General features: G+C 71.0%; 50 protein-coding genes and 1 pseudogene (1 of these 51 running past the window's edge). 30 read left to right on the plus strand and 21 right to left on the minus strand.

Features of this window, described 5'->3' with window-relative positions; genetic code table 11:
- Positions 1–25 precede the first annotated feature (25 nt).
- A complete protein-coding gene (locus OG293_RS28860) occupies positions 26–358 on the minus strand; it encodes a DUF952 domain-containing protein (protein ID WP_406001703.1) in 333 nt (110 codons plus the stop codon).
- Positions 359–641: 283 nt separating this feature from the next.
- Between OG293_RS28860 and aroH the strand changes: the two genes are divergently transcribed.
- From aroH to der, 5 genes are all read left to right on the plus strand, one after another.
- Positions 642–1,004, plus strand: coding sequence for a chorismate mutase (aroH, locus tag OG293_RS28865; protein WP_406001704.1), 363 nt, complete (start codon positions 642–644; stop codon positions 1,002–1,004).
- A complete protein-coding gene (locus OG293_RS28870; protein ID WP_406001705.1) occupies positions 1,001–2,086 on the plus strand; it encodes a prephenate dehydrogenase in 1,086 nt (361 codons plus the stop codon). Before aroH ends, OG293_RS28870 begins: the two co-directional genes overlap by 4 nt.
- Positions 2,087–2,232: 146 nt before the next feature.
- On the plus strand, positions 2,233–2,916 hold the full coding sequence (gene cmk / locus OG293_RS28875; protein WP_406001706.1) for a (d)CMP kinase: 684 nt from the start codon (positions 2,233–2,235) through the stop codon (positions 2,914–2,916).
- Positions 2,874–3,575 carry a lysophospholipid acyltransferase family protein gene (locus tag OG293_RS28880; protein ID WP_406001707.1) on the plus strand — a complete coding sequence of 234 codons (702 nt, stop codon included), beginning with the start codon at positions 2,874–2,876 and terminating at the stop codon, positions 3,573–3,575. Before cmk ends, OG293_RS28880 begins: the two co-directional genes overlap by 43 nt.
- Before the next feature lie 93 nt (positions 3,576–3,668).
- Complete coding sequence (gene der, locus OG293_RS28885) at positions 3,669–5,129, plus strand: ribosome biogenesis GTPase Der (protein ID WP_406001708.1); 1,461 nt, start codon at positions 3,669–3,671, stop codon at positions 5,127–5,129.
- A gap of 75 nt (positions 5,130–5,204) precedes the next feature.
- On the opposite strand, the gene OG293_RS28890 is transcribed toward der, so the two are convergent.
- A complete protein-coding gene (locus OG293_RS28890; RefSeq protein ID WP_406001709.1) occupies positions 5,205–5,498 on the minus strand; it encodes a hypothetical protein in 294 nt (97 codons plus the stop codon).
- Positions 5,499–5,689: 191 nt separating this feature from the next.
- A complete protein-coding gene (locus OG293_RS28895) occupies positions 5,690–6,469 on the minus strand; it encodes a hypothetical protein (protein WP_406001710.1) in 780 nt (259 codons plus the stop codon).
- Between the two features lie 551 nt (positions 6,470–7,020).
- Here OG293_RS28895 and OG293_RS28900 point away from each other — a divergent pair.
- Positions 7,021–7,725 carry a transglycosylase family protein gene (locus OG293_RS28900; RefSeq protein WP_406001711.1) on the plus strand — a complete coding sequence of 235 codons (705 nt, stop codon included), beginning with the start codon at positions 7,021–7,023 and terminating at the stop codon, positions 7,723–7,725.
- 123 nt (positions 7,726–7,848) lie between these two features.
- Positions 7,849–8,415, plus strand: a complete 567-nt coding sequence (locus OG293_RS28905) for a transglycosylase family protein (RefSeq protein WP_406001712.1) — start codon at positions 7,849–7,851, stop codon at positions 8,413–8,415.
- Here OG293_RS28905 and OG293_RS28910 read toward each other — a convergent pair.
- From OG293_RS28910 to OG293_RS28920, 3 genes are read right to left on the minus strand one after another with little or no spacing between them, the layout of a single operon-like run.
- Positions 8,405–9,061 carry an ATP-binding cassette domain-containing protein gene (locus tag OG293_RS28910; protein WP_406001713.1) on the minus strand — a complete coding sequence of 219 codons (657 nt, stop codon included), beginning with the start codon at positions 9,059–9,061 and terminating at the stop codon, positions 8,405–8,407. The genes OG293_RS28905 and OG293_RS28910 overlap by 11 nt on opposite strands.
- Positions 9,058–11,613 (minus strand): ABC transporter permease subunit, encoded by a 2,556-nt coding sequence (locus OG293_RS28915; protein ID WP_406001714.1) that lies wholly within the window; start codon positions 11,611–11,613, stop codon positions 9,058–9,060. The genes OG293_RS28910 and OG293_RS28915 overlap by 4 nt, the downstream gene beginning before the upstream one ends.
- A 4-nt stretch (positions 11,614–11,617) precedes the next feature.
- Complete coding sequence (locus OG293_RS28920) at positions 11,618–12,040, minus strand: hypothetical protein (protein WP_406001715.1); 423 nt, start codon at positions 12,038–12,040, stop codon at positions 11,618–11,620.
- Positions 12,041–12,132: 92 nt separating this feature from the next.
- Between OG293_RS28920 and OG293_RS28925 the strand changes: the two genes are divergently transcribed.
- The 5 genes from OG293_RS28925 (at position 12,133) to OG293_RS28945 (ending at position 17,329) form a co-directional block, all read left to right on the plus strand.
- A complete protein-coding gene (locus tag OG293_RS28925) occupies positions 12,133–12,669 on the plus strand; it encodes a hypothetical protein (RefSeq protein WP_406001716.1) in 537 nt (178 codons plus the stop codon).
- The gene (locus OG293_RS28930) at positions 12,647–13,927 is read left to right on the plus strand and encodes an ABC transporter substrate-binding protein (protein WP_406001717.1); all 1,281 of its coding nucleotides are present in this window, start codon (positions 12,647–12,649) and stop codon (positions 13,925–13,927) included. Before OG293_RS28925 ends, OG293_RS28930 begins: the two co-directional genes overlap by 23 nt.
- Positions 13,928–14,122: 195 nt before the next feature.
- Complete coding sequence (locus tag OG293_RS28935; RefSeq protein WP_406001718.1) at positions 14,123–15,409, plus strand: glycosyltransferase family 4 protein; 1,287 nt, start codon at positions 14,123–14,125, stop codon at positions 15,407–15,409.
- A complete protein-coding gene (locus OG293_RS28940; RefSeq protein ID WP_406001719.1) occupies positions 15,406–16,191 on the plus strand; it encodes a hypothetical protein in 786 nt (261 codons plus the stop codon). The genes OG293_RS28935 and OG293_RS28940 overlap by 4 nt, the downstream gene beginning before the upstream one ends.
- 178 nt (positions 16,192–16,369) lie before the next feature.
- A complete protein-coding gene (locus tag OG293_RS28945) occupies positions 16,370–17,329 on the plus strand; it encodes a helix-turn-helix transcriptional regulator (RefSeq protein WP_406001720.1) in 960 nt (319 codons plus the stop codon).
- On the opposite strand, the gene ctaD is transcribed toward OG293_RS28945, so the two are convergent.
- A complete protein-coding gene (gene ctaD / locus OG293_RS28950) occupies positions 17,289–19,019 on the minus strand; it encodes a cytochrome c oxidase subunit I (protein ID WP_406001721.1) in 1,731 nt (576 codons plus the stop codon). The genes OG293_RS28945 and ctaD overlap by 41 nt on opposite strands.
- Positions 19,020–19,436: 417 nt before the next feature.
- Between ctaD and OG293_RS28955 the strand changes: the two genes are divergently transcribed.
- The gene (locus OG293_RS28955; protein WP_406001722.1) at positions 19,437–19,652 is read left to right on the plus strand and encodes an I78 family peptidase inhibitor; all 216 of its coding nucleotides are present in this window, start codon (positions 19,437–19,439) and stop codon (positions 19,650–19,652) included.
- Positions 19,653–19,728: 76 nt separating this feature from the next.
- Here the strand turns inward: OG293_RS28955 and OG293_RS28960 are convergent, their stop codons facing one another.
- Positions 19,729–20,709: a phosphatase PAP2 family protein gene (locus OG293_RS28960; RefSeq protein WP_406001723.1), complete on the minus strand. Its 981-nt coding sequence runs from the start codon at positions 20,707–20,709 to the stop codon at positions 19,729–19,731.
- A gap of 433 nt (positions 20,710–21,142) precedes the next feature.
- Here OG293_RS28960 and OG293_RS28965 point away from each other — a divergent pair, with 433 nt between their 5' ends.
- Both OG293_RS28965 and OG293_RS28970 read left to right on the plus strand, forming a co-directional pair.
- On the plus strand, positions 21,143–22,780 hold the full coding sequence (locus tag OG293_RS28965; RefSeq protein WP_406001724.1) for an MFS transporter: 1,638 nt from the start codon (positions 21,143–21,145) through the stop codon (positions 22,778–22,780).
- Between the two features lie 79 nt (positions 22,781–22,859).
- On the plus strand, positions 22,860–24,050 hold the full coding sequence (locus OG293_RS28970; RefSeq protein WP_406001725.1) for an acyl-CoA dehydrogenase family protein: 1,191 nt from the start codon (positions 22,860–22,862) through the stop codon (positions 24,048–24,050).
- Between the two features lie 73 nt (positions 24,051–24,123).
- Here the strand turns inward: OG293_RS28970 and OG293_RS28975 are convergent, their stop codons facing one another.
- Positions 24,124–24,555 carry a cell division protein SepF gene (locus tag OG293_RS28975; RefSeq protein WP_406001726.1) on the minus strand — a complete coding sequence of 144 codons (432 nt, stop codon included), beginning with the start codon at positions 24,553–24,555 and terminating at the stop codon, positions 24,124–24,126.
- Positions 24,556–24,845: 290 nt separating this feature from the next.
- On the opposite strand from OG293_RS28975, the gene OG293_RS28980 reads away from it, so the two are divergent.
- The 4 genes and pseudogenes from OG293_RS28980 to OG293_RS28995 all read left to right on the plus strand — a co-directional run bounded on the left by OG293_RS28980 (position 24,846) and on the right by OG293_RS28995 (position 28,688).
- Positions 24,846–26,003, plus strand: a complete 1,158-nt coding sequence (locus OG293_RS28980) for a DUF5685 family protein (protein WP_406001727.1) — start codon at positions 24,846–24,848, stop codon at positions 26,001–26,003.
- 125 nt (positions 26,004–26,128) lie between these two features.
- Positions 26,129–26,933 (plus strand): annotated as a pseudogene (locus tag OG293_RS28985) (DUF1684 domain-containing protein); the annotation flags it as partial.
- A gap of 252 nt (positions 26,934–27,185) precedes the next feature.
- The gene (locus tag OG293_RS28990; RefSeq protein ID WP_406001728.1) at positions 27,186–28,085 is read left to right on the plus strand and encodes a S1 family peptidase; all 900 of its coding nucleotides are present in this window, start codon (positions 27,186–27,188) and stop codon (positions 28,083–28,085) included.
- Between the two features lie 123 nt (positions 28,086–28,208).
- Positions 28,209–28,688 carry a hypothetical protein gene (locus tag OG293_RS28995; protein WP_406001729.1) on the plus strand — a complete coding sequence of 160 codons (480 nt, stop codon included), beginning with the start codon at positions 28,209–28,211 and terminating at the stop codon, positions 28,686–28,688.
- 168 nt (positions 28,689–28,856) lie between these two features.
- Here OG293_RS28995 and OG293_RS29000 read toward each other — a convergent pair whose 3' ends face one another.
- Entirely contained in the window at positions 28,857–29,762 is a 906-nt protein-coding gene (locus OG293_RS29000) for a DUF4231 domain-containing protein (RefSeq protein ID WP_406001730.1), read from the minus strand.
- 234 nt (positions 29,763–29,996) lie between these two features.
- Here OG293_RS29000 and fxsA point away from each other — a divergent pair, with 234 nt between their 5' ends.
- The 5 genes from fxsA (at position 29,997) to fxsT (ending at position 38,525) form a co-directional block, all read left to right on the plus strand.
- Entirely contained in the window at positions 29,997–30,161 is a 165-nt protein-coding gene (gene fxsA, locus OG293_RS29005; protein ID WP_406001731.1) for an FxSxx-COOH cyclophane-containing RiPP peptide, read from the plus strand.
- A 9-nt stretch (positions 30,162–30,170) separates the two neighbouring features.
- Entirely contained in the window at positions 30,171–32,378 is a 2,208-nt protein-coding gene (gene fxsBH, locus OG293_RS29010) for a radical SAM/SPASM protein FxsBH, inactivated beta-hydroxylase extension form (protein WP_406001732.1), read from the plus strand.
- 28 nt (positions 32,379–32,406) lie between these two features.
- Entirely contained in the window at positions 32,407–33,147 is a 741-nt protein-coding gene (locus OG293_RS29015; protein ID WP_406001733.1) for an aminoglycoside N(3)-acetyltransferase, read from the plus strand.
- Between the two features lie 112 nt (positions 33,148–33,259).
- Positions 33,260–34,600 (plus strand): TIR-like protein FxsC, encoded by a 1,341-nt coding sequence (locus OG293_RS29020; protein WP_406001734.1) that lies wholly within the window; start codon positions 33,260–33,262, stop codon positions 34,598–34,600.
- On the plus strand, positions 34,584–38,525 hold the full coding sequence (fxsT, locus tag OG293_RS29025; RefSeq protein WP_406001735.1) for an FxSxx-COOH system tetratricopeptide repeat protein: 3,942 nt from the start codon (positions 34,584–34,586) through the stop codon (positions 38,523–38,525). Before OG293_RS29020 ends, fxsT begins: the two co-directional genes overlap by 17 nt.
- 75 nt (positions 38,526–38,600) lie before the next feature.
- Here the strand turns inward: fxsT and OG293_RS29030 are convergent, their stop codons facing one another.
- Positions 38,601–39,464, minus strand: coding sequence for an alpha/beta fold hydrolase (locus OG293_RS29030; protein WP_406003743.1), 864 nt, complete (start codon positions 39,462–39,464; stop codon positions 38,601–38,603).
- A gap of 188 nt (positions 39,465–39,652) precedes the next feature.
- On the opposite strand from OG293_RS29030, the gene OG293_RS29035 reads away from it, so the two are divergent.
- Positions 39,653–40,465 carry a slipin family protein gene (locus OG293_RS29035; protein ID WP_406001736.1) on the plus strand — a complete coding sequence of 271 codons (813 nt, stop codon included), beginning with the start codon at positions 39,653–39,655 and terminating at the stop codon, positions 40,463–40,465.
- Between the two features lie 129 nt (positions 40,466–40,594).
- On the opposite strand, the gene OG293_RS29040 is transcribed toward OG293_RS29035, so the two are convergent.
- A complete protein-coding gene (locus OG293_RS29040; RefSeq protein ID WP_406001737.1) occupies positions 40,595–41,635 on the minus strand; it encodes an AI-2E family transporter in 1,041 nt (346 codons plus the stop codon).
- A gap of 167 nt (positions 41,636–41,802) precedes the next feature.
- The gene (locus tag OG293_RS29045) at positions 41,803–42,885 is read right to left on the minus strand and encodes a DUF3533 domain-containing protein (RefSeq protein WP_406001738.1); all 1,083 of its coding nucleotides are present in this window, start codon (positions 42,883–42,885) and stop codon (positions 41,803–41,805) included.
- A 163-nt stretch (positions 42,886–43,048) separates the two neighbouring features.
- On the opposite strand from OG293_RS29045, the gene OG293_RS29050 reads away from it, so the two are divergent.
- From OG293_RS29050 to OG293_RS29060, 3 genes are all read left to right on the plus strand, one after another.
- Positions 43,049–46,495 (plus strand): DNA polymerase III subunit alpha, encoded by a 3,447-nt coding sequence (locus OG293_RS29050; protein WP_406001739.1) that lies wholly within the window; start codon positions 43,049–43,051, stop codon positions 46,493–46,495.
- Positions 46,492–47,472: a hypothetical protein gene (locus OG293_RS29055; protein ID WP_406001740.1), complete on the plus strand. Its 981-nt coding sequence runs from the start codon at positions 46,492–46,494 to the stop codon at positions 47,470–47,472. Before OG293_RS29050 ends, OG293_RS29055 begins: the two co-directional genes overlap by 4 nt.
- Positions 47,473–47,641: 169 nt before the next feature.
- Positions 47,642–48,526, plus strand: coding sequence for a lipase family alpha/beta hydrolase (locus tag OG293_RS29060; RefSeq protein WP_406001741.1), 885 nt, complete (start codon positions 47,642–47,644; stop codon positions 48,524–48,526).
- 80 nt (positions 48,527–48,606) lie between these two features.
- Here OG293_RS29060 and OG293_RS29065 read toward each other — a convergent pair whose 3' ends face one another.
- Positions 48,607–49,608: a lytic polysaccharide monooxygenase gene (locus OG293_RS29065; protein ID WP_406001742.1), complete on the minus strand. Its 1,002-nt coding sequence runs from the start codon at positions 49,606–49,608 to the stop codon at positions 48,607–48,609.
- Between the two features lie 322 nt (positions 49,609–49,930).
- Positions 49,931–50,866 (minus strand): hydroxymethylbilane synthase, encoded by a 936-nt coding sequence (hemC, locus tag OG293_RS29070; RefSeq protein ID WP_406001743.1) that lies wholly within the window; start codon positions 50,864–50,866, stop codon positions 49,931–49,933.
- 180 nt (positions 50,867–51,046) lie between these two features.
- Between hemC and OG293_RS29075 the strand changes: the two genes are divergently transcribed.
- Positions 51,047–51,508, plus strand: coding sequence for a GNAT family N-acetyltransferase (locus OG293_RS29075; protein WP_406001744.1), 462 nt, complete (start codon positions 51,047–51,049; stop codon positions 51,506–51,508).
- A 31-nt stretch (positions 51,509–51,539) separates the two neighbouring features.
- On the opposite strand, the gene OG293_RS29080 is transcribed toward OG293_RS29075, so the two are convergent.
- Both OG293_RS29080 and OG293_RS29085 read right to left on the minus strand, forming a co-directional pair.
- A complete protein-coding gene (locus OG293_RS29080; protein ID WP_406001745.1) occupies positions 51,540–52,022 on the minus strand; it encodes a DUF402 domain-containing protein in 483 nt (160 codons plus the stop codon).
- Positions 52,003–52,923, minus strand: a complete 921-nt coding sequence (locus OG293_RS29085) for a GNAT family N-acetyltransferase (protein WP_406001746.1) — start codon at positions 52,921–52,923, stop codon at positions 52,003–52,005. Before OG293_RS29085 ends, OG293_RS29080 begins: the two co-directional genes overlap by 20 nt.
- Positions 52,924–52,993: 70 nt before the next feature.
- Between OG293_RS29085 and OG293_RS29090 the strand changes: the two genes are divergently transcribed.
- Positions 52,994–53,368, plus strand: coding sequence for a GntR family transcriptional regulator (locus tag OG293_RS29090; RefSeq protein ID WP_406001747.1), 375 nt, complete (start codon positions 52,994–52,996; stop codon positions 53,366–53,368).
- Positions 53,369–53,417: 49 nt separating this feature from the next.
- Here the strand turns inward: OG293_RS29090 and OG293_RS29095 are convergent, their stop codons facing one another.
- The 4 genes from OG293_RS29095 to OG293_RS29110 all read right to left on the minus strand — a co-directional run.
- On the minus strand, positions 53,418–54,512 hold the full coding sequence (locus OG293_RS29095) for a DUF5925 domain-containing protein (protein WP_406001748.1): 1,095 nt from the start codon (positions 54,510–54,512) through the stop codon (positions 53,418–53,420).
- Between the two features lie 86 nt (positions 54,513–54,598).
- Entirely contained in the window at positions 54,599–55,378 is a 780-nt protein-coding gene (locus OG293_RS29100) for a polysaccharide deacetylase family protein (RefSeq protein ID WP_406003744.1), read from the minus strand.
- A gap of 20 nt (positions 55,379–55,398) precedes the next feature.
- Positions 55,399–56,433: a glycosyltransferase family 2 protein gene (locus tag OG293_RS29105; RefSeq protein WP_406001749.1), complete on the minus strand. Its 1,035-nt coding sequence runs from the start codon at positions 56,431–56,433 to the stop codon at positions 55,399–55,401.
- Positions 56,430–56,871 carry the 3' portion of a glycosyltransferase family 2 protein gene (locus OG293_RS29110; protein ID WP_406001750.1) on the minus strand. It continues 464 nt past the right edge of the window, so only the last 442 of its 906 coding nucleotides appear in the window; its start codon lies beyond the right edge, outside the window; the stop codon is at positions 56,430–56,432. The genes OG293_RS29105 and OG293_RS29110 overlap by 4 nt, the downstream gene beginning before the upstream one ends.

Here is a 56,871-nt window from a genome sequence, read left to right on the forward strand (position 1 = left end):
GCGCCGCGTCCAGTCGTGCGCTCCCTCACGCCCAGGGCGTGAGCTCCCTGGCGTGCCCGTCCGAGTCCCGGCACACCGCGAACACCGCGGTGACCGCTGTCCGCTCGATCGGCCCGTACACATGGGGGAAGAGCATGTCCTCGGAGCCCTCCCAGCGGACCTCGGCGCCGAGCACGCTCTCGTCGATCTGGAGGACCAGCAGGTCCGGCACGTCCCGGTAGGGGCCGTCGGCGATGGCGAGCGCGGCCGGCCCGTCCGGCGAGCAGTGCACGAAGCCCTCGCCCAAGAGGGAGGCCGGGGCGTACGGACGTTCCATGTCCGCCGTCCATTCGTCCGCGGGAACGACATGAAAGAGCATGCCGTCAGTTGTAACGCAAGGCCGGTCGCCCGGCGGGTCCCCCCAGGTGGCGGCCTACCCCGCTCCGGGGTCACATCGACCGTGTCCGGGGCTCGGGCAGGCATCCGTACAGCCCGTTCGCCCTCATCGGACAGCGACGGTCCGAGGCACCCGCCCCCCGCGTCACGTCGCCCGCGGCCGTCGCCCCTCCCGACGCCCCGTCTCGGAGGGCGGTCGCCGCGCTCGTGTGCCCCGGCGGCTTGACTACGCTGAACGGAGCACTCGCACACTGAAGGAGCATGCCGTGGCGGTACGAGCGGTCCGTGGAGCCGTCCAGCTCGAACGGGACGAGGCCGGACACATGGACGAGCAGGTCAGCGACCTGCTCACCGCCATCCTGGAGCGGAACGGACTCGGCGCTGACGACCTGATCAGCGTCTGGTTCACGGCCACGCCCGATCTCCACAGCGACTTCCCGGCCGCAGCGGCGCGCAAGCTCGGCATCGTCGACGTGCCCCTCATCTGCGCCCAGGAGCTGGACATCGTCGGGGCCATGCCCCGCGTCGTGCGGATACTCGCGCACGTCGAGTGCGATCTGCCCAAGTCGGAGATCGCGCATGTCTACCTCGGTGCCGCGGCCACCCTGCGCAAGGACATCGCCCAGTGAGAACCGCCGTCGTCATCGGAACCGGACTGATCGGTACGTCCGCGGCCCTCGCCCTCGCGGGGCGCGGCGTCGCCGTCCACCTCGCGGACCACGATCCCGAGCGTGCCCGTACCGCCGCCGCGCTCGGGGCGGGGACGGACGAGCCGCCGGAGGGCCGGGTCGACCTCGCGATCGTCGCCGTACCGCCGGCGCACGTCGCCAACGCGCTCGCCGAGGCGATGGGGGCCTCGGTCGCGCGCGGCTACCTCGACGTGGCCAGTGTCAAGGGCGGCCCGCGCCGCGAGCTGGAAGCGCTCGGCGTGGACCTGTCGTCCTACATCGGCACGCACCCCATGTCGGGCAAGGAACGCTCGGGCCCGCTGGCCGCGACGGCGGATCTCTTCGAGGGCCGCCCGTGGGTGCTCACCCCCACCCGCGACACGGACACCGAGGTGCTCAACCTCGCCCTCGAACTGGTCGCCCTGTGCCGGGCCGTCCCCGTCGTCATGGACGCCGACGCCCACGACCGGGCGGTCGCCCTCGTCTCCCACACCCCGCAGCTCATCTCCTCGATGGTCGCGGCGCGTCTGGAGGAGGCGGACGACACGGCCGTACGGCTCTGTGGCCAGGGCATCCGCGACGTCACCCGGATCGCGGCCTCCGACCCCCGGATGTGGGTCGAGATCCTCACCGCGAACCCGGGCCCGGTCGCCGACGTGCTCGCCGGGGTCGCCGCCGACCTCGACGAGACCGTCCAGGCGCTGCGGGCCCTGCAGTCCTCGGACGAGTCCAAGCGCCAGGGGGGTGCGGAGGGCATCGAGGACGTCCTGCGCCGGGGCAATGCGGGCCGTGTCCGGGTCCCGGGCAAGCACGGCGCGGCACCCGCGTCGTACGAGATCGTGGCGGTCCTGATCAGCGACCAGCCCGGCGAGCTGGCCCGGATCTTCGCGGACGCGGGCCGTGCGGGCGTGAACATCGAGGACGTCCGGATCGAGCACGCGACGGGCCAGCAGGCGGGCCTGGTCCAGCTGATGGTCGAGCCGTCGGCGGTGACGGTCCTGACGGCGTCCCTGAGGGAACGGGGCTGGTCGATCCGCCAGTAGCGGGCTGCGGGCGGGGCCGCCGGCGCATGACCCACCGTCCTTCGGACGGGTGCCGCCGTCCGTGTGTAAAAGGCGGCCTCAGCACTCGGTAACCTTGTTGCGGGCCCCCCGGCAATTCCGCCTGCCCTCTCCGCGTACTCAGGAAGGTGTCCGACACCGTGGATTCCGTGATCGTCGCCATCGACGGCCCCTCCGGCACGGGCAAGTCGAGCACCTCCAAGGCTGTCGCCGCCGCCCTGGGGCTCAGCTATCTGGACACCGGCGCCCAGTACCGGGCGATCACCTGGTGGATGATCAGCAACGACGTCGACACCCAGGACCCCGGCGCGATCGCGACCGCCGCCGGCAAGCCCGCCATCGTCTCCGGCACCGACCCGGCCGCGCCCGCCATCACGGTCGACGGCGAGGACGCCTCCGGGCCGATCCGCACGCAGGAGGTCACCGCCAAGGTCAGCGCGGTCAGCGCGGTGCCCGAGGTGCGGACCCGGATCACCGAGCTGCAGCGTTCCATCGCGGCGGCTGCCGAGAAGGGCATCGTCGTCGAGGGGCGCGACATCGGTACCACCGTCCTGCCGGACGCGGATCTGAAGATCTTCCTGACCGCCTCGCCCGAGGCCCGCGCCGCCCGCCGCAGCGGCGAGCTCAAGGGCTCCGACATCGCCACCACCAGGGAAGCCCTGATCAAGCGGGACGCGGCCGACGCCGGCCGCAAGACCTCCCCGCTCGCCAAGGCGGACGACGCGGTCGAGGTGGACACCACCGACCTGACCCTCCAGCAGGTCATCGAATGTGTCGTCACCCTCGTCGAGGAGAAGCGGGCGGCACGGTGAGCGAACCGTCCCAGAAGGGCCTCCCGTCCGAGAAGGGCGCGGCGATCGGGCGGGGCATCGGCATCGGCCTGATGTACGGCCTGTGGAGACCGCGGGTGCTCGGCGCCTGGCGGCTTCCGGCGGCCGGGCCCGTCATCCTCGCCGTGAACCACTCGCACGCACTCGACGGTCCGATGCTGATGGGCACCGCGCCCCGGCCCGTGCACTTCCTGATCAAGAAGGAGGCGTTCGTCGGCCCGCTCGACCCGTTCCTGCTGGGAATCGGTCAGGTGAAGGTGGACCGTACGGGCGCCGACCGCACCGCCATCACCAACGCGCTCGGCGTGCTGGCGAACGGCGGGGTCCTCGGGATCTTTCCGGAGGGCACCCGGGGCGAGGGAGACTTCGCCTCACTGCGCGCGGGCCTCGCGTACTTCGCCGTGCGCTCCGGCGCCCCGATCGTCCCGGTGGCGGTGCTGGGAAGCACCGAGCGCCGCGGACGGTTGATACGGGCACTGCCTCCGCTGCGCAGCCGCGTCGACGTCGTCTTCGGCGACGCCTTCGAGGCGGGCGACGGCAGCGGACGCCGTACGCGCAAGGCGCTGGACGAGGCGACCGTACGCATCCAGGACCGGCTCACCGCCCACCTGGAAAACGCCAAGCGCCTCACCGGGCGCTAGGTAAGACTTGAGTGGTGGATCGTGCGATCGGCCACGCGGCGGAGCCCAGAGTGTCTCCGCACCGATGATGCAACGTAACGAGGTAAGCACTTCATGAACGACCAGATCCACTCCGGCGACGAGCACGGAGCACTTGGCGACGCCGAGTACGCGGAGTTCATGGAGCTCGCCGCGGAAGAGGGCTTCGACATCGAGGACGTCGAGCACGCGATCGGCGACGCCGGTCACGGTCCGCTGCCCGTTCTCGCCGTCGTCGGCCGCCCCAATGTCGGCAAGTCGACCCTGGTGAACCGCATCATCGGCCGCCGTGAGGCAGTCGTCGAGGACAAGCCGGGCGTCACCCGCGACCGTGTCACCTACGAGGCCGAGTGGGCGGGCCGCCGCTTCAAGCTCGTCGACACCGGCGGCTGGGAGCAGGACGTCCTCGGTATCGACGCCTCCGTCGCCGCCCAGGCCGAGTACGCGATCGAGGCCGCCGACGCGGTCGTCTTCGTCGTGGACTCCACGGTCGGCGCGACCGACACCGACGAGGCCGTCGTCAAGCTGCTGCGCCGGGCGGGCAAGCCCGTGGTGCTCTGCGCCAACAAGGTCGACGGACCGAGCGGCGAGGCCGACGCCACCGCCCTCTGGTCGCTCGGTCTCGGCCAGCCGCACCCGGTCTCCTCGCTGCACGGCCGCGGTACGGGCGACATGCTCGACGCCGTCCTGGAGGCCCTTCCCGAGGCCCCGGCCCAGACCTTCGGCAACGCCGTCGGCGGCCCCCGCCGCATCGCCCTGATCGGCCGTCCGAACGTCGGCAAGTCCTCGCTCCTGAACAAGGTGGCCAGGGAGGACCGTGTCGTCGTCAACGAACTGGCGGGCACCACCCGTGACCCGGTCGACGAGCTGATCGAACTCGGCGGCGTCACCTGGAAGTTCGTCGACACGGCCGGCATCCGCCGCCGCGTCCACCTCCAGGAGGGCGCGGACTACTACGCCTCGCTGCGCACCGCCGCCGCCGTCGAGAAGGCGGAGGTCGCGGTCGTCCTGATCGACGCAAGCGAGTCCATCAGCGTCCAGGACCAGCGGATCATCACCATGGCCGTCGAGGCGGGCCGCGCCATGGTCATCGCGTACAACAAGTGGGACACCCTCGACGAGGAGCGCCGCTACTACCTGGAGCGCGAGATCGAGACCGAGCTCGCGCAGGTCGCCTGGGCGCCGCGGGTCAACGTCTCGGCCGTCACCGGCCGTCACATGGAGAAGCTGGTCCCCGCGATCGAGACCGCGATCGCGGGCTGGGAGACGCGTGTCCCCACCGGCCGGCTGAACGCCTTCCTCGGTGAGATCGTCGCCTCGCACCCGCACCCGATCCGTGGCGGCAAGCAGCCCCGCATCCTCTTCGGCACGCAGGCGGGGACCAAGCCGCCACGTTTCGTGCTCTTCGCGTCGGGCTTCCTCGAGCACGGCTACCGCCGCTTCGTCGAGCGTCGGCTGCGTGAGGAGTTCGGCTTCGACGGCACCCCGATCCACATTTCGGTGCGCGTGCGCGAGAAGCGCGGCCGCAAGAAGTGACTGCATGACGTGAGGGAATGACGTGAACGGCGCTGCCCCCGGACCGGTGACCGGTCCGGGGGCAGCGCCGTTGGCTCAGATGCCCCGGCGGGGGGCCGGGGGCAGCGCGGCCGGCACGTGCGTGCCCTGCTGCGGCCTGCCCGGTGTGTACGGCTGCCACCCCGTCCCCGGATGGTGCGGGTGGCTCAGCTGCCCACCGGTTGCCCCGCGGCTGTTGTGCAGCCCCGTGCCGAAGCCCCGGAAGTCGAGATCCTCCTCCCCGCTCCGATCGCCCGGCAGCGCCTTGAACGCCCTGCGGTACTCGGAGTACAGCGCGTCGTAGATCGGCGTGGGCGACGGGTCTGCCATCGCGTCACGCGCGGGGCGCATGGCGGGGATCTGACTCTGATACCGCTGGCGGGAGGGGTCGTATGAGTGCACGTACCTGCAACGACACGGCGGTCGGTCGGATGCGGTCTGCACCCCGCCGCATTCCTCCGGGTACGTGCGGACATGAGGAAAGGCACGCCGGGGGTGCGGGCGTGCACCCCCGGCGTGCCTCATCTGCCCGACGGAGCGGCTCAGGTGCCGGCGAGGGGCATCGTCGCGGCCACCAGTCGGCCGCCCGCCGCTGCCCTCTCCAGCGCGTCGCGCAGCAGGTCCTCGCGCGGCTGCTGGCCGATCGAGCCGACCGGGGCCGCGAACACCAGGACGGTGTTGGACTTGTTGGCCGCCGCGCGCCAGCCCTCGGTGACCTGGAGCGGCTGATGAGCCTGCCACCAGGCGACCGGGCTCCCGCCGCCGGTGCCGGGCTGGAGCACGGCGTGCAGCTGGCCCATGGCGACCAGGACGGACCAGCCGGGCAGCTGGCCGGCCGGCCGGGCGCTGACCTCGGAGATGGGTACGAAGCCCTGCTCGATGAGGAGCGGCAGGAAGTCGTCCCCGCCGTTGCCGGTGGTGCCGGGGCGGGCGATGGGCGCGGTCGGTTCGACGACCAGGGCGGGGTGCAACTCGCCGTCGATCAGCACCAGACCGCTGGTGATGCCGAGGACGGCCTGCTTCGGAGCGCCGGGGGCGGCCGGCTCCTCACCGGTGATGGACCGTACGGCGCCCTGGAGCTGGTCCTCGGCGACCTGGACGACCTGCGAGGGGATGCAGGTGGCATGGGCGAAGGCGAGAACGGCGGTCTCCTCGCCGACGAACAGCACGGTGCTGGTGCGTTCCTGCTCGGAGTCGCCCGGGGTACGACATGAGGTGCAGTCATAGCTGCCCGGGGCGTTCTCGCCGGCCAGCAGCCGGTCGGCTTCTTCGTCACCGATCTCGGCGCGGACGTCCTCGCTGACGTCGAGCATGCGCGGCACGGGTGGCTCCTCGGACTTGTCGGACTTGATACATGTGCCGGGAGGGTCCCGGCTCGTAAAGAACTCAACGGGTGATCTGTGGCCGGAGTCACGCGCGAGGAGGAACGGAATCGAACCATCCGGCGCAATGCGTGAGCAGACCGGCGGAATTGATTACTCCATGTCAGCAACCGCTGGGTGTGCGGAAGTTGGTCCGGTGAACCGGGTCACAGGTCCCTCGGCCCACTGGTGGACAAATCATGAAATCAGGGAATCAAGTGGGTGGCTGGATTTCGCCGCTACTCCGAGTAACAGGCAACTGGCCTGGAATGACAAGGGATTGGTTGATACCAGTGCCCTGCGCTCCCTAGATTTCACCGCCGTGTGCAGAGAGCACCGCCCGGGACAGCCCGCCCGGCCGCACAGCCAGTGCGGCCGCAGCACCACCGGAGCACCACCGCCTCAGGCGGGCTGGGCGGGCGGACGACGACGCCGGATGCGTCCAAGTCCGCTCCGCTTCGAGGAACCCCGGGTCCTTTGAGAGGGATTTGATGTTCACGAGTTCCCGTTCCATGCGCAGGCGTGACACGGCGGCACTGGTCGGTGCCGCACTGATGGCGCCGCTGGCTCTGCTGAGCGCCACGGGCGAGGCCCAGGCTGCGGACAGTGGGGTATGGGACCGCATCGCTGCATGCGAGAGCGGCGGAAACTGGCACATCAACACAGGCAATGGCTACTACGGCGGGCTCCAGTTCTCCGCCGGCACCTGGCGCGCCTACGGCGGCGGGGCGTACGCGTCCACCGCGGACCGGGCGACCAAGGGGCAGCAGATCGCCGTCGCGACCAAGGTCCAGCGGGCGCAGGGATGGGGCGCATGGCCCACCTGCTCGGCGCGGGCCGGGGCGTCCGGCAAGGCGCCCGCCCACAAGGCCGGGACGCACTCGTCCTCGGCGTCGAAGTCCTCCGGCTCCAAGTCCTCCGGCTCCAAGTCCTCCGGCTCCAAGTCCTCCGGCTCCAAGTCCTCCTCCAACAGGACCAGAGCCAAGGCGAAGGCCGCGTTCAAGGCGGCGTCCCCGGCAAAGGCGCCTCAGCGGACACCGTCCCGCGCCAATCGCAGCGGCGCCCGCGGTGGTGACTACACCGTCGAGCGCGGCGACACCCTGAGCCGGATCGCAGCCGAGCACGGTCAGGACTGGCACGCCCTGTACACCGCCAACAAGGCTGTCATCGGCGGTGATCCGAACCTCATCGTGCCGGGGCAGAAGCTCGCACTCTGAGGCTCCGCACAGCTCCTTCGCGGCGCCGACGGGCAGCCCCACCCGGGTCCGACCGGGTGGGGCTGCCCGCCTCCCGCGCGCGGCGCCGGTGTCCGCGGGTGCGTTTCTGCCTAGCGTGACCCGATGTCGAAGATCAGCTTCTGGCCCGCCGCGGCCCTGACGGCGCTCCTGCTGGGGCTCGTGCCCCCCGGCGCCGCCCATGCCGCGCCCCCGCTCCCGGCTTCGTCCGCACCCGGCAGCCGTCTCGTCACCGTCGACGGCCCCGCGGCCACCGACTGCGCCTCCACCGGCTGGCCCTGGAGCTGCGTCGCCGAGTGCGAGAGCGGCGGCCGGTGGAACGCCAACACGGGCAACGGCTACTACGGAGGACTGCAGTTCTGGCAGCCGACCTGGGAGGCGTTCGGCGGCCTGGCCCATGCCCGCCGTGCCGACCTGGCGACGCGCGAGCAGCAGATCAAGGTCGCGGAGGAGGTACTGCGCACCCAGGGCTGGGAAGCCTGGCCCGTCTGCTCGAAGAGGTACGGGCTCAGCGGCCGGGTCCACACCGTGCAGCCCGGCGACACGCTCAGCTCCATCGCCGAGCGCTTCGGGATCGAGGGTGGCTGGAAGGCGTTGTACGAGGCCAACAAGGGCGTGATCGGAGCCTCGCCCGACCGGCTGGCCGTCGGTGTGATGCTCGCTATCGGCTGAGTTCGGCGGGCTCCCCGCTGAACACCACCGAGCCGCGGCGCAGTTCGTGGACGAGGACGGGCCCCGGGCCCTCGTCCAAGCCGGGCGGCAGGCGCTGCTCCGCGACGACGACCGCGGCGTCCAGGGCCCGCAGCAGCTCGTACGTCCGGGCCGCGGCCGGCGGCGACAAGCCCAGGACGGGCTCGTCGACCAGCACGACCCGGGCGGACGACAGCAGCGCGCGCGAGACGGCGAGCATGCGCTGCTCTCCCCCGGAGAGGGTGCCGGCGCGGCGGGCGAGCAGCGGCCCGAGCGCCGGATAGCCCTCCACGGCCCGGGTGAAGTCGCCGTCCGGTACGGCGAGTCCGAGATTCTCGGCGACCGTGAGGCTGTCGTACACGGCCCGCAGATCCGGGACGAAGCACAGGCCGCGGCGGGCGCGTTCGTGGGCCTGCAAGGCGCTCACGTCGCGCCCGCGCCACACGACCCGCCCGGAGGAGAGCGGCACGGTCCCGGCGAGGGCGCGCAGTGCGGTGGTGCGACCCGAACCGTTGCGCCCGGTCAGGACGGTGAGGGCGCCGGCGGGCACGCGGAGGTCGATACCGTGCAGGGCCTCCAGGGGCCCGTAGCGGACCCGGGCGGCACACAGTTCGATCTCGACGGTCATCGTACGATCCGCCCCGCTTCCATCACATGCACGGTGTGCGCGATGCGGGTGACGAGATCGAGGTCGTGCTCGACGACGAGCACGGCCATCCCGTCCGCGGCGAGCGCTTCGAGGATACGGGCGAGCGCCTCGGCCTCCACGGCGTCGAGTCCGGCGGCGGGCTCGTCGAGCAGCAGCGTGTGCGGCCCCCCGGCGAGCGCGCGCCCCAGCTCGACGCGGCGCAGTGCCCCGGTGGACAGCCCGGCCGCCGGCAGATCCCGTACGGGCCCGTCGAGCCCGAGCAGCCGCAGTACGGGCAGGACGGCGCCGGGGTCCCGCCGCCGCCCCTGCTCGGAGCCGATCCGTACGTTCTCCTCGACGGTCAGCGAGGGGAAGACGGCCAGCTGCTGGAACGTCCGCGCGATCCCCAGCCGGGTCCGCGCATGGGCGGACCGCCGGGTGATGTCGACCCCGTCGAGCTCGACCCGCCCGCCGTCGGGCTTCAGAGTCCCGCACAGGCAGTGGAAGAGGGTGCTCTTTCCGGCCCCGTTGGCTCCGACGAGGGCGGTGACCCGACCGGGCGGAAGGGTGAGGTCGACGCCGTCGAGCGCGGTGAAGTCCCGGTAGCGGAGCCGGACTCCGCGGGCCACGAGCGTGTGGGTGCGTGCGGCGCCCGACTGGGGGGCATCGGCGGCGGTGCGGCCACCGGAGAGCACTCCCCGGGTCGGAGAGATGCCGGCGCGCGGCGTCGTTCTGCCCGGTGCGGGCCGTTCGGACGGGCGGCGCGGGGAGATGCCCAGCGCTCTCAGGATCCGGCCCGGGATGTCGGGGAAGCGGCCGACCAGGACCGCCAGGACGCCGATGAGGGCCGCCGCCACGCCGCCGCGGGCGCCCGCGTCCAGGCCCACCAGGAGGGCGGCGGCGACCAGCGGGCCCACGAGGTTGTCCGCGCCCAGGACCACCACCGCGGCGAACCAGAGCAGACCGCGCACCGGGTCGAACGCCGCCGGGTCGAAGGCGCGCAGGCCCATGCCGAGCAGGCCGCCGCCCAGCGCGGCGAGGGCGGCGCCCGTGACGAAGGCGAGGACCTTGAGCGCGGGGACCGGGACGCCCGCCGCGGACGCTCCGGGCTCGTGGTCGCGCAGCGCGGCCAGGGCGCGTCCCATGCGTCCTCGGCGCAGCGCCGAGACGGCGAGCAAAGCGGCTGCCAGGACGGACAGTTCGACGAGATAGTAGGCCCGGTCGGACATGAGGCCCGCCGGGCGGGACAGGGACAGTCCCGCCGTCGCGTACGGCTGGGCGAAGACGAAACGGCTCACCCCCACCCCGACGGCCAGTGTCGCCAGCGCCAGCGCCAGACCGTGGCGGCCGATCGCCGGCCATCCCGTCAGCAGGCCGAGCGGGGCGACCAGCAGCACCGCGACCACCAGCGCGAGCAGTTCCGGGAGAGCCCCGAGCCAGGGGAAGCGCCCGGCCGCCAGCAGCGCGGTGAACAGCGCGCCCAGGCCCGCGTAGGCCGCCTGGCCCAGCGAGATCTGGCCGCCCCGGCCCGTCACCACCACCAGCGACAGCAGAATCACGGCGAGCGCGGGGACCTGGATCGCGGTGTGCAGGTCCGCGCCCGCGAAGCCGAGCGGCAGCAGGAAGAGGATCCCGGCCACCAGCCACACGACCCCGGGAACGCGGACCGCGGGCGCCGCCGCGCGGCCCTCCGCCCCCTGCGCCCCCACCCCCGGCAGCACCAGCGCCGCGATCAGCAGGGCCACCACGAAGAGGTTCGCCCCCACCGCCTGGAGGAGCGACTCGCCCCAGCCCGCCGGATGCAGCCGGGTCAGCTGCGCCTGGGCCACGCCGATCGCGAGCGCCGCGCCCACCGCCACGGTCAGACTCCGCATCCGGGCCAGCACCGCGACCGCGATCACCTCGACGACCAGCAGCGGCAGACCGTACGGATCGAGCCGTACGTAGGGAGCGAGCAGCACTCCGGTCAGGCCCGCCGTGAACGAGCCGAACGACCAGCCCACCGCCGACACCCGGTCCGCGTCGATCCCGCCCAGCGCCGCCAGCGCACGGTTGTCGACGACCGCGCGCACCTCACGCCCGAAGCGCGTCCACCGGCCGACCGACGTGACCAGCGCGGCGAGCAGCAGCACCGCGGCCAGCTGCGCCCAGGGATCGTCGGGCAGCAGCTTCGGCGCATCCGCGCGCGCCCCGCTGCCCCACACCAGCGCCGCGGCCCCCACGAGCAGGACGAACACACCGATCGAGGCCACGAGCGCACGTGTGGTGTCCACCACCGGCACGGAGATCGGCCGGAACACCAGGGTGTCGAGGACCAGCCCGATCCCCGGCGCGACAACCAGCAGCGTCAGGGCCGCGGCGAGCGGCAGCGGCCATCCCCACTCCACCGAGAGCTGCCGCAGCACATACGCGCAGACCATCGCGATCGCGCCCTGCGCCAGATTCAGCACGCCGGTCGCCCGGTAGGTGACGATCAGCCCGATGCCGGTGAGCGCCGCCGCACTGCCGACCGCGAGCCCCGCGAGGGTGAGTTCGTACGTCAGTGAGCTCACTCGTTCAGACCTGGGGCTCGCACACCGGGCACGGCCCCAGCGCCCGGTCGCCCACCGGCTCCGCCTCCGGCTTGCCCGCGACCAGCGGGCAGTCGGGCCGGTGCGCCAGCGTCCCGCCGGGCACGCACAGCAACGGCCCGTCCGAGGAAGGGGCGGCGGAGGGCGGCACCTCGTGCGGGGCCGTCGCCTCCTCGTCGGCGACCTCGGCGGGGGCCTCGCCGGGCGACGCGGCGCGCCCCGCGGCCGCGAGCAGCACCGCCCCCGCAACCAGCAGCGCGGCACCCGGCACGGAGCAGGAGGCCAGATAGGGGATCTGCCGTTCGGCGAAGCGCTCGCCGGAGATCTGGTACCAGCCGATGACGCACAGCACAGCCCCCGTGGCGGCAGCCGCGAGCCCGCCCCACCACAGCAGTCGGGACGTCGGCATGGGGAGCCTCCCGCTCTGGTGATGTACGCCGATTCCTTGCACTATGCCCTGAACCGACAGACGCTGGAAGCCGACAATCGGTGGTGAGCCAGATGGTCCGTGTCAGGCACCCCAGAACCGCGGCATGGGCTGCCGCCGCGATGCTGATACTCGTACCCGCCGCAGCGGGATGCTCGGACGACGGAGGGTCGACATCGGCCACGCCGACCCCGTCCGCCACCGCCTCGGCCGAGCCGTCCCCCTCCGCCAGCGCGCCGGCCGGGAACGGCCCCGCGGACCCCGCCGCGGCCAAGGCAGAGATCGAGAAGAACTGGACGACGTTCTTCGATCCCCAGGCGTCCACGGACGCGAAGGTCAGCACGCTGGAGAACGGTGACCAGCTGCGGCCACTGCTCGCCGCGTTCGCCAACGACAAGAACGCCGCGCAGACCTCGGTGAAGGTCACGGACGTGCAGTTCACCTCGCCCACCGAAGCCACCGTGACCTACGACCTGCTGGTCGGCGGCAACCCTGCCCTCCCCGGCTCCAAGGGCACGGCCGTCTACCAGGACCAGACCTGGAAGGTCTCCGTCAAGGCCCTCTGTGCCCTGGTCAAGCTCAGCGGCAATGCGGCCGCGCCGGGCTGCTGAAGCACTGCTGCTCGTGGCTCTCCTGACCGGGAGTGCCGCCTGCGGCAGCCGACTGCCGGAGAGCGCCTTCGAGAAGTCCTCGTCACCCGTTCGCAGCAGTGGAGGCGAACCGATCCGGGTCGGGATCATCAGCAGCGCCACCAGCCCGGTCGGCGGTGCGGCGTTCACCGGGCCGGGCGAGGGCGCCAGGGCCTACTTCGACAACCTGAACGCCAAGGGCGGGCTGGACGGGCGCCGCATCGAGGTGATCGGCTGCGACGACGGCGGCAGCAGCGTCGGCAACAACGAGTGCGTGCACAAACTGGTCGACGAGAAGAAGGTCTTCGCCCTCGTCGCCACGGCCTCGCTCGACTACGCGGGCGCACCCCTCGTCTCCCGGGCAGGTGTCCCCGACATCGGCGGCCAGCCGATCGGCCCCGCGTACGACACCTATCCGCATCTGTACGGGATCTACGGCAGCCTCGCCCCGCGCACCGGCGAGGCCCCCGGCTGGCACGGCACCCTCTACGGCGGCACCGAGGTCTACCGCTACTTCAAGAGGGCACAGGGGGCCCGCACCGCCGCCGTCGTCTCCTACAACCAGGCCTCGTCCGCCGCGTACGCCCGCCTCATCACTCAAGGACTGAAGGCCGAGGGCTATCGCGTCGTCCCCGAGACCGTCGACTTCGCGCTGCCGAACTTCCGAGCCGTCGCCGCCGACCTCCAGCAGCAGGACGTGGACCTTGTCTTCGACGCGATGGACACCCACGGCAACGCCCAGCTCTGTGAGGCGATGGACGCGCTCGGCGTCCACGTCACCGCCAAGGTCACCAATGTGCAGAACTGGACCTCATCGGTGCCGAAGGACTACAAGGACGCGCCGAGCTGCCGCAACGCCCTGTGGGTGACCGGATCGAGCCGCAACCACGACGACGCGGGCGATCCGGCCGTACGCGCCTTCCGCACGGCCATGAAGGGCCGCGAGCTCTCCCAGTGGCAGCTGGAGGGCTGGGCAGCCGCCATGTGGTTCACCGACGCCGCCCGTTCCTGCGGGACGGAGCTCACCCGAGCGTGCGTGGAGCGGTTCATGAACCGCCCCGAGCCGTACACCGCCGACGGCCTGCTGCTGCCCGTCGTCTACAAAGAACTGGCCGAGCCACCGAAGACCCGCCACACCTGCCTGTCCGTCGCACGCTGGCAGGACGGCAGCGGCTGGGTCGGCCAGGGCGACATGACCAAGAACTGCTTCACCGTGCCCCAACTCCCGTACCGGCCCTAGCTACCGTGCCCCAGCTCCCGTACCGGCCCTAGCCAGGGTCTTTCGTCCGGATCAGCCCGGCAAGATCCAAACGGGATGCCCTGAGGGCCTCCCGTAATCCCCACCGGGTGCCGCGGGCCGCGCCCGCACCGGACACGCGCGGACAAGTACAGTCCACTCCTGTACAACACACGGACCTGGGGGACGCGGCGGCGTATGCACATCTCTTTCCTGCTCCACAACGCGTACGGCATCGGCGGCACGATCCGTACGACGTTCAACCTCGCCCGCGGCCTCGCCGAGCGGCACGACGTCGAGATCGTCTCCGTCTTCCGCCACCGTGACGAACCCTCCATGGGCGCACCCTCCGGCGTCACCATGAAGCACCTCGTCGACCTGCGGACGAAGAGCCCCGGCTACGACGGCGACCACCCGGACCACAAACGGCCCGCCAGGGTCTTCCCGCTCGGCGACGGCCGCTACAAGCAGTACAGCCGCCTCACCGACGCCCGGATCGCCGCCCACCTGCGGTCCCTGCGGGCCGATGTGGTGGTCGGCACCCGCCCCGGACTCAATGTGCACATCGCCCGCCAGTCCCGCAGCGGAATCGTCCGCGTCGCCCAGGAACACCTCACGCTGGACAGCCACGGCATCCGGCTGCGCCGCGAGATCGCGTACCGCTATCCCCTCCTCGACGCGCTCACCACCGTCACCGAGGCGGACGCCCGCGCCTACCGCGAGCGGCTGAGGCTGCCCGGCGTACGGATCGAGTCCGTGCCCAACAGCGTGCCCGTGCCGGCAGTCCGGCCCGCCGACTCCACCAGCAGGTGGATCGTCGCGGCCGGCCGGCTGACCAGGATCAAGCGGTACGACCTGCTGGTCGAGGCGTTCTCCAAGGTGGTCGCCGCGCGCCCCGACTGGCGGCTGCGGATCTACGGCGGCGGAGACGCGACCGGCAACGAGAGGGAGGCGCTGCGCGCCCTCGTCAAAGAGCACGGACTGCACAACCACGTCTTTCTGATGGGTCCCGCCAACCCGCTCGAACCGGAGTGGGTCAAGGGCTCGATCGCCGCCGTGACCTCCAGCCAGGAGTCGTTCGGCATGACCATCGTCGAGGCGATGCGCTGCGGCCTCCCCGTCGTCTCCACGGACTGCCCGCATGGACCCCGGGAGATCATCGAGGACGGTGTCGACGGGCGGCTGGTCCCGGTCGGGGATGTCGACGCGATCGCCGACGCGCTGCTCGCCCTGATCAACGACGACGAGCTGCGGCGGCGCACCGGGCAGGCGGCGCTCGCCGCCTCCGCCCGCTTCGACCCGGGCCGTATCGCCGAGCGTCATGAGGCTCTCTTCACCGGCCTGGTCGGCAGGGCCGTGGCCGGCGGCTCGCGCGGGGTGCTGCGCGACGCCGTGCACCGTGGCCGGGGTGCGCTGCACGACGGGGCGTATGCCGTGCGCTACCGGACCGGCGAGATCGTCCGGAAGGCGAGGAAGTCACGATGACGTCCACCGAGCGGCGCGCGCCGCGGGCCGACTGCGTCGCCGACGCCGAGGGCGGTATCACCTTCGACGTGGCGGGCGCGGCGCCGGACGCCGAGTTCGTACTGAAACGGCGCGGTGGCGACGGCCCGCACGACGAGGTGTCGCTGCCGCTGACGGCTTCGGGCGACGGTAAGTCGCGCGCGTTCCTGACCGCCGCGGCCGGGCTGGCGGAGGGCCGCTGGGACGCGTACGCGGGCGAGGAAGCCGTCGAGTCCGGCATCCGGGATGTGCGGGCGCTCCTCGACCGGGTGCCCGACGCCGACCGGGTCGCCGTGCGCGTGCCGTATCCCGAGGCCGACGGCAGGCTCGCGCTCCGCTGCTGGGTGCGCGGGCCGCACGCCGAGGCAGGCGACGTGGGCGTGGCGCAGGAGCGGGGCGCGATGACTCTGGAGGGACGGCTGTACGGCGCCGAGTTGGCCGAAGGGGCGGTCGCCGAGGCACGGCTGCGCCGCGACGGCAGCCAGGTGCGGCGGGTGCCGGTCACGGGCGAGGGCCGGACCTTCGCCTTCACCCTGCCGTTCGCCGCGCTGGGCGGCGAGGACACCGGCAAGGAGCGGCTGTGGGACCTGTGGCTGCTGCCCGCCGAGGACGCCTCCGGGATCCGGATCGCCCGCATCCTCGACGACGTCTGGGACCGGCGGAACGTCTACATCTACCCGGGCCAGCAGGTCGGGGCATGGCTGGCCACCCCCTGCTACACCAGCGAGAACGAGCTCTGCGTCCGCCTCACGGCGGCGCCCTGACACGGGCATCGAGGCAGGCGCCCTGCGCCGAGGCGCCCTGAAGCCCGCGCCTTGAGGCCGGCGCCCTGCGCCCCCGCGCCGTGAACCCGCGCCCTTGAGGCAAGGCGCCTGAACCTGCGCCGTGAACCCGCGCCCTTGAGGACAGTGGCTGTCCTCAAGGGCTGGCAGACTCAGCTCCATGTTGGAGACCTCCGCACGCCTGCTGCGCCTGCTCTCACTGCTCCAGGCCCACCGCGCATGGTCCGGCGCCGATCTCGCCGACCGGCTCGGTGTCACCCCGCGCACGGTGAGGCGCGATGTCGACCGGCTGCGTGAGCTCGGCTATCCGGTGAACGCCAGCCCCGGCACGGGCGGCGGCTATCAGCTCGGCGCGGGGGCAGAACTCCCGCCGCTGCTGCTCGACGACGAGGAGGCGGTGGCCGTCGCGGTCGGTCTGCGCACCGCCGCGGGCCACGGCATCGAGGGTATCGGCGAGACCTCCGTCCGTGCACTGGCCAAGCTGGAGCAGGTGCTGCCGGACAGGCTGCGCCGCCGCGTCGGCGCGCTGAACGCCTTCACGGTCCCGATGCTGCGCGGCCCCGGCGCCTCCACCGTGGACGCGAGTGTGCTCACCGACCTGGCCAACGCCTGCCGGGACGGTGAGCGGCTGCGCTTCGAGTACCGCGACCACAGCGGCGCGGCCAGCCGTCGCACCGTCGAGCCGCACCGCCTGGTGTGCACCGAGCGCCGCTGGTACCTCGTCGCCTGGGACCTGGACCGCGCCGACTGGCGCACGTTCCGGGCGGACCGCATCACTCCGAAGCCGCCGCACGGTCCGCGCTTCGAGCCGCGTACCCCGCCGGCCGATGACCTGGCGTCGTATGTCTCCGAGGGCGTCTCCATGGGGGCGTATGCGGCCCAGGCGGTCATCCGGCTCCACACCTCGGCCGAACAGGCCGCACAGGTCGTCGGGCCGTCCGACGGCGTCCTGGAGGCCGTCGACGAGCGGACCTGTCTGCTGCGCACCGGGGCCGCGAGCCTCGATGTGATGGTGATTCATGTGATGCTCATGGGCGTCGACTTCGACGTGATCGAGCCGCCGGAGCTGGCCGATCACATCAGGACGATGCGGGACCGTCTGTCCCGCGCCCTGGGTTGATGGCGTCCCCTTCCCCCTCCGCGGCTCCTGCCGCCGCCACCGCCCGCTCCACCACCGCGAACTCCGGATGGTGCAGGTCGAAGGCGGGCGACTCGGAGCGGATGCGGGGGAGCGCGGTGAAGTTGTGCCGGGGCGGCGGACACGACGTCGCCCACTCCAGCGAACGGCCGAAGCCCCAGGGGTCGTCCACCTCGACCTTCGCGCCGTACTTGGTGGTCTTCCAGACGTTGTAGAGGAACGGCAGCGTCGACAGGCCGAGCAGGAACGCGCCGATGGTCGAGATGGTGTTGAGGACGGTGAAGCCGTCGGCGGCCAGATAGTCGGCGTACCGGCGGGGCATACCCTCCGCGCCCAGCCAGTGCTGGACCAGGAACGTCGTGTGGAAGCCGACGAACAGCGTCCAGAACTGCATCTTGCCGAGCCGCTCGTCGAGCATCCTGCCGGTGAACTTGGGCCACCAGAAGAAGAAGCCGCCGAAGGTCGCGAAGGCGACGGTGCCGAAGACCACGTAGTGGAAGTGCGCCACCACGAAGTACGAGTCGGTGACCTGGAAGTCCATGGGCGGCGACGCCAGGATGACTCCGGTCAGGCCTCCGAACAGGAACGACACCAGGAAGCCGACCGCCCACAGCATCGGTGTCTCGAACGAGAGCGAGCCCTTGAGCATCGTGCCCGTCCAGTTGAAGAACTTCACCCCGGTCGGGATCGCGATCAGGAACGACATCAGGGAGAAGTAGGGGAGCAGCACCGCACCGGTGACGAACATGTGGTGCGCCCACACGACCACCGAGAGCCCGGTGATCGCCATGGTCGCGCCGACGAGCGTCACATAGCCGAAGATCGGCTTCCGGGAGAAGACCGGGATGATCTCGGTGATGATGCCGAAGAACGGCAGCGCGATGATGTAGACCTCTGGATGGCCGAAGAACCAGAACAGGTGCTGCCACAGCAGTGCGCCGCCGTTCGAGGCGTCGAAGACCACCGAACCGAGCCGCCGGTCCGCCTCCAGGACGAGCAGGGCTGCCGCCAGCACCGGGAAGGCCATCAGCACCAGGATCGTGGTGAAGAGGATGTTCCAGGTGAAGATCGGCATCCGAAACATGGTCATGCCGGGCGCGCGCATCCCGACGATCGTGGCCAGGAAGTTCACCGAGGTCAGGATCGTGCCGAAGCCCGAGAGCGCGAGGCCCATGATCCACAGGTCCGCGCCGATGCCGGGCGAGCGCTCCAGCGAGTTGAGCGGCGCGTAGGCGGTCCAGCCGAAGGCGGCGGGGCCGCTCGGGGCCAGAAGTGAGCCGAGCACGATGAGGCCGCCGAAGAGGAACAGCCAGTACGAGAACATGTTCAGCCGCGGGAAGGCGACGTCGGGCGAGCCGATCTGCAGCGGCACCAGCTCATTGGCGAACCCCGCGAAGGTCGGGGTCGCGAAGAGCAGCAGCATGATCGTGCCGTGCAGGGTGAAGGCCTGGTTGAAGGTGTTGTTGCTCATCAGCTGGAGCCCGGGGCGGGCCAGCTCGGCCCGCATCAGCATGGCCAGCAGCCCGGCGAAGAGGAAGAAGGCGAACGAGGTGACCAGGTAGAGGTGCCCGATCTTCTTGTGATCGGTGGTGGTCAGCCAGTCGACCACCACCCGGCCCCGCTTCCGCACCGGCGGTGGTAGCGCCTTCGCCTCGGCGGTCTCGGTACCCATCGCTGCCCCCTCGCTGTTCGCGGCTCGGGCTTCGTCACTTCGGTATCGGGCTGGGGACATGGTGCTCGCCGCCCGGTCCGCTCCGACAGGGTGCGAGCCCTGGGGAGCGGATGTCCGGCGACGGGAGGGTGCGAGCGCAGCGGGGGATTGTGTAAGGACCGGTGAATTCTCAACGGTCCGTCAATTCACCCTCCGGCGCTCCTCCCGGACAATTCCACGGGGGAATTTAGCATGATCGCGAAGGCGTGTGGAATTACCGCGCGGGTGGCGTTGAACTGCTCGTTCGAGTGACATGGTTTGGGCTAAACGCGTGTCGTGATCCTGTGACAGAACGGTGACCGGTGGAGCATGTGGTGCTGCTGAAGCCTGCCTCGGTCCCGCTTCCGTCACCGTCCGCCGCCGCTTACGGTGGGTTGCATGGCACCCATACCGACCCCTCCCGCACAGCCCGACGAGGCACCCGAGACCTATGTCGGCCTCGACGCCGACGGGGCGGAGCGGCTGGCCCGCAAGCGCGGCTGGACGACCGTGAGAGCGCTGCCGCCGGGCGCGATCATCACCATGGAGTACCTCGTGGGCAGGCTCAACTTCGAAGTGGAGAGCGGCACGGTCATCCGCTGCTGGAAAGGCTGACCCGCTCCGTCCGCCCATGACGAAGGCCCCGTCCGTCCTGGCCGGGGCCTTCGTCATGAGCACAATGTCGCCGGGCTCAGCCTCCCGTGGCCGGCCGCGACGTGGGCGGACGGCGGCTGCCGGAGGGCGTGACCGGGGACCGCTCGGAGCGGACCGCCGTGTGCGCTCTCGGCTGGGCGAGCTGTGCGGTCGTCCGGCCGGTGGAGTGCCCACCGACCGCGCCCACCGGCTCGCGCGCCGGACCCTGCTCCTCCGAAGGACCACGCTGCGGGAACATCCCGGGCCTCGGGCCGCCCACGGCGACCGGGAACGAGGGGGCGAGCCGCCGGCGCGCACGCCACTGCTCGCGCATCGAGAAGATCCAGGCTTCGGAGCTGCTGATCAGCGGCTCGCACCAGGGCAGCGCGAGCAGGATCAGCAGCCCGGCCGCCCAGCCGAGCAGAACATCGCTCAGCCAGTGCGTACCGAGGTACACGGTGGTCAGGCCGACACCCAGGGAGACCACGGCGGACAGGGCCGACAGATAGCGCCTGGCCCGCGGAGTGGTGGCCAGATACGCCAGGATTCCCCAGGTCACGACCGCGTTCGCGGTGTGCCCGGAGGGAAATATATCGCCGCCCGCGAAGAGCTCGGCCGATCCGATCTCCGTCGCGTAGTGGGGGCCGAGACGGCCGAGACCGATCTTGACGGCGCCAACCGTCGCGTTGAGCAGCAGCAGCGCGGCGCCGAGAGCGAGCAGCGGGCGCAGGGTGTGCTGACGCCAGGAGCGCCAGCCCAGCCAGGCCGCGACCATCACGGCCGTCGGTCCGCGCTGGCCGAGCACTACGAAGTAGTCGAGAAAGGCGTGGAGCTCCGGCCACTGCTGATAGGGCCGGAAGAGCATGACCTTCCAGTCGATGATCACCAGCCAGGTGGACGCGAGGACCGCGACGACGATGGCGAGATAGAACGCCAACGTCCCGCCGAAGAGCGTGAGACGGGTGCGGCTCATCCGCGGGATCTCTATCTTCGGCGGTTCCGGCTCCCGGTCCAGGCGGGCAAAGATGTCGGTACGCACCCAATCGACGTTACAGCGAGTGAGCGAGCGGCTAGGCCGATCCAGCGGCTTTGTGATGACGATGTGATGTGGACTATGTCTCAGATCGGCGTTTATTCCGGGCCAATTCGGAAATCCCGCCGACCGTGCTTCGTAATGCTCAGCAGCACGTCACATCGGGTTCTTTATACGGCCCAAATAATGGTCCAGCACGGGCTCGTCGGGAATTTTCCACCCGCTCCGGACTGCCCGAGATCTTCTTTCGGCCCGGGCGTGGCGTGGCGTACGCCACACGCGCGCGGATCAAGAGGTGGGAGCTGGACCACGCGCCGGGAGCCCGAACTCGCGTACTCTGGCGGCTCACTCGCCCGTCGATGCCGGACCGCCCTGCGGGACAGCGCCACCGTCCCCGGCTGGCCCGCCGCGCGCGAGGGACTCATTGGGAGGTACGTAGATGTCCGGGACGACCACAGCCGGAGCACGGCTGCGTGCCGCCGGCGGCGGTGCCAACCGCTGGGTCGTCCTCATCGTCCTCTGTATCAGCCTGCTGTTCGTCGCGCTCGACGCGACCGTGCTGCATGTCGCCGTGCCCGTCGTCACGGAGGATCTGCGCCCGAGCGGCGTCGAGCTGCTCTGGATCGTGGATGCCTACCCCCTCATCTGCGCCGCGCTGCTGATCCTCTTCGGCACACTCGGCGACCGGGTCGGCCGGCGCCGCGTGCTGCTGCTCGGCTACGGGATCTTCGGAATCGCCTCGGCGGTCGCCGCCCTCGCGGCCACCCCCGAAGTGCTGATCGGAGCGCGCGCACTGCTCGGGGTCGGCGGCGCGATGATCATGCCCGCCACGCTCTCCATACTTCGCGCGGTCTTCCCCGACCGGCGGGAGCGGGCCATGGCGATCGGCATATGGACCGCGGTCGCCGCGGTCGGTGCCGCCACCGGTCCGGTCCTCGGCGGATTCCTCGTCGAGCACTTCTGGTGGGGCTCGGTCTTCCTGATCAACATTCCGCTGATGGCGCTGATCCTGCCCGTCGGCCGCTGGCTGCTTCCCGAGTCCCGCGGCGGCTCCGACGGGCCCTGGGACGTGCTCGGCGCGCTGATGGCCGCGGCCGGAGTGCTCGGCGCGGTCCTCGGGATCAAGCGGCTCGGAGCCGGGGCCAGCGTCCTCGACGTCAAGGCCGTGGGCCCGCTGCTGGTGGGGGCCGCGCTGCTGGCGCTGTTCGTACGCCGGCAGAAGCGCCGCGAACACCCGCTGATCGACATGCGGATGTTCGCCAGGCCCGCCTTCTCCACGTCGGTCGGCTGCATCATCATCGCCATGCTCGCGCTGGTGGGCCTCGAACTGATCGCCGTCCAGTACCTCCAGCTGGTGCTCGAACTGAGCCCGCTGGAGACCGGCCTGCGGCTCCTCCCGCTGACCTTCGCCGCGATGGCCGCCGGAGCCACCGGCTCCCACACCCTGCACCGCATCGGCCCGCGCCGGATGGTCGGCTGGGGGTTCGTGCTGACCGCCGTGTCCGTGCTGCTTCTGACCCTGATGGGGCAGCACGACCGCCCCTGGCTGCTCACCACGGGCTTCGTCCTGCTCGGCTTCGGACTGCAGACGACACTCTTCGCGGCCTACGAGTCCATGCTCAGCGAGGCCCCCCCGGACCAGGCCGGCGGCGCTGCCGCGATCGGCGAGACGTCGTACCAGCTGGGCGCGGGCATGGGCATCGCGCTCCTCGGCAGCGTGATGAACGCCGCCTACGCTCCCGCGCTCACCTCGCTGGACGGAGTCCCGGGCTCGGCCGGCTCCGCCGCGTCCAACTCCCTGGGTGAGGCCTACCAGGTCGCCGACCGGCTCGGCGGTGCGGGCGGCGCGATGCTGCGGACCACGGCGCGTCACTCCTTCGTCAACGGTCTCCATGTCACGCTGCTGGTCAGTGCGGGCCTGCTGCTCCTCGGCGCGCTCGCCGCGCTGAGGCTGCCGCGGGTGATGGACTGCGCGACGCCGGCCGAGAAGTGCCCGGCGCCGAGGCGCCCCGAGGTCTCCCTCCCGGCGAGCCGCGAGCCCGCGGAGGCAACCAGGTCTGGACGCGCGGCACACTGAGTCGTAACGTCGGCCGAGCTGTAACTAACGCTGCTAGTTTTCCATGTTCCGCCGAGTGAGCGCCGCCGGAGGCCCCGTCATGTCCGCACCCTCGAAGCCCGCGCCCTTCGACCCCAGCGACCCCCTGGGCATCGACGATCTGCTCGAACCCGAGGATCTGGCGATTCGCGGCACCGTCCGCAGCTGGGCCGCCGACCGCGTCATGCCCCATATCGCCGACTGGTACGAACGCGGTGAGCTCCCCGGCATCCGCGACCTGGCCCGCGAGCTTGGCTCGATCGGCGCCCTCGGTATGTCGCTGGAGGGCTACGGCTGCGCCGGAGCCACCGCCGTCCAGTACGGCCTCGCCTGTCTGGAGCTGGAGGCCGCCGACTCCGGCATCCGCTCGCTCGTCTCCGTCCAGGGCTCGCTCGCCATGTACGCGATCCACCGCTTCGGCTCCGAGGAGCAGAAGCAGCGCTGGCTGCCCGGTATGGCGGCGGGCGAGATCATCGGCTGCTTCGGTCTCACCGAGCCCGACCACGGCTCCGACCCGGCCGGTATGCGCACCTTCGCCAAGCGCGACGGCTCGGACTGGGTGCTGACCGGCCGCAAGATGTGGATCACCAACGGCTCGGTGTCCGGGGTGGCGGTCGTATGGGCACAGACCGACGAGGGCATCCGCGGCTTCGCCGTCCCGACCGACACCCCGGGCTTCTCCGCCCCGGAGATCAAGCACAAGTGGTCGTTGCGCGCGAGCGTCACCAGCGAACTGGTCATGGATGAGGTGCGGCTGCCCGCCGACGCGGTGCTGCCGGGCGTCACCGGCCTCAAGGGACCCCTGAGCTGCCTCACGCACGCCCGCTACGGAATCGTCTGGGGCTCGATGGGGGCCGCCCGGTCCAGTTTCGAGTCGGCCGTGGAGTATGCGAAGACACGTGAGCAGTTCGGCAGGCCGATCGGAGGCTTCCAGCTCACCCAGGCCAAGCTCGCGGACATGGCCGTCGAACTGCACAAGGGCATCCTGCTCGCCCACCATCTGGGTGTGCGCATGGACGCGGGGAAGCTGCGTCCCGAGCAGGTCAGCTTCGGGAAGCTCAACAATGTGCGGGAGGCCATCGAGATCTGCCGCACCTCGCGCACCATCCTCGGTGCGAACGGAATCTCGCTGGAGTACCCCGTGATGCGGCATGCGACGAACCTCGAATCGGTGCTCACCTATGAGGGCACCGTCGAGATGCACCAGCTCGTGCTGGGCAAGGCGCTCACCGGCCTGGACGCCTTCCGGTGACCCGGTGACGCCGTGACCCGGAGGCCTGTCGGCCCCGTTGCCCGAAAGGCTCGCCAGCCGGCGAGCGCCCTGCTCAGCTCTGGTTGAAGAAGCCGTCCTGCATGCGGCCCGCTTCCCCGCTGACCACCTGGGTGTCGGCGGGGCTCAGCAGGAAGACGCGGGTGGCGACGCGCTCGATCGAGCCGCGCAGCCCGAAGGTCAGTCCCGCGGCGAAGTCCACCACGCGCTTGGCGTCGGAGGGCTCCATGGCCGTGAGGTTGACGATGACCGGAACGCCGTCCCGGAAGAGCTCACCGATGGCGCGGGCGTCCCGGAAGCTGTCCGGCGACACCGTGGCGATACGGCGGCCCTCTTCCTGGGCGGACTCGGCGGCCACACGTACCCGCGGGTCGGTGACCCACGCGTCACCCGACTCCGCACCCTCGGCGTACTCGTCGTCGTAGTAACGCTCGTCGTTGTCCTCGACGAGTCCCAGCCAGGCGCTCGCCTTGCGCACAGATCCCATGGACGCCTCCTTCCACTCCAGTCCGCTCACCGCGGTCCTTCGTCTTTCCTGTCCCCATCGTCGTCCATAATGCGGATCGCGCGCCAAGCGGATAGTCGCCGCGCAGGGGGTTCGTGACGGTACTGGTGCAGAAGATGTGGCGATTCGTCAAGGTTCTTCCTGTGTAGGGGCCGTGTTCTGAACACCATATGAAAGTCCGGGCCAGACGGGTGACACCGGGGACGTACGGGTGAACGGATGGCTCGATACGATGCCTGTCGCACTGTTGAACGACTCCACGGGGGTTCGTCGTGTTCGGAATAGTCAGGCCATGCACCCACCGGCTCACGGATGGGCTGAAAACCGAGTGGATGGCTCATCTCTGCGGGCTCTGCCTAGCGCTCAGGGCAGACCACGGGCAGTTCGCCCGGGTCGTGACCAACTACGACGGCCTGATCGTCTCCGTTCTGACGGAGGCTCAGATCGAGCGCACCCCGGCCGCGCGGCGCACCGCGGGCCCCTGTCCACTGCGCGCCATGAAGACGGCGCCCGTCGCCCGGGGCGAGGGAGCGCGCCTGGCTGCGGCCGTCTCGCTGGTCCTCGCCTCGTCGAAGGTACGTGACCACGTCGCCGACCGGGACGGGGTGTTGGCCCGCAAGCCGGTTGCGGCAGCCGCCCGCCGCGTCGCCGCGGGCTGGGACCGTGCCGGGGCGCGCACCGGCACGGAGCTCGGCTTCGACACGGCGGTCCTGCTCGACGCGGTGGACCGGCAGACCGGCATCGAGGCGCTGGCAGGCCCGGGAACGTCACTGCTCACCGTCACCGAGCCGACCGAGACGGCCACCGCCGCGGCGTTCGCACACACCGCGGTCCTGGCCGGGCGGCCCGAGAACATCGCCCCGCTGGCCGAGGCCGGAAGGCTCTTCGGGCGGCTCGCCCATCTGCTGGATGCCGTGGAGGACAGGGAAGCTGACGCGGCGTCGGGCGCCTGGAACCCGCTCACCGCGACCGGTACCCCGCTCGCCGAGGCCCGTCGGCTCGCGGACGACGCGGTCCACGGGGTGCGTCTCGCGCTGCGCGACGCCGCCTTCGTCGACGACAAGCTGGTGCATGTGCTGCTCGCCCATGAGCTGCGCAACTCGGTGGACCGGGCGTTCGGCACCACGAGTTGCTCGCACGCGCCGGAGCTGAGCGGCCCGTACGCACCTCCCCCCGGTGGCCCGTACGGGCCGCCCGCTCCTCCCGAGCCGCCGCGCCGCGACCGGCGCGGGCTGATCGCGGGCTGTCTGGTCTGGGCGGGGCTGGCCTGTACGTGCCAGATGTGCTGCGGCTCGTTCGAGGACCCGTGGAACCGTCAGCGCCGCGAGGGTCTCTGCGGCCAGTGCGACTGCGGCAACTGCTGTGATGGCTGCGACTGCTGCAACTGTGACGGCTGCTGCTGCTGCGACGGCGGCTGCTGTGACTGCTGACCTTGCGTCAGGAGGCCCGGGAACGCGCCGCCCCGGGGGAGCGAATCTCTCGGACGGGTAGCGCTCCAGATCGAAGGCGGAGGTGTACCTGCTGATGTACTCGCGCGCCGGCTCGTCGAGGAGCGGACGCACCGGCGGACGCCGCCCAGGAGTGGAAGAGCGGGCACGAGCGGCGCACGGCGACCCGCTCGAAGCCGTACGGACACCTCTCCCTCACCGGGACCCACTGGCTCCCCGACCACCCGGAGGGGCGAATTCCGGCCGTCCCGGGGCGGTGACGCGCCGACGGTGACGAGGTGGTGCCGACGGGGGTCGCCGAGGACGGTCTCACGGTCGACGGACACCCCCTGACCGGCGAGATCCGGCTCACCGCGGACCAAGGGCCGGCCCTCGGCGCGCGGGTCGCGCACGCGGAACGGCGGCCGGTGTGCCGCGCCTCGAAGGGGTGGGGGCGCTACGGGACTTCACCCGCGGCCGCCCGGCGCCCCGGCGCCCCGGCGCGCACGGCCCGGCGCGGCACCGGGCCACGGCCCACGCCGACCGCCGGGTGCTGCCGGGACGATTCACCCGTACGAGGTACATCGCAGCATGCGGGTGAAGAACGCCGACCGACGCAAGAGGGGCTCTCGGCCCCGGTGGCGCGATCTCCTTCGAGCCGGGGGGTGAGCAACTCGGTCCGCACGCTGCCATCGAGCCGGACGGTTCGCCGTGAGCGGCCTTCGCCGACGCCACCAGCGGGGACAGCTCGTAGTGACTCCGCTTCCCGCGTCCCGCCGCACCGGCCGCGGTCGCCTCCGTGGCCGTGGACTTCAACCGCCCGCCGCTGCCTCCGTTCGCCTTCCGCGACCACTTCGTCCGGCCCTCCCGCGGCCCGGCAACACCCCGACGGCCGGCGTTCTTGCGGGTGAGCGGAACCTCCGGAGCCGCTGACCCGTCTCACCGGCCGGACATGCACGCACAGCCCCGGTGGCACCCGAGCCACCGGGGCCGTCCGGTGTAGGCGCGCGGAGCGGCCGAAAGGAGCCCTTGCGCGGGAAGTTGACGGCCGGAACACTCCCGAACAGCGCTTGTCAGGAGCACGGCTTGTCCGGAAACCGAACATGTCCGACGCGATTTCTGGCTGCGCCTCACGGGCCCGGAACCCCACACCGGGTCCCCGATTCCCCCCTGGAGGAACGACAAGTGAGGATCAAGCGCACCACCCCCCGCAGTGGTACGGCGAGACATACGCGTCTGCTCGCCGTCACCACTGGCCTCGTCGCCGCCGCAGCGCTGGCCGTCCCCGCCGCCAACGCCAACCAGACACAGACGTTCAGTGCCGCGCAGCTCACCGCCGCGAGCGACGCCGTACTCGACGCGGATGTGGCAGGCACCGCCTGGATCGTCGACAAGGCGACCAACACGCTCGTCGTCACGGCCGACAGCACCGTCTCACGAGCCGAGATCGCCAGGATCAGGCAGGAGGCCGGCGCCAACGCCGGCGCCCTGCGGATCGAGCGGACCGCCGGAAAGTTCTCCAAGCTCATCTCCGGCGGTGACGCGATCTACGCCACCAGCTGGCGCTGCTCCGCCGGCTTCAACGTCCGCAGCGGCAGCACCTATTACTTCCTGACCGCGGGACACTGCACCGACGGCAATCCGCCCTGGTACACCAATTCCTCGCACAGCACGAGCATCGGTCCCACGGCCGGATCCAGCTTCCCGGGCAACGACTACGGCATCGTGCGGTACTCCAACACCTCGATCGCCCACCCGGGCACCGTCGGCAGTGTCGACATCACCAGCGCGGCCAACGCGACCGTCGGCATGTCCGTCTGCCGCCGCGGGTCCACCACGGGTACCCACTGCGGCTCCGTCACCGGCCTGAACGCCACGGTCAACTACGGTGGCGGCGACATCGTCTACGGCATGATCCGCACCAACGTATGCGCCGAACCAGGCGACAGCGGCGGCTCGCTCTACTCCGGCAGCCGGGCCGTCGGCCTGACATCCGGCGGCAGCGGCAACTGCTCCTCCGGCGGCACGACGTTCTTCCAGCCCGTCACCGAGGCGCTCAGCGCCTACGGGGTCAGCGTCTACTGACGCACCGCGCGCATCGACAGCAGTCGAGCCCCCGTCCTTGGCTCAGGACGGGGGCTCGACGACGCGTCCCTGTTTGAGAGGATGTGAGGGCGGTCGGGCGCGGAGGACGGGGGTTGCGGATCAGTGAAACGCATCGGAGTGACCGGCCACCGAGGAATCCCTCCCGAGGCATACGCCCATATCCGCGCCGGAATGCATGCGGCCCTGTGCGGCCACCGGGGCTCGCTGGAGGCACTGTCCAGTCTGGCGGTCGGCGCCGACCAGCTCTTCGCGGACATCGCCCTGGCGTGCGGTGCGGAACTGACCGTCGTCATCCCCAGCGGGGACTACCAGGCCGGTTTCACCGTCCCGGACGAGCTGGCCCGCTTCCAGCACCTGCGTGGCCTGGCCACCCGGGAGGTCCGGCTGGCCTTTCCGTACTCCACCGACGAGGCGTACTACGCGGCCGGCGCCTACATCGCCGACAACTGCGACCGCCTGCTGGCGGTCTGGGACGGCCGGCCCGCCCGCGGCCTCGGCGGAACGGGCGACATCGTCCGTTACGCCCGCGACCGGGGCAGGCCGGTGACGGTCATCTGGCGCGAGGGCCTGGAACGGCTCTGACATCCGCCCCCGGCGCACGCTCCCATTTCGCTCCCGGTTCCCGGCTCGCTCCGGGCGGCCGGGCAGCCGAGTCGCCATGAAGTCCGGTGCTGAGCGGTGCTGAGCGGTGCTGAGCGGTGCCGCGTTGCCCTTGCGACGCAATTCGGCACCGCACCATCGCCCCCGTTGTCAACTCCGGTGTCTGACGAGCCAGTCCGTGTGCTGCGGCGACACGATGCGTTCGGTCTCGTACACCGCGGACGGCCACTCCACGTCGCTCACCGTGGTCTCCATCGCCGTGTGCATCGCCGCCAGATCCTCCTCGACCAACGAGTGTGCCGCTATGAGGGGCTGATGGCGGCGGATCTCGCTCCACGCCAGACAGGCTGCGGCCGACGCCGACAACAGGCCCGCCAGGTCGACGGATCCGGCGAGCGAGAGAGTCCGCAGCAGGGCGAGGAAGAGCGCGAGCATCGTGAGCAGTCCGATGGACGCGGACCACAGCAGGGTCGCCCGCCGGGATATTTCCTTGCGACGGTGATACCAATTGCGTTGTTCGATCAGCCGGTCCCTCACATAGGTCTCCTTGCGGACGCTGAATGCCTTGGCCCGTAATCGCCGCATGGGTGTGGTGATCAGCTCCCCGGCCACCGGCCCCCCTTCGGTGCCGGTCCGCGGGTCCTCCCAGCCGACCTTGGTCAGCTCCCGCAGCCCCTCCTCCAGCCGCGTGGTGAACAGAGCATCCGCGTCGGTCGAGTTGGAGTCGAAGGGCGCGCCATGGACCGCGTACCGCCAGCACATGGACTTGATGAACTCAGCTGCGGAGCGGTTCAGTTGCCAATGCGACTTTGCTCGCCGCCTGGACGAGCGAAAGCTGAGCAGTAGTACGCCGGCGTAGGCCAACGCACTGAGTGCGCTGGGTAGTCGGAAAGTGTCACCGAGCGTCCATGACGACGGCAGCGCGGCCAGGGCCGCGCCCGCCACCAAGAGCAGAAGCTGATGACGTATGGCACCGACCGCCTCCCGCTGACGCGAGATGGCGATCTTGTCAGTGTGATGGAAGAGATCGGGTAGATCCGAGTTACGGAAGACCATGCTTTGCAGTGGGCCGGGAAACCCGGTCATGTGCACCCCCGTCTGCAGTTGTTTTGCCTTCACTCTTTAGGCGGAATGGATTGTTCCGTACCGTCCTGCGAGAATGCGGTGCAACGCTTCTGTTCCGTCTCCACGTGCTGAGTTGCTGCGGGTGGCCATGAGAGTAAAGTCGTGCCGCCAGCATCGCAACGGTGCGTGGTATCTGTGCTGCACACAACATCAAGGACGGCCCCCATGACCTTTCAGACCTCCGCGTCCTTCGCCGCCGCGAAGAAGAACCGCGTTCCACTCGCGCAGATCGATGTGACAGGCACGGATGCCGCGAGGAAGCTCGCCAGGGTCCTGCCTGCCGCCACCGACCGCACTCCGCGTCCCTCCAGCTTCAACTCGGCGCTCTAGACTGGTGGAATGACAGGACCCCTGGTCCCATTCCGCGAGATCGTATTGAAGGTCCACAGCAGGTGCGATCTTGCTTGTGACCATTGCTATATCTACGAACACGCTGATCAGAGCTGGCGTACCCGCCCAAAGGCAATCTCTGACGAAGCGATTTCCTGGACAGCTCTGCGACTGGCCGAGCATGCCAAGAGCCATGCCCTGCCCTCCGTGTCAGTGATCCTGCACGGAGGGGAGCCACTTCTGGCGGGACCCGCACGACTGCGGCGCGTCTGCGAGGAGCTCACGAGAGCCCTCGACGGAGTCGCCGGGCTCGACCTCCGTATCCATACGAACGGCCTACAGCTCGGCCCCCGCTACCTCGACCTCTTCGACGAGTACGACGTCGGGGTCGGGATCTCCCTCGACGGAGACAAGTCCGCGAACGACCGGCACCGCCGCTTCGCCGACGGGCGCACCAGCCATCCGCTGGTCCTCAGAGCCGTCGACCTGCTCCGGCAGGACCGCTACCGCCACCTCTACCTCGGTCTCCTGTGCACGATCGACGTGGCCAACGACCCCGTCCGCGTGTACGACGCGCTCACCGAGCTCGAACCCCCGCGCATCGACTTCCTTCTGCCGCACGCCACCTGGGACGACCCGCCGGCCCGCCCCGACGGCTCGCCCACCGCGTACGCCGACTGGATCCTGACGATCTTCGACCGCTGGAACCAGCGGGGCAGGAACGTGCCGGTGCGGCTCTTCGAGTCCGTGCTCTCCACCCTCGGCGGCGGCCCGAGCCTCACCGAGTCCCTCGGCCTCGCCCCCACCGACCTCGTCGTCGTGGAGACCGACGGCACCCTGGAGCAGGTGGACTCGCTCAAGAGCGCCTACGAGGGCGCCGCCGCCACCGGCTTCGACGTCTTCACGCACGCCTTCGACGACGTCGCCGCCCATCCCGGGGTCAGGGCGCGCCAGCTGGGACTCGCCGGAGTGAGCGAGACCTGCCGGCAGTGCCCGGTCGTACGCTCCTGCGGCGGCGGGCTCTACACCCACCGCTACAGCTCCCGGAACGACTTCGACAACACCTCGGTGTACTGCACCGACCTCGAAGCCCTGATCCGCGGCATCGAGGAGCGTACGGCCTCCTCGAGCGTCTCCCTCGCGGTCACCGACCCCGGCGTGCTCATGGCCGAGCACCAGGACGTGACGCGCACGCTGCTCGCCGACGTGCACCGGGAACTCGGCGGGCGCGGCGGCGAAGCGTGGGACGAGGCCTGGGAGCTGGCGTCGGCCCTTGAGGAGCGCTCCGAGGCGCTCGACGCCGTGTACGGCCATCCCTACACCTACACCTGGCTGCGGGACTGCCGGACCGCGCTGCGCGAGGAGCGCCCCGGCGCGGTCGGGCGCGCGCTCCGGCTGCCGGCCTATCTCGCCGCCGCGGCGGTACGGGCCGGGCTCGACGTCCCCGTCCGGGTGCCGTACCGGGTGGGCACGCTCCGGCTGCCCACCCTCGGCGAGCTGCGGCTGACGGGTCCGGACAGGGACGGCACCGCCGAGGTGCGGGGGGCCGAGGAGGGCTTCCGGTTACGTCTGGACGGCCGTGCGCCGCGGCTGGTGAGCTCCGCCGGGGAGAGCGCCGGCTGGCGGCCCGTACGAACGCTCGGCGGCGACGGTACGCCCGCGCTGCGGCTCGATGACCTCGACCCGTACCGCGACTGCTTCGGCGTCCCGGTGCGCGAGCGGCTCGGCGCCGAGGAGGCCGCGCTGTGGAGCGCGCGGATCGCCGGCGCCTGGGATCTGCTGCGGCGGACCGCACCCGAGCAGGCAGCGCAGGCCGCCGACTGTCTGACCACCCTGACCCCCCTCGCGTCCGGCCGGCCGTCCGCGCACGGGCACGGCTTCGGAGCGCTCGGCATCGCTCTGGCCGGCACGCCCGAAGAACTCGCCTCCGCGCTGCTGCGCGGATACCGGCGGGCCAGACTGCACGCGCTGCTCGAGGTCACCGATCTCTACGCACAGGACGGCTGGTGGCGCCATCCGGCGCCCTGGCAGGACGCACCGGTCACCGCGTCCGAGCTGCTGGCCGGTGCCTACGAACGGGTGGGACTTGTCGCCTTCGAGCCGGAGGCCGCCGACCACGCCCGGCGCGCGCTGGAGACCCTGGAGCGGGCCGCGGAGCTGACGGTCTCCGGGCAGGCCCTGGTGGAGGACCTCTGGAAGGAAACGGGCCGTGGGTGAGGCCGGTTCTGGAGGGGAGCCGGCGCGGATGCTGCGGGGACTGGGCATACAGAAGGGCATGACACTGCTCGTCCACTCCGCACTGCGCGGCACCGGCCTCGACGCGGACACCCTCAGGGACGCGCTGCTGGACGTACTGGGCGAAGACGGCACGCTGGTGGTGCCCGCCTTCACCGAGGCCAACTCCGACACGTCCCACGCACATCTGACCCGCGTGCGCGACATGACACCCGAGCAGGTGACGGCCTTCCGGGCGCACATGCCGGCCTTCGACGCGGCAGCCAGCCCCAGTGAGGGGATGGGCCGGTTGGCCGAGTCGGTGCGGACCGCCGAAGGGGCCGTCCGCAGCGCCCATCCGCAGACCTCCTTCGCGGCGGTGGGGCGGCGGGCGGCAGAACTGCTGGCCTCGCACCCGCTCACCTCGCACCTCGGTGAGCGCTCGCCGCTCGGAGCGCTGTACCGCGCCGGCGCGCGGGTATTGATGATCAATGTGGATTTCGATGTGTGCACCGCATTCCATCTCGCCGAATACCGGACCGGATCACCTCGGCGCACCTACCGTTGTGTGGTGCAGCAACCGGACGGGAACAGGCAATGGGTGGAGTACGAGGACGTCGCGCTCGACGACAGTGATTTCGACGCCATCGGCGCCGCCTTCACCTGGGGCGTGGAGCAGAAGGGACAACTGGGCGGAAGAACCGCACGGTTGTTCTCGATCAAGGACGCAGTCGACCACGCGGAGAGCTGGATGACCGAAAAGCGGTGTTGATTGACTGAACGTCGGGGGGATGGAGGGTGTCCGGCTCCGGAATGATTAATTCGCTCGCATCTCTCATCGATGTCGGGTGTGAGGGCGGGCGTTCACACAGGACGGGGGTCGTGTGTCAGATCCAGCGCAGAGAGCGGCGGACCATCGGCCGTACTTCTTCTTGAGTTATGCGCATACACCGCGGTACGGGGCCGGGGGACCCGACCCGGACATGTGGGTGGAACGGCTCTTCCGTGATCTGTGCGGCCATGTGATGGCCATGACCGATCTGCCGGCGGGGGCACCTGCCGGTTTCATGGACCGGGAGATCCGCTCGGGCGAGGGCTGGTCGGAGCGGCTGGGCGAAGTCCTGGCCACCTGCCGGGTCTTCGTTCCGCTTTTCTCGCCGCGGTACTTCGCCAGCGAGATGTGCGGCAAGGAGTGGTACGCCTTCGCCCAGCGGGCGATCTACCACCACGCCAAGAGCAACAAGCCCGCCGAGGCGATCGTGCCCGCGCTGTGGGTGCCGATGCCTCCGGAGCAACTGCCCGGTCCCGCCGAGCGGTTGCAGTTCAACCACCGCGCCTTCGGTGACCGCTATGTCACCGACGGCCTCTACGGGCTGATCAAGCTCCGAATATTCGCAGAGGAGTACGAAGCTGCCGTCTACGAACTCGCCAAACGCATCGTCAGCGTCGCCGACACGACGCGCGTCGGATCCGGCAGCCCCGTGGACTACCGGCAGGCGCCCAGCGCCTTCGGCAAGCCCACCGGCGGACCACGCCCGATGCATGTGACGGTGGCCGCGCCGACCAGCCACGACCTGCCCGAAGGCCGCGCCCCGGACTACTACGGCAAACAGTCGCAGGACTGGAACCCGTACCATCCGGACTCCGCACGGCCGCTCGCGTATGTCGCCCAGGACCTCGTGCGCTCCCTCAACTACCAGGCGACGGTCTCCTCGTTCGACCATGAGTCGCCACCCGACCCGAGCCAGCCGCCCACCCGGCCCGAGATCCTCCTCGTCGACCGCTGGGCACTGGAGGACGAGGACCGGCGCCGCCGTCTGGCCGCGTACGACGCGGAGCCGCGCCCCTGGGTGAGCGTCGTCGTCCCCTGGAACCGCGAGGATCCGCAGTGCCGGGTCTCCGAGGCCGAGCTGGTCGAGAAGCTGGAGCAGACCATGCCGCATCAGATGCGTCAGGGCCGGGCCGCGTGCCGGGCCGCCGCGAGAGGGGTGCTCAGCATGGAGGCGTTCGGCCAGATCCTGCCCCAGGTGGTGGAGTCGGCGGCGCAGGAGTATCTGCGGCACGCCGAGGTCTTCCCGCCGGCCGCGCCCCCGCCACCCGGAGCACGCTCGTCCGAACGGCCCAGGCTCCGTGGCCCGATGGCCGAGTACGGCACCACCCACTACGTCCCGAACACGCGTGACATCGCCCCCGATGCGGAGGACACGGATGACAGCCAGTCGTGACGGACGCATCGTCACCTTCTATTCGTACAAGGGAGGTACGGGCCGCACGATGGCCCTCGCCAACACGGCGTGGATCCTTGCCGCGAACGGCAAGCGGGTCCTGGCGGTCGACTGGGACCTGGAAGCGCCCGGCCTGCACCGCTTCTTCCATCCCTTCCTGGACCCGTCCACGCTCGGCGCCACCACCGGCGTCATCGACCTGATCACCGAGTACGCCTGGGCCGCGACGAGTCCGGATCCGCGCCGCGACGACTGGCACGTCGACTACGCCCGCATCATGCCGCACGCGGTCTCCCTCACCCCCGAGAGCCTGGGCTGGGAGTTCCCCGACGGGGGCACCCTCGACTTCGTCTCCGCGGGCAAACAGAACCGCGAGTACTCCGCCACGGTCTCCACGTTCGACTGGGACAACTTCTACGACCGGCTCGGCGGCGGCGCCTTCTTCGACGCGCTGCGTGACGACATGAAGGCCAACTACGACTACGTCCTCATCGACAGCCGTACGGGCCTGAGCGACATCGCCGACATCTGCACCGTCCATCTGCCCGACATCCTGGTGGACTGCTTCACCCTGAGCGACCAGTCCATCGACGGCGCGGCTTCGGTGGCCCGGCAGATCGACGAGCGCTACGGCGGGCGCGGTATCAAGATCTTCCCGGTCCCGATGCGCATCGACGAGGGCGAGAAGGAGAAGGCGGACGCCGGCCGCGCGCTGGCCCGGCTGAAGTTCGACCGCTTCCCCACCGGTCTCTCCGGAGAGGAACTGACCGCCTACTGGGGCGCGGTGGAGATTCCGTACCGGCCGTACTACGCCTACGAGGAGACCCTCGCCACCTTCGGCGACGAGGCGGGACTGACCAACTCCCTGCTCTCCGCCTTCGAGCGGCTGACCTCCGTGGTCACCGAGCAGCGGATCACCTCGATGCCCGCGGTCGGCGAGGAGGTCAGGCTCCGGATCAGGGACGCGTTCACCCGCCGCCGGCCGGCCCTGCCCGCAGACCTCTTCCTCAGCTATGTCGCCGAGAACCGAATGTGGGCCGACTGGGTGGAGTACCAGCTCACCCGGGCCGGCTTCCGGGTCGTACCGCGCGACGTCTCCGCGGAGCGGGAGCCCGCCGACGCCGGCGAACTCGCCGCCGAGAGTGCCGCCCGCACGGTGGTGCTGCTGTCCAGCGCCTATCTCAAGTCCGCACGGGCGGTGGAGGTCTGGTCCCGGGCCGCGGCCGAGGACCCCGGCGGAGGCCGCCACCATCTGCTGCCGATCAGGGTCGGCGACGTCAGACTCACCGCGCCCTACATCGACCGCAACCCGGTGGATCTCTTCCGCCTCGACGAGGTGCACGCCACCACCGCGCTGATGCGCGCGCTCGACCGCCCCGTCCAGCTCTCCGACAGCTCCTCGCCGGGACCGCGCTTCCCCGGCACCGTGCCCAAGATCTGGAACGCGCCTCCCCGCAACGCCGGATTCACCGGGCGCTCGGTGGTCCTTGAGCGGATGCGCGACCAGCTCGGCGGCGGGATGGCGGTGGCCGCCGTACTGCCCCAGCCGCAGACCCTGTACGGACTCGGGGGCGTCGGCAAGACCCAGGTCGCCCTGGAGTACGTCCACCGCTTCATGGCCGACTACGACCTGGTGTGGTGGATCTCCTCCGAGCAGCCCGACGACGTCGTCGCCGGACTCGCCGAACTCGCCGTCCGGCTCGGGGCCCAGGGCGGCGAGGACATGGCGGCGGCCTCGCAGGAGGCCATCGACCTGCTGCGGCGCGGAGTACCGTCCTCGCGCTGGCTGCTGGTCTTCGACAATGCCGACGACCCCGAGCAGCTCAAGCGCTTCTTCCCACCGCAGGGGCCCGGGCACATCCTGGTCACCTCCAGGAACCAGAGCTGGTCGCAGTACGGGGACGCGCTGCCCGTCGACGTCTTCCTGCGCGAGGAGTCCATCGAGCACCTCCAGCGGCGCGCCCGCGGACTGACCTTCGAGGACGCCGACCAGGTCGCCACCGCCGTAGGTGATCTGCCCCTGGCCGTCGAACAGGCCGCGGCGTGGATCGCGGAGACCGCCACACCGGTCGCCGCCTATCTGGAACAGCTCAAGGAGCAGGCCGCGAGCGTGCTCGCGCTCAACCAGCCCGCCGGCTATCCCGAACCGGTCGCGGCCACCTGGAACGTCTCCATCGAACGGCTCAAAGAGCGTTCGCCGGCCGCGGTGCGACTGCTCCAGCTCTGCGCCTTCTTCGCCCCCGAGCCGATCTCCGCGAACCTCCTCTACAGCAAGGAGATGATCGACGCCCTCAAACCGTACGACTCCTCGCTCCAGGAGAAGCTGGTGCTCGGCCGGGTGATCCGGGAGATCGGCCGGTTCGCGCTGGCCAAGGTCGACCAGGTCTCCAACTCCATCCAGGTGCACCGCCTGGTGCAGGCGGTCATCCGGTCCCAGCTGACCGAGCAGGAACAGCGGGACGCTCGGCACGCCGTCCACCGGGTCCTCGCGGGCGCCAGGCCCGACGACGACGAACCGATCGACAACCCCGAGACCTGGCCGCGATTCGCCACCATCTGGCCGCACCTCGGCACGTCGGAGGCGCGGTACTGCAAGGAGCCGGAGACACGCCGGCTGATTATCGACCGGGTGCGCTATCTGTGGAAGCGCGGTGACTGGAACACCGCGTACACCCTCGCCAGCGAGGTGCGCGACAGCTGGAAGGAGATGCTGGGCAACGACGACCTCCAGTACCTCTACCTCCGCTTCCACCTCTCCAACATCCTTCGCTCGCAGGGGCGTTATGTGGAGGCCAAGGAGCTGGACGAGGTCACCCTGGAGCGCCAGCAGGCCGTGCTCGGCACCTCTCATCCGCACACGTACATGACCACCAGCGGTCTCGCGATGGACCTGGGCACCCTCGGGCAGTACGGCAGGGCGATGGAGCTGGCCACCGAGGCGCACGAAGGGTTCAGCCAGATCTTCCACGAGTCCCATCCGCGTACGCTCGCGGCCGCCAACAACCTGGCGCTGAATCTGCGCATGGTCGGCCAGTACGCCAGGGCGCGCGAGATCGACCAGGAGGTCTTCGACCGGCGCACCGAAGTGCTCGGCCCGGAGCATCCGTACACCCTCTCCTCGGCGATGAACCTCGCACGCGATCTGCGCGAGGTCGGGCGGTACGAGGATTCGGTCTCCCTCCTCAGCCGGACGTACGAGCTCTACAAGGAACAGCTGGGCCGGACCTTCCCCGGCACGCTGGCGGCGGCCAAGAGCCTTGCCGTGTCGCTGCGCAGGGCCGGCCGCCTGGAGGACGCACGGAGGCTGACCACGGCCACCCGCAACCGCTATCGCGCCAAGTACACCTCGGCCAACCCGGACTCGCTCGCCTGCGACCTGAATCTGGCGGCCGACCTGTTCGCGGCCGGGGAGCCGGTGGCCGCGCGGGATCTGGCGCAGGAGGTCGCCGACCAGTACACGAAGGTGCCGGGGGAGCGGCATCCGTACACCCTCGCCGCCATCAACAACCTCGGGATATACCAGTGGGGCTGCGGTGACGCGGAGGCCGCCCAGGTCCTGCTGGCGAGGGTGTCCAGGACGATGCGGGAGGTGCTGGGCGAGGACCATCCGCACGCCCTGTACTGCACCATCAACCTCGCCAACGCGCTTGCGGACCTGGGTGGTCTGGAAGAGGCGCTGGAGATCGAGCAGCGGACCGTGACACGGCTGCGCGAGGTGCTGGGCTCGCACCATCCCGAGGTGCTGGCCGTCGCCTCCAACATGTCGGTCACGCTCGGCATGCTCGGGCGCAAGGACGAGGCGGCGCAGCTGCGGGCGGAGACGGTGGACGAGCTTCAGCGGCAGCTGGGTGAGGAGCACGCGCTGACCCGGATCGCTCGGGACGAGCGCCGGGTGCACCGCGACCTGGAGCCCCTGGCGGTCTGACCGCTTCTGCCGGACGGGTCTGGTGTCAGGCCCGTCCGGCGTCCGGCGACACGGTGGGCCACCGGACGGCCCCGGTCACTCCAGCAGCCATGTCAGGATCCGGGGCAGCGCGTGCAGCGCGTCGAAGTGCGCGGCGGTCGGTTCCAGGACCGCCGTCACGCCCGGGATGCGCTGTGCGAGCCACCGTGAGTGGCCCACCGGCGAGAACACGTCCTTCTCGCCGTGCCACAGCATCACCGGACCCTTGATGTCGGCCGGGTCGAAGCCCCATGGGCTGCAGAAGGCGAGTGCGTCGTCGATCCAGCCGTACGCCGAGGTCCGCAGCGCCTCTTGGTAGTTGCGCAGCAACATGGACCTGACCCCGGCATCGGCCACCACCATCCGGTCGGACTCGGTCAGCTCCCGGCGCAGATCGTCGAGGAGCTTTATCGGGTCCTTCCTGATCTCGGCGGAGCGCAGGATGAACCGCTCGGTCAGCCCCGCGGGATCGTCCGACGCGGTGGTGTACTCCAGCACATTGGACGCGGCCATGCCCTCGAACCAGTCGAGCCCGTCGGCGTCCCTGGGCGCGAGCGTCACCAGGGCGGCGGTGCGGGTGATCCGTTCCGGCATCAGGGCCGCGCAGGCCAGCGCATGGGGCGCGCCGCCCGAGCGGCCCACCACCGCGAACCGATCCAGACCGAGCTCATCGGCGATCGCCCGTACGTCCTGGGCGACATCGGCGACGCTGCGGCCCGCCAGCCGGTCCGAACCGCCGTAGCCGGGGCGGTCGTACGCGATCAGCTGGGTGCCGCGCTGATACAGCACCATGCCGCGCGGCGCCGGGCCCAGCCTGCTGCCGGGGGTGCCGTGCAGCAGGAAGACCGGCCTGCCACGCGGATCCCCCAGCCGCTCCACCATCAGATGCCGCCCGTCCGTCGCGTGCACCCGACGTCGCACTCCCGCGCCCCCTCCGTCGTAGCTGCCCCAGTAAGTGCCCTGTGCAGACATGGTGAGCCAGGCATTCCCAGCCCGTTCGATGATTACCCATCAGAGGCGTCGACCGGGACTCCCTTTGACGTCATTTGGGGGTTACCGTCGAAGTGGACCGTGCGCGCGCGTCCACATCGCACCCCAGGGGGGCCCTGATGGTAGAGGCACTGGTGACGACCGCAGCGGCCGTCGCGTCCGTGGGAGCCGTCTGGGTGATGGCGGCGGCCCGGGTTGTCAAGCAGTACGAGCGGGGCGTGGTCTTCCGCCTTGGAAGAGTCAGATCCTCGGTTCGCGGCCCGGGTTTCACCCTGATAGTCCCCTTTGTGGACCGGCTGAGCAAGGTCAATATGCAGATCGTGACGATGCCTGTGCCCGCGCAGGACGGGATCACCCGGGACAACGTGACGGTGCGCGTGGACGCGGTGATCTATTTCAAGGTCGTCGACGCCTCCGAGGCCATCGTGCAGGTGGAGGACTACCGTTTCGCGGTCTCGCAGATGGCGCAGACCTCGCTGCGGTCGATCATCGGGAAAAGCGATCTGGACGATCTGCTCTCCAACCGCGAAAAGCTCAACCAGGGGCTGGAGTTGATGATCGACAGCCCTGCCATGGGGTGGGGGGTGCAGATCGACCGTGTGGAGATCAAGGACGTGTCGCTGCCCGAGACGATGAAACGGTCGATGGCGCGGCAGGCCGAGGCGGACCGTGAGCGCCGGGCGCGGGTCATCAACGCCGACGCCGAGCTCCAGGCCTCCAAGAAGCTGGCCGAGGCGGCGAAGGAGATGTCGCAGCAGCCCGCCGCGCTCCAACTGCGGCTGCTCCAGACCGTTGTCGCGGTGGCGGCGGAGAAGAACTCCACGCTGGTGCTGCCCTTCCCGGTGGAGCTGCTGCGCTTCCTTGAGCGCGCCCAGCAGCCGGTGCCGCCGTCGGATTCCGGGCCTACGCAGTCGGGAACGGGGCGGGAGTAGTCCCGCCCATTGCGCATGACCTGATTGCATGCGGTGTTCGCAGTCGGAATCGACTCGTGTGAAAGCTTCGGTGAAAGCCCTGTGAACGCACCCGTGTTGTCGTGTGCCCGTCCTGAAGTCGACCTGGGATCAGGCCGGGTCTCCCTCACGCGCCCGGCGCAGGGCCTCACGGGCCGACCAGATGACCGACACCAGCGGTACGGCCACCACCGCTCCCACCACCCCGGCCGCGATGGCTCCGCCGATCACCGACAGCGCGACCACCACCGGATGCAGCTGGACGGCCCAGCTCATCACGATCGGGTGCAGCAGATGCCCCTCGATCTGACCGATGATCACGATCAGCGCGATGACGACCGCCGCGATCACCGGCCCCTTCGCCGCCAGCGCCACCACTGCCGCGACGGCGAGCGCGACGGGCGAGCCGATCAGCGGAATGAAGGCGGCGAAGAATTCCAGCAGCGCCAGGGGCACGGCCAGCGGCACCCCCAGGGCGAACAGGGCAACCCCGACCAGGACGGCGTTGGTGGCCGCCACCAGCACGATGCCGTGCGTGTAACCGGTGAACGTCTGCCAGCCGGCCCGGCCCGCCAGCGCCACCCGGTCCTGTACCGACTCCGGCAGCTGGGCACAGAACCAGGACCACTGCCGGTCGCCCGACTGCATGAAGAACACTGAGGAGAACAGTGCGAGCGCAAGCGCCGTCAGCACTTCCACCAGCCGGCGGCCGCCGCTGATCGCGGTACTGATGAGCGTGGACCGGTGGCTGGAGAGGAACTGCCCGATCCGGGACTGGAGATCGTTGAGCGCGTCGGGATTCAGCCTGAACGGCGGCCCTTCCAGCCACCGCTCGATTCTGTGCAGACCCGCCCCGAACTCGCGCTGCAACCCGGCGCGTTCCCCGGCGACCGCCTGGCCGACCAGGGCCAGGGTGCCGAGGACGACAAGGATGCTGCCGATCAGCGCGATGGCCACGGCGAGAGGCCGCGGCAGCCGGCGGGCCAGCAGATCAACCACCGGCCGGAGCATCGCGGTGATGACCAGACCGAGGAAGACGGCGACGCCGAGCTCGTGAAAGCGCCCCAGGATCGCGAAGACGGCGTAGACGAGGCCGCCCACCACCAGGATCCGCCAGGCGTAGGCGGCGGCAGTCCGCAGCAGGGGGGACACCGCCGGTCCGCCGGCCGGCTGCGCTCCGCCACGGATGCGCCGGGGCCGGGGGTGAGCCCCGGTGCGGGCTGTGCCGCGCCGGCCCGTGCGGGGTCGGAGCCGCCGTTGCCCGGGCGGCTCCTCGGACGGATCTCTGGGCATGGGATCTCTGGGCATCGGCTCCGTCCTCAGCCGGCCGTCGCCGGACGGACGGCGGGATCCGTACCCACTGCGGACTCTGTCGTGCGGCCTCGGCGGAACATCCCGCAGGCGAGTGTGACCAGTGCCCCCGCCACCGCCCACGCGGCGAGGACCAGCATCGGGCCGCCCGCGCCGTTGCCCTGGAAGTACGCGATCGAACGTGCCGCGAAGGTGCCCGCGCCCGGAGGCAGCGCGGGCCCGATGGCCCGCCAGAACGGAGGCAGCAGGGGATAGGCGTATGCCCCGCCCGCGCTCGGATTGCCGAGGACCACCACCAGCAGGATCGCCAGACCGATACCGACGACGCCCGCGAGGCCCTGGAAGGCGAGGGTGATCGCCCCGACCGCGAAGACCACCAGGGTGCCGAGGCCCCACAGGGCCATGACGCTGCCGGGCAGGGCCCCGAGGATCGGGCCCGCGATCACCGTCCCGAGCAGGCCCGCGGTGATCGAGTACAGCAGCAGCGCCCCCAGCCTGATCAGGGCGCGCGCGGTGTTGGCGGGCCGTGCGCCCGCGCTGATCGCGAGGATCGCCGCGCACAGATAGCCGCCCACGCACCATCCGATGACCAGATAGAACGAGGACAGCCCGCGCGCGTCGCCCGCGGAGCCGGGGACGACATCCACGACGACCACCGTGCGCCGCTGTGCCCGCTCCGTCGAGGCGATGACTTCGGTGAGGGCCCCGGAGAGCGAGGCGCCGGAGGCACTGGCGACCAGCAGCCGGTCGGCGGTGCCCCGCGGGTCGATGATCAGGGCCCCGTCGACATCACGGTTCTCGATCTGCCGGAGCGCTGTCGCCTCGTCCGTGACGCCGCGCGGATCGAGCGGGTCGTCCGGCAGCGCGGAGAGCTGCCGCACCGCCTGATCGGTGATCTGCGCCGCGGGTGTGACGACGGCGAGGGGGATCTCGTGCGGCTTCGGCTGGTGGAAGGCGCCGATGTACGAGGTGATGAAGGCGAGCTGGAGCGCGAGCACCCCGATGACCAGGACCGCTGCTCGCACGCTCACCGCGTCCTTGAGCTCGTCGAGGAAGCCTGTGCGGGGGCCGCCGTCGGATGTCTGGGTCATGGGCCCCACGCTCCGTGTCACCCGGTGTTCACGCAGGTGGGACGGGGCCGAATGGCTGACGCGGGCGGCGGTGGGGCCGACGCGGCGCGTATCGCACGAATGTTCGAAACTTGGTCTATGGTGGAGACGGGGGAGGTGAGACGGACTGATCCAGGAGGTGCGGGTGCCCGGGTTCACGCATCTGCACACCGTTTCCGGGTTCTCCCTGCGGTACGGGGCATCGCACCCGGAGCGGCTTGCGGAGCGCGCCGCCGAGCGGGGCATGGACGCCCTCGCGCTGACCGACCGCGACACCGTCGCGGGTGTGGTCCGCTTCGCGAAGGCCTGCGCCAAGAACGGCGTGCGCCCGCTGTTCGGTGTGGACCTCGCGGTGGGGGAGCGGGTGCGCGGAGAGGGGCCCACCGAGCGGCGGCGCACCCCCGTGCGCGGCGGCGCGTTCGTGGACGAGTCCGCGCCCCGGACGGTCTATCTCGCCCGGTCCCGCGAGGGCTGGGCCCAGCTGTGCAGGCTGGTCACCGCCGCCCATGCGGCGCAGGGCGCCGGCCCGCTGCTTCCCTGGGCCGACAATCACGGCGAGGGTCTGACCGTGTTGCTCGGGCCGGCCTCCGAGATCGGCCGGGCGCTGGCCGCGGGGCGTCCCGACCGCGCGGCGATGCTGCTCGCGCCATGGCAGGAACGTTTCGGCAACCAGCTGCGCCTGGAAGTCGTGCACCACGGGCTGCGGGGCACCGGCCCCGGCTCGCTGCGACAGGCCGCCCGCACCCTCGGCTTCGCCGCCGAACAGGGCGTACAAGCGGTGCTGACCAATGCCGTCCGGTACGCCGACGCGGGGCAGGGCCCAGTCGCCGATGTCCTCGACGCGGCCCGCCACCTGGTCCCGATCGACCCGCGCAAGGGTCTCGACGCCGGTGAGCGCTGGCTCAAGGACCCGGCCGGGATGGCCCGTACCGCCGAGCAGGTCGCCGAAGCCGCCGGCTTCCGCCGCGACACCGCGCACCGGCTGCTCGCCATGACGGAGGAGGCGGCGGCCGGGTGCCTGGTCGACCCCGAGGACGATCTGGGGATCGGCTCCGTCCACTTCCCGGAACCGCATCTGGTCGGCGCCGGACGCCGTACCCCGCAGCGGGTACTCGCCTCCCGGGCAACCGCCGGCATGGTGCTGCGCGGCTACGACGGCCGCCGGGACTACTGGGAGCGCATGCACCACGAGCTGGACATCATCGCGCACTGGGGCTATGCCTCGTACTTCCTGACGGTCGCTCAAGTCGTCGACGACGTACGGAAGATGGGCGTCAGGGTCGCGGCGCGCGGCTCCGGGGCGGGCTCGCTCGTCAACCATCTCCTCGGCATCGCGCACGCGGACCCCGTCGAGCAGGGGCTGCTGATGGAGCGCTTCCTGTCCAAGCGGCGTTCCGTACTGCCCGACATCGACATCGACGTGGAGTCCGCGCGCCGGCTCGACGTCTACCGCGCGATCATCGGCCGCTTCGGCGAGGAGCGGGTCGCGACCGTCGCCATGCCCGAGACCTACCGGGTGCGTCATGCGGTACGGGACGTGGGCGCCGCGCTCTCCATGGACCCGGCCGAGATCGACCGGATCGCCAAGTCCTTTCCCCACATCCGCGCCCGCGACGCCCGCATCGCCATGGAGGAACTGCCCGAACTGCGCTCTCTGGCCAAGGAGCATCAGCAGGAAGGGGCACGGTACGACCGGCTGTGGGAGCTGGTCGAGGCGCTGGACGCGCTGCCGCGCGGGATCGCCATGCACCCGTGCGGGGTCCTGCTCTCGGACGCCACGCTCCTCACCCGTACACCCGTGATGCCCACCAGCGGCGAGGGCTTTCCCATGGCGCAGTTCGACAAGGAGGACGTGGAGGATCTCGGGCTGCTCAAGCTCGACGTCCTGGGGGTACGGATGCAGTCGGCGATGGCGCACGCGGTCGCCGAGCTGCGGCGGGCGACGGGACAGGAGCTGGATCTCGACGACCCGGCGCAGGTGCCGCCGGGTGACCCGGCGACGTACCGGCTCATCAGGTCCACCGAGACGCTGGGCTGTTTCCAGATCGAGTCGCCGGGGCAGCGGGACCTGGTCGGCCGGCTCCAGCCGTCCGACTTCCACGATCTGGTCGTCGACATCTCGCTCTTCAGGCCGGGGCCGGTCGCCGCCGACATGGTGCGGCCGTTCATCGAGGCCCGGCACGGCAGGGCGCCCGTGCGCTATCCGCATCCCGATCTGGAGGGGCCGCTGAAGGAGACGTACGGAGTGGTCGTCTTCCATGAGCAGATCATCGCGATGGTGGACATCATGACCGGCTGCGGGCTCGACGAGGCCGACCGGGTGCGGCGCGGGCTCTCCCATCCCGAGTCGCAGGGGAAGATCAAGGTCTGGTTCGCGCGGCACGCCGAGGCGAAGGGGTACGCGCCCGATGTGGTCGCCCGTGCCTGGGAGATCATCGAGGCCTTCGGCTCGTACGGCTTCTGCAAGGCGCACGCGGTGGCCTTCGCCGTGCCGACCTACCAGTCGGCATGGCTCAAGGCGCACCACCCCGCGGCCTTCTACGCGGGGCTGCTCACCCATGACCCCGGGATGTATCCGAAGCGGCTGCTGCTGGCGGACGCGCGGCGGCGCGGGGTGCCGGTGCTGCCGCTGGATGTGAACCGGTCCGCGGCCTCCCATCGAATCGAACTGGTGTCTGGTTCGCCTGATCGGTGGGGTCTGCGGCTCGCGCTCTCGGACGTCCATGGCATCAGCGAGGCCGAGGTCGCGCGGATCGAGGCCGGGCAGCCCTACACCTCGCTGCTGGACTTCTGGCAGCGGTCCCGCCCCGGCCGTCCGGTTGCCGAACGGCTCGCCCAGGTCGGCGCGTTGGACACCTTCGGCGCCAACCGCCGGGACCTGCTGCTGCACCTTGCCGAACTCCACCGCGGACAGCGGGGCAGAGGCGCGTACGGCAGTCAGCTCCCCCTGGGGGATGGCCTGAAGACCGCCCCCGTCGGACTCCCCGACCTGGGTGACGCGGAACGCCTCAGCGCCGAGCTGGGTGTTCTCGGCATGGACGCGTCCCGTCATCTGATGGGGGATCACCACGCCTTCCTCAAGGAGCTCGGAGTGCACTCCGCGCAGCGGCTGCGCTCGGCGCGGCAGGGGGAGACAGTGCTGGTCGCGGGCGCGAAGGCGGCCACCCAGACACCGCCGATCCGGTCCGGCAAGCGGGTCATCTTCACCACGCTCGACGACGGAACGGGCCTGGTCGACCTTGCCTTCTTCGACGACAGCCACCCCGCGTGCGCCCACACCGTCTTCCACTCCTGGCTGCTGCTGGTCCGCGGCGTGGTGCAGCGGCGCGGACCGCGCAGCCTCAGCGTGGTCGGCGCGGCGGCCTGGAATCTGGCGGAGCTGGTGGAGCTTCGGCGTACGGGCGGACTCGACGCGGTCGCGGCGCGGCTGGCCGAGGCGCCGGAGGAGGAAGCCCCGGCCGGCAGTGACCGCCGGATCCAGCTGCCGACGGGCTACGAGCTGAACCCCTGGGCCGACCTCCAGCCGCCGGGTGAGCAACAGGGCGCCACGGGACGGAAGTTGTGGCATCAGAGTCCGGGGAGCGCGGGATGATCCTCTATGTGCGGTTCCGGTCGCCCGCCGCAGGTGGGACGGGCGGTGTCGAGACCGCGCTGCCCGCGCTCCTCGGCCTGGCCGAGGGCATCAGCCCCCTCGTGCAGGCGCTCCCTCCGGACGCGGCACTCATCGATGTCCGGGGCGCCGAACGGTACTTCGGCCAGGACGCCGCCCGCCTCGCCTCGCTGCTGCGGGTGCGGGCGCTCGCCCACTGTGGAGTGGACTGTGCGATCGGGGCGGGTCCGAACCCGATGCTGGCCAGGATGGCGGCGCGGGAGGCGGCGCCCGGGACGACCCTGGTGGTGACGGGCGACGAAGCCGCCGCGTTCCTGGCCGGCAAGCCGGTAGCAGCGCTGGACGGTGCCGGGACGGCGACGGCCCGCACCCTGTGCGCGTACGGCCTCGACTCCATCGGCAGGGTCGCCGGGGCGCCGCTCGCCGTGCTCCAGCGGATCGTCGGCGCTCGGGCCGGGCGGGAGCTGTGGGAGCGGGCGCGCGGCATCGACCGTACGGCGGTCGTCCCGAACGCCGCCGCGCGCTCGGTCGCCGCCGAACGGACCTTCTCCCACGACGAGCTGGACCCCGGGTCCCACCGCAGGGCGCTGCTCTCGATCGCCGAGGAGCTGGGGCTGAGAATGCGCGGCGAGGGACAGGTGTGCCGCTCGTTGAGCCTGACCGTGCGGTATGCCGACCGGTCCACGACCACGCGGGCGCGCATCCTGCGCGAGCCGACCGCGCACTCGGTGGCGCTCACCGGTGCCGCGTACCGCATCCATGAGTCGCTGGGGCTCCAGCGGGCCAGAGTGCGGAGCCTCTCGCTGCGTGCCGAGGATCTGACGCCGGTCGAACGGGCCGCGCGGCAGCTGACGTTCGACCCCGCGGACGAACGTGCGCGGCGGATCGAGGCGGTGGCGGACCGGGCGCGGGCCAGGTTCGGACCGAGGGCGGTCGTGCCGGGCTCACTCGCCGCGTGATGGGGCGGGTCGCCTCGGGTTGCCCACCGGGGCTATCTGCTATTGACAGGGATTCAGTTTTTACCGACGCGTAACTTCCCAATCCTGGTTACTGGTGCGTAGGTTGGCGTGAGCACCACAATCCCAATCCAGTCATCGCTACTCCCTTGAGCCGCAAGGAGATTGCCCGATGCTGCCATGGAAACGTGCGTGCAGACCGGCCGCTGCCTTACTGCTGGCGCTGTCTGCCGCCCTCGCTCCCGCCGTCGCCGCCAACGCCGATTCAACCGGCGCCCAGGCCGTGGAATCCGCCCCCCACAGCGGCTGGAACGACTACTCCTGCAAGCCCTCCGCCGCCCATCCCCGCCCCGTCGTCCTCGTCCACGGCACCTTCGGCAACTCGGTGGACAACTGGCTCGCACTCGCTCCGTACCTGGTGAACCGCGGTTTCTGCGTCTTCAGCCTGGACTACGGGCAGCTCCCCGGCGTGCCCTTCTTCAACGGCCTCGGCCCGATCGACAAGTCGGCCCAACAGCTCGACGCGTACGTCGACAAGGTGCTCGACGCGACCGGCGCCCCCAAGGCCGACCTGGTCGGCCACTCCCAGGGCGGCATGATGCCGCGCTACTACCTCAAGTTCCTGGGCGGCGCGGACAAGGTGAACGCGCTGATCGGCCTCGGCCCCGACAACCACGGCACCACCCTGTCGGGCCTGGCCAAGCTCCTGCCGTACTTCCCCGGCGCGGAGGACCTCCTCAAGGCCGCCACCCCCGGCCTGGCCGACCAGATGGTCGGTTCCGCGTTCATCACCAAACTCAACGCGGGCGGCGACACCGTGCCCGGCGTGCGCTACACCATCATCGCCACCAAGTACGACGAGGTGGTGACCCCGTACCGCACGGCGTTCCTGGAGGGGCCGAACGTGCGCAATGTCCTGCTGCAGGACTTGTGCGTGGTCGACCTGTCGGAGCATCTGGCGATAGGGCTGTTCGACCGGATCGCCTACCACGAGGTCGTGAACGCGCTGGACCCGGCACACGCGAAGCCGACGAACTGCGCGTCGGTCTTCTCCTGAGCAACGCACAACTGCCGTCCGCTTCCCCGGAAACCCCGGGGAAGCGGACCCACTCCATGTCCGTGGTGCCGGGCCCCGCCTCAGCGGCTGTGACGGCCGCAGCGGACGGTGCCGAACGTCGCCATCGCGCCGAGGGCGAGGGCGCCCGCCCCGCCGAGGGCGAGGTACGAGACGCCGCTGTCACCACCGGTCTCGGCGAGATTCTCGTTCCCGGCGGCGGGCGCCTGGGCGGGCGCGGCGGCTGCGCCGTTGGCCTCGGGAGCGTTTCCGGCCGGAGCGCCCTTGGGAGCCGCCGACTTGGGAGCCGCCGAGTGCTCGACATGGTCACCCCCGTGCCCGTCGTGGTCGACGGTGGACTTGCCGGCCCCGCCGGCGATCTCCTTATCGGAGGGCGCGGACGGGGTCGCGGCGGGGCCGCCCTTACCGCCGTTGCCCTTACCGCCGCTGCCCTTGCCGAAGACCACGTCGGAGCAGGTGTAGAAGGCCTCGGGGGAGTCCGAGCGCTGCCAGATGGAGTAGATCAGGTGACGCCCGGACTTCTTCGGGACGACACCGCCGAAGACGTACTCCCCTTTGACGAGCCTGGGGTTGGTGACCTTCGCGAAGGGCTTGGCCTCCAGGTCCGACCAGGCAAGACGCTTGGCCGGGTTGTAGCCGTCCTTGGTGACGTACAGCGCGAAGGCCCCCTTGTGCGGCGCGGTCGCCTTGTAGCGGAAGGTGTGCTTTCCGGAGGCGAGCTTGGACGAGGGCCAGTCGCGCCGCGGCAGGTCGAGCCCCTTGTACTTGGCACGGCCCGCGCTGCACAGCTTGCCGTCCGGGATCAACCGCTTGTGGTTGCCTGCCGCGTTGGCGATGTTGACTTCGTTCCAGTCGTAGAAAGCCTGCGTCCCACTGGCCGCGACCGCCGCCTTGCACGCCGCGGATTTCGGGCTCTCCGGCCCCTCGGCGAAACAGGCGGACACCCGGCTGACCGGGGCGGTCATCGACCCGTGCGCAAAGGCGGGCATGGCGGCCAGCCCACCGATCGCGAGCGGCGCGAACGCGAGGGCCGCGACGGAGGTGACCTTGCGGCGAGCGGTCATGGAACGTACTCCTTCAGGCGGAATCCGGCGGGACCGGGGGCCGCGTTCGAAGGGGCGGTGCGGCCCCCCGTAGGACTGCGGCACCGACCGTTCGAACTGGCCCCGGCTTGAGCAAGCTAGCCGCTCAGAACGCCGAAATCGCCTGTTGGGAGGGGGTGATGGCCATCGTTATGGTGGCTTTAAGGCCGGGGTAAGTGGGGGCACAGGAAGCGGCGGCATTGCGGGATCGGCGCCTGTCAGCACCATGGACGAGCACACCGATCCCGACCTCCCGCTTGTTCCCGGTCATGCGGGGAGGAGATCCCGGCCTCCCCTTCGACCGTCAGTGGGCGATCGAGTCGATCAGCTCCCGCGCCCCCTGGCGCAGCAGCGCCACCGCCACCGACGTGCCCAGCGTCGCCGGGTCCAAGGGGCCCGCCCACTCGTGGGCGTTGAGAACCGTCTTGCCGTCCGGGGAGAAGACACACGCCCGCAGAGACAGATCACCGCCGCGCTCCGACTTCGCGTATCCCGCGATCGGGCTGTTGCAGTGGCCCTGCAGGACATGGAGGAACATGCGCTCCGCGGTGGCCTCGCGGTGGGCGGCGGGGTCGCCGAGGGAGCTCGCCGTGTCGATCACGTCAAAGTCGCCCTCGCGGCACTGGAGGGCCAGGATGCCCGCGCCGATCGGCGGGCACATCGTCTCGGGTGAGAGGACCTCGGAGATCACGTCCGTACGGCCGATGCGCTCCAGGCCGGAGACGGCAAGCAGCAGCGCGTCGGCCTCGCCCGCGGCGAGTTTCTCCAGGCGGCGGTTGGCGTTGCCGCGCATCGGTACGCAGTCGAGATACGGGTGGGACGCGGCGAGCTGGGCGATGCGGCGTACGGAGGAGGTGCCGATCCTTGCGCCGGGCGGGAGTTGGTCCAGGGTGAGCCCGGCGGGGTGGATCAGGGCGTCGCGGATGTCGTCGCGCTTGAGGAAAGCGGCGAACACCGTGCCCGCGGGCAGGGGCCGGTCGGCCGGGACGTCCTTGACGCAGTGCACCGCGAGGTCGGCTTCGCCGGCGAGCAGCGCCGCGTCGACCTCCTTGGTGAACGCGCCTTTCCCTTCCACCAGGCTGAGGTCCCCCATCCACTTGTCGCCGGTCGTCTTGACGGGGACGACCTCGGTGCGGATGCCGGGGTGGAGCGCGGCCATGTCGGCGCGCACGCGCTCCACCTGGGCAAGTGCCATGGGCGAGTCGCGGGAGACGATGCGGATCAGGTCAGGGGTGGACATGGCATCCACGATAGGGCCTTGCGCTCGTGCTCCCGGCCCATGACGACGGATCCATCTCCGGTCACACAAAAGGGAGTTGGGTGATCGCGCGCATGTTCGACGGGGATGTCGTCGCGCACTCACCTCGCGACAGTGAGGCTCCTTCGGGAAACTGATCGCGCGCCGCCGTACCGTATCCGTATGAGCGACGACATCCGCCCCGCCACCGCCGCCGATGTACCCGCCGTGAAGGCCGTCACCGATGCGGCGTACCGCCCCTACATCGCGCGCATCGGGCTCCGCCCGATGCCGATGGACCGGGATCACGCGGCGGATGTGGCGGAGGGGCGGGTGTTCGTCGTCGGCGACCCGGTGACGGGGGTCCTGGTGCTCGTTCCGCACGAGGACCATCTCTTCGTGGAGTCCGTCGCGGTCCACCCCGACGCCCACGGGCGCGGGGTGGGCCGCCGGCTGCTGGAGTTCGTCGATGAACACGCGTGCGAGCTGGGCCTCTTTGAGGTACAGCTCTACACGAACGCGATGATGTGGGAGAACCGGAAGCTCTATCCGAAGTTCGGGTACGAGGCCGTGGAGCGGCGGGCCGAGGGGCCGTACGACCGCGTCCGCTTCCGTAAGCGGCTCGCCCCGCCCTCCGGCCACTGAGCGGGTGTTCCGCGCGGCCGCGGGTCCGCCCTCAGTCGAGCAGGTTGGTCAGCTTGCCTCTGTGGGCGAGGAGTTCCAGCTCGTCCAGGGCCCGTACGGCGTGCCCGGCGGCATCCGGGTCGCGGGCGGTCAGACCGCTCTTGGCGAACTCGTCCTCGTCCAGCCGCAGCACGTCCGCCCCGTCCGCCGACACCCACAGATCGAGGTCCAGGTCCTCGACGGTGAGCACGCCGTCCCCCGGCACAGCCGGGCGGGTGATGTCGCAGTACCAGCCCTTGAGGGTGGAGTCCGCGGCGCGGACCTCCTTCACGGAGTACCAGCGGCTGCGCCAGTAGTGCTCGGTGAACACATCGCCGTGCTCGAACCGTACGAAGCCGAAGTCGCGTGCCTCCTCGCCCGCCCAGGGCGCGCGGACCGTGATGTGGTCGCCGTCGTCCGCGAGGAGCTCGGCGGGATAGGTGATCTTGGTTCGGCCGGCCTTGACCAGGCGGACCTCAACCGAGGGTGCGGACATGACGTACCTCCGTGGCGCAGACCTGGTAGCCGAACCATGTGTTGATCGCCAGCATGGGGCCATTGTCCGCGTCATTGCTGGTGAACGCGTCCGTGTAGCCGGCGGCGCGGGCACGGCGGAGCGAGTCGGCCTTGGCGAGCTTCGCCAAGCCCCGGCCGCGGTGCGCGCGGAGCGTGCCTGTCATGCCGGAGGCGTATCGGGTGGCGCCGTCCGTCTGTGCGGCGGTGAACGCCGCGACCTCGCCGTCCACCACCACGACGGTGGTGAGCTCGCGGTCGAGCAGCGGGTTGCTCCAGGTGTGGCGGCACCAGTCCTCGTAGTCCTCGAGCTCCACCGCGATGTCGCTCGGCTCGTCCGACGTGGCCTCCGCGTCGGCCCGGAACAGCGGCAGGGGATCGGCCTCGAAGTCCCTGGCGGTCCTCAGCTCGACACCCGCGGGCAGTGCGGGCGGCGGCGGCAGCGTGCCGGCTGCCAGGTCGAGGCGCTGGAAGACGGCCGAGCGCGTCGGCCGGTAACCGTGCTTCCGGGCGAAGCGCCGGGAGTGCGGATTGTCCAGCGCCCAGGCGTACACCGTCAGGGCGCCCGCCGCGGCCAGATGCTCCTCGGCGGCGCGCAGTATCAGCGCTCCGGCGCCCTGGCCGCGGTGGTCGGGGTGGATGTGCGGGGTGACGAAGGACTGTCCCGGCTCGCTCGCCTCGTACGCGATCCCCACATGCGCCGTGCCGATGATCTCCCCGTCCTTCTCCGCGATCAGCAGCCGGTACTTCTTGGCGGGGTTGGCGCTCTCGAAGCCGAAGAGGACGGCCTCCTCAGTCGTCACGAGGAAGGGGAGAATGGCACGTCGGACGCGGGACACGGACACGGCGTCCTCGGGGCGGAAGTCACGGACGATCACAGTCATGAGGACGCACGCTATGTCCCGGCCGGCCGTGTCGCCTCCCAATTTCCGGCGGTGGGGGAGAATCGGGGGCGTGACCCTGAAGATCGCCATCGATGCGGACGCCGCCGACGCTCCCTACGAACAACTGCGCACCCAGATCTCCGAGCAGGCACGGTCGGGCGCGCTGCCGGTGGGCTACCGGCTCCCGACGGTGCGCGGGCTGGCCGAGGATCTCGGACTCGCCGCCAACACCGTCGCCAAGGCGTACCGCGCGCTGGAGGCGGACGGGGTGATCGAGACGAGGGGCCGGAACGGGACGTTCGTCGCGGCGGCCGGGGACGCGGCGGAACGTGAGCTGGCCGCTGCGGCGCGGGTGTTCGCGGACCGGGCGCGCAGGCTGGGCAGGACGCAGGACGCGGCACTGTCCGCGGTACGGGACGCGCTGCGGGCGGTGTACGGCGGCTGAGGCGCCGGGTTCCCGCTCAGGGAGCGGGGGACCGGGTGCCGACCCGGTATCAGAGATACAGGCCCGCGTCCGCGCCCTCGTGCTGTGCCGGTACCGACGCCGGGCTGGTGCCGCGGCGCAGGGCGTACAGCTCTGCCAGCGTCGCGCCCTCGCGGCCCACCCCCTCCTCCGTGCCCAGCCAGGTCACCGACTCCTTGCGGGTCAGTGCCCCCACCTCGATCCGGGCCAGACAGCGTCCCGGGCGCACCACCGCCGGGTGGAGGCGCTCAAGGTCCTCGTTGGTCGTCACCCCCACCAGCACATTGCGGCCCTGGCCCAGCAGACCGTCCGTGAGGTTGAGCAGCCGGGACAGTGCCTGGCCCGCGGTGTGCTTGGCCTCGCCGCGGATCAGCTCGTCGCAGTCCTCGAGCAGCAGCAGCCGCCAGCGGCCCTTCGACGTGCCTTCGTCCTCGCCGATCGCGATGTCCATCAGATATCCGACGTCGTTGAAGAGCCGCTCCGGGTCGAGCACGCAGTCCACCTGGCACCAGTCGCGCCAGGAGCGGGCCAGCGTGCGCAGCGCGGAGGTCTTCCCGGTGCCGGGCGGGCCGTGCAGCAGGAGCAGCCGGCCCGCGATGTCGTCCGGCGTCACCTTCATCAGCCGGTCCATCGCATCGGCCACCGGGGCCGTGTAGTTGGGCCGGACCTCGTCCCAGGTCCCGGCGGCGATCTGGCGGGTGGTGCGGTGCGGGCCGCGCCGCGGTGACACGTACCAGAACCCCATGGTGACGTTCTCCGGCTGAGGTTCCGGCTCGTCGGCCGCACCGTCGGTGGCCTGCCCCAGCACCTTCTCCGCCAGCTCGGAGCTGACGGCCGTGACCGTGACATCGGCGCCGCGGTTCCAGCGGGAGACGAGCAGTGTCCAGCCCTCGCCCTCGGCGAGCGTGGCACTGCGGTCGTCGTCGCGCGCCGCGCGCAGCACGGACGCGGCCGGGGGCAGCAGGGTGGCGCCCGGCTTGACGCGGTCGATGGTGGAGCTGTGGGAGTACGGCTGCTCGCCCGTCGCGAAACGGCCGAGGAACAGAGCGTCGACGACGTCCGAAGGCGAATCGCTGTCGTCGACGTTGAGCCGGATCGGCAGTGCGTCCTGAGGCTTTGCAGACATGCGCCCATGATCGGGCACCGGACCGCCGCGCGCACGATGTTTTGAGCGGCGGCGCGCCCGGCGCCGGCTGCCGCGCGCCTGCCGCATCAGCCGCGGGCCCGGCGGATCAGCGTGCGGGCCCGGCGCGTGCGGCGCACCACGGCGTAGCCCTTGGTCAGCGCACGGTCCTTGGCGAAGTTCAGGGCGACCGACCGGCCTTCGACGAGCCGTTCGAACTCCTCGATCGAGGTGGTGCGCCGCACGGTCACCCTCCGGAGGGCGTACGGCCCCTGCCGGGGCAGGGCGAGGGCGTTGCCGACGGCGAGCGACTGTGCGAAGCCCGCGGCCCGGACCGCTTGGCGGACCCGGCGGCTGGAGTAGCCGTAGGGGTAGGCGAACGAGACGGGCGGGGTGCCCAGCTCGTCGGCGACGAGGTCCCGGCAGCGGACCGTTTCGAACCGCAGCCGGTCGTCGTCGAGCTGGTCCATTTGCGGATGGGTGTGGGTGTGGCCGCCGATCTCGGTGCCCGCGGCGGCCAGTTCCCGCACCTGGTCCCAGTCGAGCATCGTGTCGAGCGCGCCGCCCTCGTCGTGGGCCCCGCGCAGCCAGCCCGTCGAGACGAACAGCGTGGACGCGAAGCCGTGCTCGGCGAGGACGGGGAGGGCGTGCCGGTGCACGCCCTCGTAGCCGTCGTCGAAGGTGATCAGCACGGGCCGGCGCGGCAGGGGACGGCGTCCGCCCGACCGCCAGGACTCGCCGAGCTGCGCGGTGGTGAGCGGAGTGAACCCGCGCTCGCCGAGCAGTCGCAGTTGCTCGGCGAAGGCGTCGGGCGCGACGGAGAGGCCGTAGGCGGCTTCGGCCGGCCGGTGACCGACGGCGTGGTACATCAGGATGGGGACGGGTGCAGTCACCCGGACGTACCTCCTGTGCTCGGCAGTGGTGTGACGGGTCCCGACGAGAAGGTCGCGCCGCCCCGGCGCGCCCGCACGCTCCCCACCGCATAGCCGCAGGCGGCGACCACGACCCCGGCGACGATCGCGCCCGCCCGGCCCGCGCCACCCCGGCGGCCCAGCAGGGCGTCGCGCAGCCCGCGCACGACTCCCGCGGGGAGCACCCGGGTGGTGTAGCGGCGCTCGGACTCAAGCCCCTTGGCCGCGCCCACGCTCCGAGCGACGAGGGCCTTGGACAGGCCCTCGGCGTAGGCCCGGGTGCGGAAGTAGCCGAACTGTTCGCGGGCGGCCGGAACCTTGTGGTGGATGACCGCACGGTCGTCGATGAGGAGCACCGCCTCGGGCAGTGCCCTGGCGAGCCGGATGCACAGCTCGGTCTCCTCGCAGCCCAGTGGCCGTTTGTCGCCGTCCCGGCCGATGCCGGTGGCGAAACCGCCCGACGCGTCGAACGCATTGCGCCGGAAGGAGGCGTTCCCGCCCAGCACATTGCGCACCCGCACCTTGCCGGGCGGCAGACCCCGGTACGTACAGCCGACGACCCAGTCGAACTCCTCGGGGAACCAGCGGGGCCTGCGCCCGGAGGCCCAGGCGGCCATCGTCCGTCCGCCGACGGCCATCACCCGGTGGTCGGCGTACCCCTCGGCGAAGTACCGCAGCCAGTCCCGCTCGGCCACGGCGTCGTCGTCGAGGAAGGCGACGAACTCGCCGCGCGCCGCGGCGATGCCGGTGTTGCGGCCGGCGGAGAGGCCGCGGGGGCCCGCGTTCGCGAGCACCCGCACCTCCTCACCCTGCGGCGCGGATCCGCCCTCGGCCCCGTACTCCTTGAACTCCTTGCCGAGCCGGTCCAGCAACGGCGGATTGTGGTCGACGACGAGCAGCGTCTCCAGCGCCGGCAGCGACTGGCGCCGTACGGAGTCGACGGCCGCGAGGATGTCGTCCCAGCGGTCCTCGGTGTAGACGCAGATCACCACCGAGAAGCGTCGGTCGCTCAAGACACCTCTCCCCGCGGGATCCGGAGGTTCAGCGCCGCCTCGCGGCGGCGCTCGGCGCGGCTCACACCCTTCTCCTTGAGTATCACTCTCAGGACCCGCAGGCCGTCCCGTACGGCGCTGAGGTTGCTCACGCCGTGGATGCGGAGGTACTCGTGGCTGGGGACCTCCTGCACCCGCAGTCCGGCCTTGACGACCCGGATGTTCATCAGGGTCTCGATCTCGAAGCCGGTGCAGTCCAGCGTGATCTTGTCGAGGCAGTGCTTCCAGAATGCGTTGTAGCCGTAGCAGAGATCGGTGTAGCGGGCCCCGAACTTGGCGTTGACGACGGAGCACAGCACCCAGTTGCCGAACTTGCGGATCGGTGTCATGTCGTCGGTGCCGCCGCCGTTGGCGAAGCGGGAGCCCTTGGCGAAGTCGGCACCGGAGACAAGGGCCGAG

Source organism: Streptomyces sp. NBC_00829 (assembly GCF_045161795.1).
In the GTDB taxonomy this organism is placed as follows: Bacteria; Actinomycetota; Actinomycetes; order Streptomycetales; family Streptomycetaceae; genus Streptomyces.

Coding starts and splice junctions, on each gene's coding strand:
- OG293_RS28860 (WP_406001703.1), bottom strand. CDS start 358: ATGCTCTTTCATGTCGTTCCCGCGGACGAATGGACGGCGGACATGGAA.
- OG293_RS28880 (WP_406001707.1), top strand. CDS start 2,874: ATGTGTCGTCACCCTCGTCGAGGAGAAGCGGGCGGCACGGTGAGCGAA.
- der (WP_406001708.1), top strand. CDS start 3,669: ATGAACGACCAGATCCACTCCGGCGACGAGCACGGAGCACTTGGCGAC.
- OG293_RS28890 (WP_406001709.1), bottom strand. CDS start 5,498: ATGCGCCCCGCGCGTGACGCGATGGCAGACCCGTCGCCCACGCCGATC.
- OG293_RS28900 (WP_406001711.1), top strand. CDS start 7,021: ATGCGCAGGCGTGACACGGCGGCACTGGTCGGTGCCGCACTGATGGCG.
- OG293_RS28905 (WP_406001712.1), top strand. CDS start 7,849: ATGTCGAAGATCAGCTTCTGGCCCGCCGCGGCCCTGACGGCGCTCCTG.
- OG293_RS28910 (WP_406001713.1), bottom strand. CDS start 9,061: ATGACCGTCGAGATCGAACTGTGTGCCGCCCGGGTCCGCTACGGGCCC.
- OG293_RS28920 (WP_406001715.1), bottom strand. CDS start 12,040: ATGCCGACGTCCCGACTGCTGTGGTGGGGCGGGCTCGCGGCTGCCGCC.
- OG293_RS28925 (WP_406001716.1), top strand. CDS start 12,133: ATGGTCCGTGTCAGGCACCCCAGAACCGCGGCATGGGCTGCCGCCGCG.
- OG293_RS28930 (WP_406001717.1), top strand. CDS start 12,647: ATGCGGCCGCGCCGGGCTGCTGAAGCACTGCTGCTCGTGGCTCTCCTG.
- OG293_RS28935 (WP_406001718.1), top strand. CDS start 14,123: ATGCACATCTCTTTCCTGCTCCACAACGCGTACGGCATCGGCGGCACG.
- OG293_RS28940 (WP_406001719.1), top strand. CDS start 15,406: ATGACGTCCACCGAGCGGCGCGCGCCGCGGGCCGACTGCGTCGCCGAC.
- OG293_RS28945 (WP_406001720.1), top strand. CDS start 16,370: ATGTTGGAGACCTCCGCACGCCTGCTGCGCCTGCTCTCACTGCTCCAG.
- ctaD (WP_406001721.1), bottom strand. CDS start 19,019: ATGGGTACCGAGACCGCCGAGGCGAAGGCGCTACCACCGCCGGTGCGG.
- OG293_RS28955 (WP_406001722.1), top strand. CDS start 19,437: ATGGCACCCATACCGACCCCTCCCGCACAGCCCGACGAGGCACCCGAG.
- OG293_RS28965 (WP_406001724.1), top strand. CDS start 21,143: ATGTCCGGGACGACCACAGCCGGAGCACGGCTGCGTGCCGCCGGCGGC.
- OG293_RS28970 (WP_406001725.1), top strand. CDS start 22,860: ATGTCCGCACCCTCGAAGCCCGCGCCCTTCGACCCCAGCGACCCCCTG.
- OG293_RS28975 (WP_406001726.1), bottom strand. CDS start 24,555: ATGGGATCTGTGCGCAAGGCGAGCGCCTGGCTGGGACTCGTCGAGGAC.
- OG293_RS29000 (WP_406001730.1), bottom strand. CDS start 29,762: ATGGTCTTCCGTAACTCGGATCTACCCGATCTCTTCCATCACACTGAC.
- fxsA (WP_406001731.1), top strand. CDS start 29,997: ATGACCTTTCAGACCTCCGCGTCCTTCGCCGCCGCGAAGAAGAACCGC.
- fxsBH (WP_406001732.1), top strand. CDS start 30,171: ATGACAGGACCCCTGGTCCCATTCCGCGAGATCGTATTGAAGGTCCAC.
- OG293_RS29015 (WP_406001733.1), top strand. CDS start 32,407: ATGCTGCGGGGACTGGGCATACAGAAGGGCATGACACTGCTCGTCCAC.
- fxsT (WP_406001735.1), top strand. CDS start 34,584: ATGACAGCCAGTCGTGACGGACGCATCGTCACCTTCTATTCGTACAAG.
- OG293_RS29035 (WP_406001736.1), top strand. CDS start 39,653: ATGGTAGAGGCACTGGTGACGACCGCAGCGGCCGTCGCGTCCGTGGGA.
- OG293_RS29045 (WP_406001738.1), bottom strand. CDS start 42,885: ATGACCCAGACATCCGACGGCGGCCCCCGCACAGGCTTCCTCGACGAG.
- OG293_RS29055 (WP_406001740.1), top strand. CDS start 46,492: ATGATCCTCTATGTGCGGTTCCGGTCGCCCGCCGCAGGTGGGACGGGC.
- OG293_RS29060 (WP_406001741.1), top strand. CDS start 47,642: ATGCTGCCATGGAAACGTGCGTGCAGACCGGCCGCTGCCTTACTGCTG.
- OG293_RS29065 (WP_406001742.1), bottom strand. CDS start 49,608: ATGACCGCTCGCCGCAAGGTCACCTCCGTCGCGGCCCTCGCGTTCGCG.
- hemC (WP_406001743.1), bottom strand. CDS start 50,866: ATGTCCACCCCTGACCTGATCCGCATCGTCTCCCGCGACTCGCCCATG.
- OG293_RS29075 (WP_406001744.1), top strand. CDS start 51,047: ATGAGCGACGACATCCGCCCCGCCACCGCCGCCGATGTACCCGCCGTG.
- OG293_RS29080 (WP_406001745.1), bottom strand. CDS start 52,022: ATGTCCGCACCCTCGGTTGAGGTCCGCCTGGTCAAGGCCGGCCGAACC.
- OG293_RS29085 (WP_406001746.1), bottom strand. CDS start 52,923: ATGACTGTGATCGTCCGTGACTTCCGCCCCGAGGACGCCGTGTCCGTG.
- OG293_RS29095 (WP_406001748.1), bottom strand. CDS start 54,512: ATGTCTGCAAAGCCTCAGGACGCACTGCCGATCCGGCTCAACGTCGAC.
- OG293_RS29100 (WP_406003744.1), bottom strand. CDS start 55,378: ATGTACCACGCCGTCGGTCACCGGCCGGCCGAAGCCGCCTACGGCCTC.